This is a genomic window from Nocardioides sp., assembly GCF_030149505.1.
Lineage (GTDB): Bacteria > Actinomycetota > Actinomycetes > Propionibacteriales > Nocardioidaceae > Nocardioides.
Map to the genome: position 1 here is coordinate 1 of NZ_JASBRN010000016.1, position 57,082 is coordinate 57,082.

The following is a 57,082-nucleotide window of genomic DNA, read 5'->3' on the forward strand; positions in this document are numbered from 1 at the left end:
CAAGATCCGACTCCGCACCCGCATGGCCTTCGGCTTCAAAGACCCCGACGCCCTCATCGCGCTGCTCATGCTCACCCTCGGCGGACACCGACCCACACTCCCAGGCCGAACATGACCCACACATCAGTCACAAGAGCCCGAGTCGGCGCGGACCTGCGGGCGCGGGTCAGTTCTTGTTCGAGCCCGCGCGGGCGTTGGGGCCGGTGGGGCCCTCGTCGACCCTGCCGGACTCGCCGTCGGGCTGACCGGCGACCGACTGGTCGTCGCTGATCGGCTCGTGGGCGCGCTCGAAGTTGCCCACCTCCGAGACCTGGCCCTCGGAGGCCTGGCCGTCACGGCCGTCGGCCTGCTCCGCGGGCTCGCGCTGCGCCTGCTCCCGACCGTCCTGCTGCCGCTCGTGCCGCCGGTCGTCCTCGCGCTCGCTCATGCCACCGAACGTAGTCCGCGGACGCCGCGGCCCGTTCACCCGACCGGTCGAGCGCCGCGGACGAGCAGGGACGGCGTACGACGTCAGCGGCGCGGCCCGCCGGGAGGCACCGGGTCCGGGGGCGGGTGGTCCCCCACGGCCTCGTGCTCGCGCTCGCGCACGGCGATCCGGATCTGCTCGAGGTTGTTGCGCAGCAGGTCGGAGACCAGCTCGTCCATGCGCGGGTCGCCGAGCATGTCGACCACGACCCGCAGGACGGTCTCGGAGACCTCCGAGACCAGCGTGTCGTAGCCGGGGAACCTGCTGACCAGGCGCAGGTTGGGGTCGGCCCGCACCTTCTCCAGCGCCAGCGCCTTGAGCTCGTCGTGGTTCTCGACGAGCGCGTCGGAGATGTTCTTGGTGTAGTGCCCGGTCCGGATCACCGCGACCACCTCGTCGAGCACGACGATCGTCAACGGGCGCTTGATCAGGCCGAGCAGCTTGTAGGCCAGCTGGCTGGCGCGGCGCACGACCGAGGGCCGGTGCATCCCCATCCGCACCAGCAGGGCCCCGACGATGGCCGAGGCGATCGAGCCGCCGACCACGATGGTCAGGACCAGGAGCAGCACCTCCAGGGTGCTGAGTCCGTCGAGCCAGGCGTTCACGCTCCGAGACTACGGAGCAGCGGCTCATCCCAGCGGCGCGTTGTGCGACAGCCCGCCGCCCCAGGCCGCGACGGCGGCGGCCACCAGGAGCAGGGCAGGCGCGAGCGGCACCACGACCGACCACCCCCGGGGAGCACGCCGGTGGCTGCCGGCGGTCGCCGGGTCGACCGCCCCGGTGCCCGGCGGCAGGGCGAGCGCGGCGACGAGCGGCACCATGAGCAGCAGGCTCGGGTAGGCCCAGTCGAAGTCCATGCCGGAGTGCAGGCCCAGGACCAGCAGCGTCACCGCCGCGCCGACCTGCGTGAGGTCCCCGCGCCGCACCGCGGCGGGCAGCGCGCGCGCCACCGTCCACGCCACGGTGGCGAGCACCCCGAGCAGCGGCAGCGCCAGCAGCAGCCCGCCGTCGGAGAGCGCCTGGAGGTAGCCGTTGTGCGCGTAGGCCGTCGCGCCCGCCCGCTCCCCCACCTCGGCCGCGACGGTCCCGGCGCGGAAGCCGTCGAACCCGCCACCCGTGAGCGGCCAGCGCGCGAAGACGTCCCAGGCCGCCGCCCAGTCCTCGACCCGGGTCACGCCGTTGTCGACGAAGCTCTCGGAGCGCGCGGCCGTGCCGGCGGTCGGCGCGACCCGCTCGTCGAAGAACGGCGGACCCGTGAGCAGCCAGCTCGTCGCCCACCCCAGGCCCAGGCCTCCCAGCACGCGCAGCCGCGGGGCGATGGAGCGGCCGGCCAGGGCAAGCAGCAGGACGGCGCCGAGGAGCAGGCCGAGCTGCGAGCCGCGGCTGGTGGTGAAGAGCGTCCCGGCGACGGCCAGCGGCGCCACGACCCAGCCGAGCCGTGCAAGAGGACCGCCGCCGGCGAGGGTGGCCAGCGCCAGCAGCGCCGCAGCCGCCAGGAAGATGCCGACCTGGTTGTGCCAGTAGAACGTCCCCTGGAACAGCTTCTCGGGGTCCTGCGCGCCCCACCAGGGCAGCCAGCCCTGCGCGAACTGCGCGCCGGTGGCCGTCAGCAGGGCGGTGAGCAGCACGAGGCGGCGTACGTCGTCGCGGGCCCAGGCCAGCAGCAGCAGCCCGGTCTGGGCGGTGAGCACCCAGGCCGCCGCGTCGTCGCGGCCCGCGAGCCCGGTCGGCGCGGTGAGGACGACGGCGACCGCGCCCAGGGAGAGGGCGTGCCCCAGCAGCAGCACCGGTCGGCGCAGCACCCTGTCGGGTCGCACCAGCAGCCAGCCGAGCGCGGCCAGGACGCACCCGACCGAGAGGACGTGCGGCTCGCGGCCGCCGGTCCCCCAGGTCAGGTACGTCGCCCACCAGCCGAGCCCGGCCACCACGGCCGCGTCCGGCAGGTGGCGCCGTGCGGTGTGCAGGTGCCGTCGCGCGGGCGCGTGGGGCTGCGGCGCTGGTGCCAGGTCGGTCCCGGTGTCGAGCAGGGTCACGCCCGGTGTCTCGGTCGGCCGGGCACGCGACTTGACCGCCCTCACCCCTCCGCGCGTGCGGCGACCGGCCGCGGCCGCACTAGCGTCGGTGGCATGAGCAGCGAGCGTGAGGACCAGGAGCTCCGCACCGAGCACGACTCGATGGGCGAGGTGCAGGTGCCGGCGCAGGCCCTGTGGCGGGCGCAGACCCAGCGTGCGGTCGAGAACTTCCCGATCAGCGGCACCCCGATCGAGCCCGCGCTCGTGCACGCGCTGGGACACGTCAAGGCGGCCGCGGCCCTGGCCAACGGTGAGCTCGGGGTGCTCACCGAGGAGCAGGTGGGGGCGATCGTGACGGCGGCGACCGCCGTGGCCGCGGGGGAGCACGACGACGCCTTCCCGGTCGACGTCTTCCAGACCGGCTCGGGGACCAGCTCCAACATGAACGCCAACGAGGTCGTCGCCACCCTCGCCGCCCGCGCGGGCACGGAGGTCCACCCCAACGACCACGTCAACGCCAGCCAGTCCAGCAACGACACCTTCCCCACCGCGATCCACGTCGCGGCGACCCTCGCGGTCGCCGAGGACCTGCTGCCCGCGCTCGACCTGCTGGCGGGCTCGCTGGAGGCCAAGGCCGAGGAGTTCGCCGACCTGGTGAAGGCCGGTCGCACCCACCTCATGGACGCCACCCCGGTGACGCTGGGGCAGGAGTTCTCGGCGTACGCCGCCACGGTGAGGTACGCCGGCGAGCGACTCACCTCCGTGCTCCCCCGCGTCCGCGAGCTGCCGCTGGGCGGCACGGCGGTCGGCACCGGCATCAACACCCCCGACGGGTTCGCCGCCCGCGCGATCGAGCTGCTGGGCGAGCGCACCGGCCAGCCCTTCACCGAGGCCCGCAACCACCTCGAGGCCCAGGGCACCCGCGACTCGCTCGTGGAGCTGTCCGGGGTGCTGCGCACCATCGCGGTCGGGCTCACCAAGATCTGCAACGACCTGCGCTGGATGTCTTCCGGCCCGACCACCGGCCTGGCCGAGATCCACCTGCCCGACCTCCAGCCGGGCTCGAGCATCATGCCCGGCAAGGTGAACCCGGTCCTGCCCGAGGCGACCCTCATGGTCTGCTTCCAGATCGTCGGCAACGACGCGGCGGTCACCGCGGCCGGCGCCAGCGGCTCCTTCGAGCTCAACGTCGCGATGCCCGTCATCGCGCGCAACGTCCTGGAGTCGGTGCGGCTGCTCGCGGCCTCCACCCGTGTGCTGGCCACCCGCTGCGTCGACGGCATCACCGCCGACGCCGAGCGCATGCGCACCTACGCAGAGTCCTCCCCCTCGGTCGTCACGCCGCTCAACAAGCACCTCGGCTACGAGGAGGCCGCGAAGATCGCCAAGGCCGCGCTCGCGGAGGGCCGCACGATCCGCGAGCAGGTGCTCGCCATGGGGTACGTCGAGCGCGGGGACCTCACCGAGGCCGAGCTGGACGCCGCTCTCGACGTGGACGCCATGACCGGCCGTTGAGCCAGCGCACAAGCCCCGGACGGCCCGCCTCAGCGCAGGCCGACCGGCTCCCCGGCGTACCTCTGCAGCGTGGCGCGGACCTCGTCGGTCATCGCCCACGACGCGTTGGTGCGGTGGTCCCACAGCACGCAGGAGGTCTCCGCGACGATCGCCGGCGCGTGGTCCTCGGCGACCCGCAGCTGCGAGGCGACGGTGAAGGAGGAGCGGCCGACGCGGGTGACCCACAGTCGCAGACGGAAGGAGGTGTACGCCGCGAAGCGCATCTCCGCGTGGTAGTCCACCCGCTGCGACCCCACCAGCTCCACGACGCCGTCGGGCAGGCCGCCCAGGAGACCGGCACGCTCCCCCGCGGGCGGCTGGAGCTCGGCGTAGCGGAAGAAGAGGATCCGCGCCTCGTCGAGGATGCGGATCGCCTCGACGTTGTCGACGTGGCCGCCGAGGTTGACGTCACGCAGCCGCGCCTGGATCTCGCACTCGAAGACCTCGCTCACGGGGCGATCATCGCGTGCTGCTCGCTGCGGTCGTCCGACCGGGTCGGTCACCGGGTCTCGACACGCGGGTCACGGCTTCGCAGGCTCAGCCGTGCCGCTCGCTCGACCACCAGCGTTCCCCTCGCTCCGCTCAGGGAACCTCGACACGCGGGTCACGGCTTCGCAGGCTCAGCCGTGCCGCTCGCTCGACCTTCGCGGGACCGACGCCGACCTCCTCCGTCGGTCGCGGTCGCCCGCTCAGTACCAGTTGTTGCCCTGCTTGAACGACCACGCGCTGCAGGGGCTGCCGTAGGAGTCCTGGATGTAGTCAAGCCCCCAGCGGATCTGCACCTCGGCGTCGGTCATGTAGCCGGCCGGCAGGTCGTGGAGCTGGGTGAGGGCCTGGGGGATGCCGTAGGCCGAGGAGGTCGGGTTGTCGGCGTCGACGCGCCAGTCGCTCTCGCTGACCCACAGGGAGTCCAGGCAGGAGAACTGGTCGGCCCAGCCGTAGGTCGGCAGCAGCGCGCGGGCGATGTCGCGCGGGTCCTCGTCGGAGAGGTCCTCGCTGCGGGTGACGGCGTTGCCGGGCTCCTGGGACAGGGCGGCCTGCTTGGCCGGGTCGGCGGCACCGCGACGGTCGGCGGTGCGGGAGACCCCCTCCTCGCGGGTCTCGCGGCCCGCGGCGGCGGGGATGCTGACCCCGGTCTCGGACGCCGGGTCGCCGGCGGCCAGCGTGGCGACGGTGGAGACCGGCGAGACGACGATGCCGGTGCCGACGGCCGCACCGGTCGCGGTGACAGCCACGGAGGCGACCATCGTCGTGCGGGCCGCGGTGCGCGCGGCAGCGGTGCGGGAGGCCTTGGGCGCGGCGTGCTTGGGCGTGTACTTCTTGGGCTTCGACACAGGCAGGAACCAGGGGGTCGACGGCGGGGGATGTCGTGACCCTCAGGTCACGAAAGGGTCACGATGCCCCACGGCTGGGTTTGACGCAAAACGGCGTCCACAGCCCGACCCCGACCCCACGCCGTACGACGACGCGCCGGCCCCGCAGGAGCGGGACCGGCGCGTGCCGAGCCGTGGCGGTCTCAGACGACCATGTGCTCGAGCATCTCGGTGACCAGCGCCGCGATCGGCGACCGCTCCGAGCGCGTGAGCGTCACGTGCGCGAAGAGCGGGTGCCCCTTGAGCTTCTCGATCACCGCGACGACGCCGTCGTGCCGCCCGACCCGCAAGTTGTCGCGCTGCGCGACGTCGTGGGTCAGCACCACCTTGGAGTTGGCCCCGATGCGCGAGAGCACGGTCAGCAGGACGTTGCGCTCCAGGCTCTGGGCCTCGTCGACGATGACGAACGAGTCGTGCAGCGACCGGCCGCGGATGTGGGTCAGGGGCAGCACCTCGAGCATCCCGCGGTCGAGGACCTCCTCGATGACGTCGCGCGAGGTCATGGCGCCGAGGGTGTCGAAGACGGCCTGCGCCCAGGGCGACATCTTCTCGCCCTCGGACCCGGGGAGGTAGCCGAGCTCCTGGCCGCCGACGGCGTAGAGCGGACGGAACACCACGACCTTCTTGTGCTGGCGGCGCTCCATCACCGCCTCCAGGCCGGCGCACAGCGCGAGGGCCGACTTGCCGGTGCCGGCGCGACCGCCGAGGGAGACGATGCCGACCTCCGGGTCGAGCAGGTGCTCGAGCGCGATCCGCTGCTCCGCGGAGCGGCCGTGCAGCCCGAAGGCCTCGCGGTCGCCGCGGACCAGGTGCACCCGCTTGTCGGCCCCGAGCCGGGCCAGCGCGGTGCCGCGGTCGGAGAGCAGCACCAGCCCCTGGTGGCACGGGAGCTGCCGCGCCTCGGCCAGGTCGATCACGCCGTCGTCGTACAGCTCGTCCAGGTCGCTGGCCTCCACCTCCATCTCCGCCATCCCGGAGTAGCCCGGGTCGGAGTCGGAGATGGTCTCGCCGCGGTACTCCTCGGCGTCGAGGCCGACCGCCGAGGCCTTGATCCGCAGCGGCAGGTCCTTGGAGACCAGCGTGACCGCGGCGCCCTCGTCGGCGAGGTTCTTGGCCACCGCCAGGATGCGGGTGTCGTTGTCACCGAGCCGGAAGCCCGACGGCAGTGCGGTGGGGTCGGTGTGGTTGAGCTCGACGCGCAGCGACCCGCCCTCCTCGCCGACGGGCACGGGCGCGTCCAGGCGGCCGTGGACGACCCTCAGCTCGTCGAGGTGGCGCAGCGCCGTGCGGGCGAAGTAGCCCAGCTCCGGGTGGTGCCGCTTGCCCTCGAGCTCGGTGATGACGACGACGGGCAGGACGACCTCGTGCTCGGCGAACCGGCGGATCGCGCCGGGGTCGGAGAGGAGGACGCTGGTGTCGAGCACGTAGGTGCGCACGAGCGGGGCCGGGGACTTCTTATCCCGGGAGGCGGACTGCTGAGACGCGATGGCCTTGGACGGCACGGTTACCCCTCACGGGCCGGCGCGCGCACTCCTCGCTCCGCCCCACTAGCTCACGCGGTGGGACCGGGACGCCCGGCGACGGGAGTGCCCGCCTCCGATCGCAGGGCAGGGGTACGCCTGCTCTGCGGTGCAGTCGTGAGTGCTCACGATCGGGCCTCCAGGTGCGGTGAGCTTCCCCACTCACCGGTGCTTGTGAAAGTACGCCGCGCCCCTGGCGATCCCGGACGACACGCCGTGTGCGGGGTGTGAACGCTGGGTGACGCGCGGGGGTGGGGGCGCGGCGGGGGTACTCCGAATCAGGATTGATACCGAGCGCACGCTCAGCATCAGAAATGATTCGGACTACCCACGACTCAGCGACTCAGGCCCCGAACCGCCGCTCGCGCTGGGCGTAGGCCCGGACCGCGCGGAGGAAGTCGACCTTGCGGAAGTCGGGCCAGTAGGCGTCGCAGAAGTAGAACTCCGACTTCGCGCTCTGCCACAGCAGGAACCCGCCCAGCCGCTGCTCCCCGCTGGTGCGGATGACCAGGTCGGGGTCGGGCTGGCCCTTGGTGTAGAGGTGCTCGGCGATCAGGTCGACGTCGACGTGGGCGGCGAGGTCCTCCATCGAGCGTCCCTCCGCCGCCGCCTCGCACAGCAGGGAACGCACGGCGTCGGCGATCTCGCGCCGCCCGCCGTACGCCACGGCGACGTTGACGAGCGTGCCCTCGACGTCACGGGTGGCCTCGGCGGCGGCCTTGAGCCGCTCGGCCGTGTCGGCAGGCAGCAGGTCGAGGGCACCGACGGGGTGCAGGCGCCAGCGACGCTGGTCGGCGAGGGAGTCCACCGCATCGGCGATGATGCCGAGCAGCGGCTCGAGCTCGTGCGCGGGCCGGTTGAGGTTGTCGGTGGAGAGTAGCCACAGGGTGACCACCTCGACGCCGATCTCGTCGCACCAGCCCAGCAGCGGCTCGATGTTGGCCGCACCGGCGCGGTGGCCGTGCGCGGTGTCGCGTCCCACGGCCTTGGCCCACCGCCGGTTGCCGTCGAGCATCACCCCGACGTGGCGCGGCACCGACTCCGGCAGCCGGCGCACCAGGCGTGCTTCGTACGCCGGGTAAAGCACCCGCCGCGCGCCCCGCTTCCAGTCCGCCACCGACCCAGATTAAGCCCCGCAGCCCCCCGACGGCAGCCTCCCCGCCGGGCCGGCGACGAGTCGCCGCGGGCCACCCGCGCGAGCCACGTCACGCCCCGCGACGAATGCCCGAAAGGGTGACCGCCGGGTACCGTGTGGGCATGAGCCACCACGTGCCTGACTCCGTCCGTGCACGCGTCGACTCCCTCCACGACTCCGTCACCGAGCACTGGGACGACCTGCGCGAGGACCTGCGAGAGATCAAGCCCAAGCTCCGCGGCTGGCTGCACCTCTCGACCGCGCCCCTGACGCTGGCCGCCGGCATCGTGCTGGTGGCACTCTCCCCCACCGCCGGCACCCGGGTCGGGTCCGCGATGTTCGCCGGCAGCGCGCTCCTGCTCTTCACGGTCTCGGCGGTCTACCACACCGGCACGTGGTCCCCGCGGACGTGGGCGTTCCTGCGCCGCTTCGACCACTCCAACATCTTCCTGCTCATCGCGGGCTCCTACACGCCCTTCGCGATCATCCTGCTCGAGGGCACCCAGCGCACCCTGCTGCTCTCGGTCGCGTGGACCGGGGCCGTGCTGGGTGTGGGCTTCCGGGTCTTCTGGACCGATGCCCCGCGCTGGCTCTACACGCCGATCTACATCGCGCTGGGCTGGGTGGCCGTCTTCTTCATCCCGTCCTTCTACCGCGGCGCCACCGAGCTGGGCACCGGTGTCGGCATCGCCGTCTTCACGCTGATCGCCGCCGGCGGCCTGCTCTACACCCTCGGCGGCGTGGTCTACGGCTTCAAGCGCCCCAACCCCTCGCCGCGCTGGTTCGGCTTCCACGAGGTGTTCCACACCTTCACGATCCTGGCGTTCGTCAGCCACTACGTCGGCGTCTCGCTGGCGACGTACGCCCTGCGCTGACCTCCTGCGTCGGGGTCTCAGCCCACCAGCGCCAGCCCGACGACCACGGCGCAGGCCAGCACGAGGGTCGCACCCGCGCGCGCGGCCAGCGTCGGGTGGCGCGTGACCAGTCGCTCGAGCGCCTGGTAGGCCAGGGTCAAGACCGCCAGGACGACGGTCACGTGCAGCAGCGCCGCCAGCCCGACGCCGAGGACGGCACCGGCCCGCGCGAAGCGACCCCACAGCGGTGCGAGCAGGAGCGGGACCACGACGGCGCCGGCGACCCCGCCCAGCAGCTCGCTCGCCCAGCCGCCCTCGGCGATCCACGGCACTCCCGTCGCGAGCGGCGCCGAGGCGTCCAGCAGGTCCCACGTCGCGCACCAGCCCAGCCAGGCGACCAGCAGCAGCGCGGCGAAGGGGACCACGCGGTACCACCCGCCCGGCCGCGGCGGCGCCACCCACAGCGTCACCAGGGTCACCGCGCTCCAGGCCAGCCACCGCCGCACCACCCCGGTGCCGGTGTCGGCCATGGCGTCGCGGAACACCCGGTCCGCCTCGACCCGGTCGACGACCACCCGTCCCTCGGAGACGTACGACGCCGCGCCGGCCTCCCCCGAGCCGGCCGGGTCCGCGACGAGCGCGTCGTGGACCAGCGCCGCGGGCAGGTGCCGGCCGCTGCGCGGGACCAGCCAGGTCAGGACCGACGGCACCGACGTGAGGTCGGTGGTGAACCGCGCCGGGTCGGCCGGCACCAGCAGCTCACCGAGGTGGCGGTCGGCGTACCCCACCCGGCGCAGCAGGGCGAAGACCTCCTCGTCACCCCGGGCCCGCCGCTCCAGCACGATCCGGGGCGGTTCGTCGCGCCGCGGCGGCTCCTCCGGCGTACCCCCGTCGAAAAAGCGCAGCTGCTCGGCCCGGACCGTCTCCACGCACCCGACCCTGCCACCGACCGACGACGCTGCGGCGGACCCCCGCGCGGGTCGACTGTGCCGGGAGGAGCCGCGGACCGGGCGCGCGGGGACGCGGGCCCCACCACCGACCAGTCGAATCAGCGCCGACTCACGCTCGCATCGCTGCCGAGTCACCCTCGAACCGGCGCCGAGTCACCACCCTGGCGACGGGTCAGTCGGGGGCGGGCGGCGCGGTCGAGGTGCGCACGACCAGCTCGGTGGGCAGCTCGACGTGCTCGACCAGCAGCGAGTCCGGGGACCGCTCGGACCCGGCCGCACCGGCGCCCTGTCGCGAGCCGCCGGCGGTGCGCCCGGCGCCCTCGAGCAGTTGCAGGATCTGGCGCGCAGCGACCCGGCCCTGCTGGAGCACCGGCTGGCGGATGGTGGTGAGGCCGACGTAGTGGGACATCTCGTGGTCGTCGACACCGACGACGGAGAGGTCCTCGGGCACCCGCACGCCGGCCTCCCTGGCGGCGTACATGACGCCGAAGGCCATCTCGTCGCTGGCGCAGAAGACCGCCGTGGGTCGGCAGGGCCGCTGCAGCATCTCGACGCCGGCGTCGTGGCCCCCCTCGAGCGTGAAGTGGCCCTCCAGCTCCAGGCAGGGATCCGGCTCGATGCCCGCCGCACGCAGGGTCGCGCGGTAGCCCTCGAGCCGCGCCCGCGGGGTCGCGAGGTCCAGCCCCTCGTCGCTGAGCTGCCCGACGTAGGCAATGCGCCGATGCCCGAGGTCGAGGAGGTGCTGCACCGCCGCGCGGGCCACGGCGTCGTCGTCCACGCGCACCGAGGGCCACTCCTGCACCCGCGAGCCGAGCGTGACCACGGGCATGCCGTGGCGAGACAGCCACAGCACCTCCTCCGGGGTCGGGCCCAGGCCGACCACGACGAGGGCGTCGGCGCGCTTGGTGACCAGCTGGGTCAGCAGCACCCGGCGCCGGGCGTCGGGGTCGCCGCCGATGTTGTAGAGCAGCACGTCGTAGCCGCGCTCGCGCAGCACCTGCTCGGCCCCGTGCACGACCGTCGCGAAGAACCAGCGCGTCACGAAGAGCACGACGATGGCGACCGTCCTGGTCTGCCCGCCGCTGGCCAGCCCGACCGCGTGCGGCGAGGGGACGTAGCCCAGCCGCACGGCGGCGTCCATCACCTTCGCCCGGGTCTCCTCCGAGACCCGCGGCAGCCCGCGCAGCGCCCGGGACACCGTCGCCGTCGACACCCCGGTCTCGCGCGCCAGGTCGTGGATGCTGGTCATCCGACTCCTCCTCCCCCGCTCCGTGCCGGCCGCTCTTTCGACCGGTAAACCTTTCCGCCTAGGCTGCTCCCATGAGCACCGCGCCCCACGCCACGCCCCGCCCGCCGCTCGACCTGCCGGTGCGGCTGCCCGACGGCTCCCGCCTCGAGCTGGGCACCGCCACGGCGTCGTACCAGGTGGAGGGCGCGATCCACGAGGACGGGCGCGGCCCCTCGATCTGGGACACCTTCACCGCGCGCGAGGGCACGATCCGCGACGGCTCGGACGGCGCGGTGGCCTGCGACTCCTACCACCGCTACACCGAGGACGCCGACCTGGTCGCGGGGCTCGGCCTGGACTGGTACCGCTTCTCCGTCGCCTGGCCGCGCATCATCCCCGAGGGCCGTGGCCGGGTCGAGCAGCGCGGCCTGGACTACTACGACCGGCTCGTCGACGCCCTGCTCGAGCGCGGGGTCAAGCCCACCGGCACGCTCTACCACTGGGACCTCCCCCAGGCGCTGGAGGACGAGGGCGGCTGGCTGGAGCGCTCGACCGCCGAGGCGTTCGCCGACTACGCCGAGGTCGTCGCCGCGCGGCTCGGTGACCGCGTCGGCATGTGGGCCACCCACAACGAGCCGTGGTGCGCGGCCTACCTGGGGTACGCCGCCGGCGTGCACGCCCCGGGTCGCCGCGAGGGCGGCCGGGCGCACCGCGCCGCCTTCCACCTCATGCTCGGTCACGCGCTGGCCGCCGAGCGGCTGCGCGCCCAGGCGAGCGCCGCCGGCCGCGGGATCGACGTCGGCATCGTGCTCAACAACGCCCCCATCTGGGCCGAGCGCCCCGAGGCCGCCGACGTGGCCGACGGGGTCGACGCGATCCGCAACCGGGTGTGGCTGGGCCCCCTGGTCGACGGCGCGTACGACGAGGGCATGCTGCGCGTGGCTCCCGAGCTGGCCGACGCCGAGCTGGTCCGCGAGGGCGACCTCGCGCGCATCCAGGGCTCGGCCGACTGGGTCGGCCTGAACTACTACACCCCCGTGCGTCCCGGCGTGCCCGGCACGGACGCGGCCGCCCGCGGCGACCACCCCGAGGGCGGCGCCTACCCCGGCGTCGCCCCCTTCGAGCTGGTCGTGCGCCAGCCGATCACCGACATCGGCTGGGAGATCGACGCCACCGGCCTGGACGAGCTGATCCGCACCACCGCCGAGCGCACCGGCCTCCCGGTGCTGGTGATGGAGAACGGGGCGGCCTGCGCCGACACCGAGGTGGTCGACGGGACCGTGCAGGACACCGACCGGATCGACTACCTGCGCGACCACCTGGCCGCCGCCGAGCGGGCCCGCGCCGCCGGCGCCGACCTGCGGGCCTACGTGGTGTGGACCCTGCTGGACAACTTCGAGTGGGCCGAGGGCTACACCAAGACCTTCGGCATCGTGCACATCGACCCTGCCACGCAGGCGCGCACCCCCAAGGCCTCCTACCACTGGCTGGCAGAGGCCGTGAGGGAGCGGACGACGCCCCCCGCGTCGTGAGCCCGGGCCTAGCTCATCCCTTGACACTGCCCGCGAGCAGCCCGCGCACGAAGTAGCGCTGCAGGGCCAGGAACACGATCAGCGGGATGATCAGGGACACGAAGGCACCCGAGGCCAGCAGCTGCCAGTCCTCGGCTCGTTGACCGACCAGGCTGACCAGCTTCACGGTCATCGGCGCGGCCTCCGGCGAGGAGAAGACCAGGGCCACGAGCAGGTCGTTCCAGACCCAGAGGAACTGGAAGATGCCGAAGGCGGCGATGGCGGGGGCCATGAGCGGCAGCATCACGCGGGTGAAGATCTGCACGTGACCGGCTCCGTCGACGCGCGCGGACTCGATCAGCTCGCCGGGGATCTCGCGCATGAAGTTGTGCAGCAGGAAGATCGCCAGCGGCATCGCGAAGATCGAGTGCGAGAGCCAGATCGTGTAGAAGCCACCACCGGGCGCGTCGCGACCGGCCAGCGGCAGCAGGTCGAACGGCGGGTCGACGTAGAGCGAGAGCAGCGGCACCAGGGTCACCTGGATCGGCACGATCTGCAGCGCGAAGACCGCCACGAAGAGGGTGTCGCGGAACTTGAAGTCCATCCAGGCGAAGGCGTACGCCGCCATGGTCGCCAGGCTGATCGGGATCAGCACCGAGGGGATCGTGATGACCACGGAGTTGACGAGGTTGGTCATCAGTCCGCCGCCGCCGGAGCCGCCCTCGAGCACCTGGGTGTAGTTGTCGAGGGTGAAGGAGGGGCTGGAGAAGAAGTTCCACCAGCCGTTGGACTTCACCTCGTTCTCCGGGCGGAAGGAGGAGATCAGCAGGCCGAAGGTGGGGATGGTCCACAGGATCGCGATGAGCAGCGCCGCGGCCGAGGCCCAGCGGTTGGTCAGCGCGGACTTGGCCGCCGTCGAGGCCGGGATCGGCTTGCCCGAGGAGGTCGGCTGCTCCGGCTGCGCGGGAGGTGCCGGCGGGGTCGTGGTGGTCATCGGGCCTCCAGCTTGCGCATCTGACGGACGTTGTAGATGACGATCGGCATGACCAGCACGAAGATCACGACGGCGATCGCGGCGGCCAGGCCCTGGTTCCCGGCGATGAAGTACTGCCGGTAGAACTCGTAGGCCAGCACGCTGGTGCCGAAGTTGCCGCCGGTCGCGGTCTGGACGATGTCGAAGACCTTGAGCGTGGCGATCGTGATGGTCGTGAGGACCACGATCAGCGTGGGTCGGATGCTCGGCACGGTGATGTGCCGGAACATCTTCCAGCCGCTGACCCCGTCGAGCCGGGCGGCCTCGACGATGTCCTCGGGGATGGCCTTGATGGAGGCCGAGAGCAGGGTCATCGCGAAACCTGCCTGGATCCAGACCAGAATCACGATGAGGAACAGCGTGTTCCACGGACCGTTGAGCAGGAAGTTGTAGGGCTCCAGGCCCAGCCACTGCAGGACCTGGTTGAGCAGGCCGATCTGCACGGTCTCCGAGCCCTGGCCGGAGCGGAAGTCGTAGACGAACTTCCAGATGATCGAGGCGCCCACCATCGAGATCGCCATCGGCAGGAAGAGCAGCGCCTTGGCGAACTTCTCGAAGGAGGCGCGGTCCACCAGCACGGCGTACAGCAGGCCGATGGCGGTGGAGAGCAGCGGGGTCAGGACCACCCAGAACAGGGTGTTGCGCAGGACCTCGAGCTGGTTGGAGTCGGTGAAGAGCCGCTGGTAGTTGTCGAAGGCCACGAACTCCTTGGTGAACACCGAGCCACCGAAGAAGGAGTCGTAGATCGTGACCCCGGCCGGGTAGAGCAGGCCGATGCCGATGAGCAGCAGCGAGGGGCCGAGGAAGGCCGCCGCCTGCACGCGCTCGCCGGAGCGGGAGCGCAGCCGTTGGGTCGCCAGCAGGATCAGGGCCACGACGCCGTAGAAGATGGCGACGGCGATGACCATCTGGACGAGCTTCTCAGGGGTAGTCAACGCGTCACTCCCTCATCGGGGCCGGGCTGCCCTCCGCTTAAAGAGGGTCCCGGGAGGTCGGGGGTCGGGCGGGGTCGTGCAGGCCCAGCACACCATGGGAGTAGGGCGCCGGGGCGGAGCGAGGACGGTGGCGGCCGGCGTGTGCCGACCGCCACCGTCACCTGGTCAGGACGGCCAGGAGTTCTCGATGTTCTCCAGCGCGGTCTCGCTGTCGTCACCGGTCACCCAGGCGGTCATCTCCCGCCAGAACGACCCGGCGCCCACGGCGCTGGGCATCTGGTCGGAGCCGTCGAAGCGGAAGACCGCCTCGGGGTCCTGGAAGGTCTCGGCCGAGAGCTGGTCGATCGGGCTGGTCAGGTTCGCGGCGTCGAGGCCGGTGTTGGCGCTGACCCAGCCGCCACCCGGGGTGTTGATCGCCTTCTGGTTGGCCCAGACGTCGGTCGAGAGGTAGGTCTGGAAGGCCTGGACCTCGGGACGGTTGTCGAACGCGGCCACGAACTCGCCGCCACCGAGGACGGGACGACCGTTCTCCTCGTTGGTGGTGGGCAGGTAGAAGGCGAAGACGTCGCCGTCCTCGGACACGTCGGTGCCCTCCGGCCACTGGGCGGCGTAGAAGGACGCCTGGCGGTGCAGCGCGCAGTCACCCTCGAGGATCGGCAGGCCGCCGTCCTGGAAGGCGGTGGTGGCGATGGAGTTGACGTCGCCGAAGCCGGCGTTGACGTAGTCCGAGTTCTTCATGATGCCGCCGACGAGGTCGAGCGCCTCGACCACGGCCGGGTCGTTGAAGGGGATCTCGTGGTTGACCCACTGGTCATAGACCTCGGCACCGGCGGTGCGGAGCATGGCGTCCTCGAGCCAGTCGGTGGCGACCCAGCCGGTGGCCTCGCCGGACTCGATGCCGACGCACCAGGGCTTCATGCCGGAGTCGACGATCTCGTCGGAGAGGGCGAGCATGTCGTCCCAGGTCTCCGGGATCTCCCAGCCGTTCTCCTCGAACATCGTCGGGGAGTACCACACGAACGACTTCACGCTGGCGCCCAGCGGGGCGGCGTAGAAGGTGTCGTCGACGGTGCCGTAGGACTTCCAGTCCTCACCGAAGAACTCGTCGACGTTGTCGGCGGTGGGCTCGGGCGCCGGGACGACCTGGCCGGACTCCACGACGGTCCGGAGGAGGCCGGGCTGCGGGATGTAGGCGATGTCGGGGGCGTTGTTGGCCTGCAGGCGCACGACCAGCTGGGTCTCGAACTGGTCCGAGCCCTCGTAGTCGACCTCGGCGCCGGTGCAGGTGGTGAACAGCTCGTACGACGCCTCGTGCGCCTCCTGCTCGGGCGGGAGGATCGAGGTGTAGACGCTGACCGTGGTGCCGGTCAGGTCACCGAACTCGGAGAGCTGCTCGAGGCCCTCGCAATCGGCGTTGCCCTCGCCGGGCCAGGTGCCCCCGGCGGACTGGGGCTCGTTGGTGTCACCGTCGTCGTCGCTGGCACAGCCGGCGAGGCCGAGCGACGCGACCGCCAGGACGGCCACGGCACCGCGGCGGATCTTGCGTGAGCGCATCGGGTCCCTCTCTTGTTCGGGGCCGGCCCACCGCCGTCCCACGGTTCCTTGCGTACGACGCATGCAACCGCTTACACACCGTGAGAGTCAACGATGGTTGGTCACGATTCTGTAACGCACGTCACACCCGGTCGGCGACTGCTCACGGGCCCGGTCCCACGGTCGATCCACCCCCGGGGTCTGTCCGCGACGCGGTGGCGCGGGGGTCCTCAGGCGCCGGCCGGACCGCCGAGTCCCGCGGCGAGCGCGGCCCGGTCGGCCAGCTCGGCCCCGGCGCCGTCGTAGAGCTGGAAGCCCACCGAGGCCCCGGCCCGGGTCGCGGATCGCAGGTCCTCGTCGTACTGCGCGACCACCGCGACGGTGCCGGTGAAGCCGCCGGCGACCAGCTGGCGCAGGGCGTCGAGGTTGTTGCCGTGGAAGGGCATGGCCAGCAGCACGATCGGCACGTCCACCAGCGGCTGGTGCAGCCACAGCTCGGGGTCGGTCGCATCTCCCTCGACGACCTCCAGGCCCCTGGCCCGCAGCCGCTCGCAACGCTCGCTGGAGCTCTCCACCCCGACGACGCGCAGGCCGTACTCCTCGCGCAGCCGCCGGTACGCCGCGCTGCCGACCCGCCCCATGCCGAGGATGACCGCCTGCGCGTCCCCGACGTCGAGCGGGCGGTCCTCGGGGTGCAGCGCCTCTCGGGGCCGGTCGGGGAGCACCCGGCGCACCAGGTCCACCAGCCGCTCGGGGTGCCTGCCCGGCAGCGAGCCGAGCACGAAGCCCGCGGCCACCGCGGTCGCCACCACGGTCAGCCATTCCTCCCCCAGCCACCCGGCGGGCGCCCCGGCGACCACGATCAGCCCGAACTCGGAGTAGTTGGCCAGCGCGACCCCGGTCAGGACCGACGTCCTTCGGCGCAGCCGCGCCGCCCACAGCAGCACCGCGAAGCCCAGCGCCTTCAGCGGCAGCAGGGCCACCAGGAGCAGCGCCAGGACCAGCTCTCCGAGGCTGGGCAGTCCCTGCAGGCCGATGGAGACGAAGAACGCCACGAGCAGCAGGTCCTTCAGCGTGAAGAGGCTCTTGCTCAGCTCCGGTGCGCGGCGGTGGCCGGCGAGCAGCATGCCCAGCACCAGCGCGCCGAGGTCGCCCTTGAGCCCGACCGCGTCGAAGAGCGCGTATCCGGGGACCAGGGCGAGGACCACGCCCAGCAGCGGCAGCAGCTCGTCGTGGCCCACCGCGCCGAGCAGCCGCCGCAGCAGCCAGGCGCCGGGCAGGAGGAGCACCAGCGAGAGCGCCCAGGGGCTGGGACCCTCGGCGTCGGCCGCGGCCAGGAACACCACCGCGGCGAGGTCCTGGACGACCAGGACCCCGATCGCGGTGCGGCCGGCCAGGGAGCGGCTGGCGCTGCGCTCCTCCAGCAGCTTGACCACGAAGACCGTGCTGGAGAACGACAGCGCGAGGCCCACCAGCAGCAGCGCGCGCGCGTCGGACCCGGTCAGCAGACCGGCCCCGAGCCCGAGGGCGTCCACGGCCGCTCCCAGGAGCACCAGCAGGCCCGCGACCACCACGGTCGAGCCGACCAGGTGCACCGTGGCCGTCACCCAGACCTCGCGGCGCACCAGGGTGCGCACGTCGAGCTTGAGCCCGACCCCGAAGAGCAGCACGGTCACACCGAGTTCGGCGGCGGTGTCGAGGGCGGGGACGGGGGCCACCCCGAGCACGTGCAGCACGAAGCCCGCAGCGAGGAAGCCGAGCAGCGGCGGCAGCCGCAGCGAGCCGGCCGCCAGACCCCCGACCAGGGCGCCGAGCAGGATGGCGGTCGCGTCGTCCACGCACGCATTGTGGCGCCCGGCCACCGTCGTACGGCGACCCGGCACCGCCGTGGCCGGCCGCGCGTCACCGTGCTTCACCGTGCGCCGCCGTGCGCCGCTGCCGCCGGGCCGCTCAGGTCGGGCCCGCGCCCGCCGATCGGCAGCACGTGACCCGCATCCTGATCGCCGAGGACGACGCCGACCTCCGGCTCCTCCTGCGACTGGTGCTGCACCGCGCCGGCTACCGGGTGAGCGAGGCGCGCGACGGGGTCGAGGCGCTCGAGGCGATCTCGCGGGAGTCCTTCGACGTCGTCCTGCTCGACAACATGATGCCGCGGATGTCCGGCGTCGAGGTCCTGGAGTCGGTGGCCCTGCTGCGGCGCACCGAGCGCCCCCTCATGGTCGTGATCTCCGCACTGGCCACGCGCGCGGACATCCGCTCCTACTACGTGCGGGGTGCCGACGACTTCCTGGCCAAGCCGTTCGCCACCGAGGAGCTCGTCGACCGGGTCCGGATGCTGCTGGACGAGCGCACGATGACCCGCCACGACGCCCGAAGCCCCCGGGAGGGCGCCCGTGGTGGGACCGCCACCGCCGGCTGACCAGAGGCGAAGGGCCCGCGAGCGCGACTCGGCTCGAAACGGTGGTCGGATCGGCGGTTTGGCTCAGGAACCACCCCCCGGGGTCGATGATGGGTGCATGGCACGCATCCTGATCGCCGAGGACGACGAGGACCTCCGTCTCCTCCTGCGCCTGGTGGTCCAGCGCGCCGGGCACGAGGTCGAGGGCGTCGGTGACGGCGTCGCCGCCCTGCGCGCCATCACCCGCGGCGGCTACGACCTGGTCGTGCTCGACAACATGATGCCGGGGATGACCGGTCTCGAGGTCCTGCGGGCGTGCAAGGACATCACCGGCACCGCCCGCCCGGTCATGCTCATGCTCTCGGCCCTGGCCACCCGCCAGGACATCCGCAACGGCTACGTCGCCGGCGCCGACGACTTCCTGGCCAAGCCCTTCTCCCGCGAGGAGCTGGTCGAACGCATCCACCTGCTGCTCGACGAGCGGGCGATGCAGTTCGCGATGACCCCGCCCGGCGCGGCCGGCAGCTTCTGACCCCGAGGGCACCGTCGCGCGCCCCGGGACCTCGCCGCGTCCCCGCCCCGCGTCGTGGCACCGCGGCCCCGCAGCGCGTCGTGGTGCTGCACGCCGCACCGCGCCCGCTGGACGGGGTCGTGCCCGCGCGCAGGCGACAGGAGCCCCGAAGATCCCTAGGATGAGAACACGTTCTAGTTTTCGCCGTACGGAGCCCCCATGTACGACTTCGCCCACGACGCCGACCCGCAGGCCGCGGGCTACGGCGCCCCTCCCCTCCTGCTGACCGCCGCCGAGGCGCTGCGCTTCCCGGTCGAGCTGACGACCTCCCTGGTCACCGACCTGGTCTGGCCGCCGCGGCGGATGGTCACCGACGCCGAGCAGCCACGCCCGGTCCTGGTCCTGCCCGGCTTCATGGCCGACGACCCGCTGACCGCACGGCTGCGCTCGCACCTGCGCCGCCAGGGGTACGCCGCCCACGGCTGGGGCCTGGGTCGCAACGTCGGGCTGACCGACCGGATCGTGGCCGGCCTGCTGGACCGCTTCGACGAGGTCGCCGCCACGGCGCCCGGCCACCCGGTCTCCCTGGTCGGCTGGAGCTTCGGCGGGCTGCTGGCGCGCCACGTCGCGCACCAGCGCCCCGGCCAGGTGCGCCAGGTCGTGAAGATGGGCTCCCCCTGGCGCTCGGACGGCGAGCGCACCCGCGCCACCGCGATGTTCGAGCGGGCCGCGGTCAAGCACGGCCTGGCCGAGGACGCGCGGACGATCGTCGAGGCCCTCCGCGAGCCGCTGGACGTCCCCGTCACCGCCCTCTGGTCGCGGACCGACGGCATCGCCCACTGGCGCGGCTGCCGGGTCGAGGAGGACCCGCTCGGCCTCGCACCCAGCGAGAACGTCGAGGTCGTCAGCTCCCACGTCGGCCTGGTCTCGAACCCGCTGGCCCTCGCCGCGCTCGTCGACCGGCTCGCCCAGGACCCCGAGGACTGGCGACCCTTCTCCTGGCGCGAGGCACTGGCCCGGCGCGCCCGGCTCCCCCAGCCGCTCGCCCAGCGCGGTGACCAGCGCGGTGACCAGCGCGGCGACCGGCCCGGCGCGGCCGCGTGAGCGCGCCCCGGCCCGGTCCGCGCGCCGTCGAGCTGCGCGACCCGGCGTACGTCGCCCGGCTGCTGCCGCTGCTGAAGCTGGCGATGCGCACGTGGTTCCGCTCGAGCGTGACCGGCATGGAGCACGTGCCCGAGGGCGGTGCGCTCATGGTGTCCAACCACTCCGGCGGCCTCCTCGCGATGGACGTGCCGATCCTCGCGACCGCCTTCGCCGACGAGTTCGGGGTCGAGCGGCCGCTGCACGTGCTGGCCCACGACCTGCTCTTCACCGGTGCCGCGGGGCCGTTCTTCACCCGCTGCGGCTTCCTGCCGGCCGACCGCGAGCACGCGCACGAGGTGCTGAGCGCGGGGTCGGTGACGATGGTCTTCCCCGGCGGCGACTACGACGTCTTCCGCCCCACCCGGGCCGCCAACGTCGTCGACTTCGACGGCCGCACCGGCTACGTCCGCACCGCCCTGCGCGCGGGCGTGCCGATCGTGCCGGTCGTGAGCATCGGCGGTCAGGAGGCGCAGCTCTTCCTCACCCGCGGCGAGGCGATCGGGAAGGTCCTGCACCTGGAGAAGCTGCTGCGCAGCCGCTTCTTCCCGGTCTCGGTCGGCTTCCCCTTCGGTGTCGTCGGCGCCTTCCCGCCCAACCTCCCGCTGCCCACCAAGATCACCACCCGCGTGCTCGAGCCGATCGACCCGGTGTCCGAGCTCGGACCCGACCCCGACCCCGCGTCGGTCGACGCGCTGGTGCGCGCCCGGATGCAGCACGCCCTCGACGAGCTCGCCCGCGCCCGACGCTTCCCGGTGCTCGGCTGATGCGCGGAATGCTCGGGCGACTGGCCCGCACGCTGTGGATGGTCCGGGTCCTCGTGCGGGCCGGGATGGTCCCGCTGGTGCGCCCCGACCGCTACGTTCGGATGGTCGCCGTGGTGCTGCGCGGCGTCACCGCCACGACCGGCATCGCCCTGGCCGCGGCGCGCGCCCCGCGTCGTACGGCGCTGGTCGACGAGCGCGGGTCGCTGACGTGGGCCGAGCTGGACGCCGGCTGCGACGCCTTCGCCGTCGGGCTGCTGGCGCTGACCGGCGGCGAGCCGCGCACCGTCGCGGTGCTCGCCCGCAACCACCGCGGCTTCGTGCACGGGTTGGCCGGCGCGACCCGGGCCGGCTCGGACGTGCTGCTGCTCAACACCGCCTTCTCCGGCCCCCAGCTGCGCGACGTGCTCGTGCGCGAGCAGGCCGCGATGGTGGTCTACGACCAGGAGTTCCAGGGCGTCGTGGACCAGGCCTGCGCGGGCCTGGACGTCGCCGAGGTCGTGGCCTGGGTGGAGGACCCCGCGACCCTCGGCGAGCGGACCGTGCTCGACGACCTGGTCGCCCACCACGCCGGCGCCCGGCCGGGCCGCCCCGCGCGGCGCGGCTCGGTGATCCTGCTGACCAGCGGCACCACCGGCACCCCCAAGGGCGCCAAGCGCTCCGCCGACGGCGGCGCCCCGGCGCTGGCCGCGATGTTCGAGCGGATCCCGTGGCGCGCGGAGGAGCCGGTCGTCGTGGCCGCTCCGATGTTCCACGCCTGGGGCTTCGGGCAACTGGCCATCGCCGCTGCCACGACCTGCACCATCATCACCCGCCGCCGCTTCGACCCCGAGGCGACGCTGCGGATGGTCGAGGAGCACGGCGCGACCGGGCTGGCGGTCGTGCCGGTGATGCTCGAGCGGATCATCGACCTCCCCGACGAGGTGCTGGACCGCTACCCCTGCCGCACCCTGCGCTTCGCGACCGCCAGCGGGTCGCGGATGCGTCCCGAGGCGGTCACCGCCTTCATGGACCGCTTCGGCGAGGTCGTCTGCAACAGCTACAACGCCACCGAGGCCGGGCTCATCTCGACCGCCACACCGGCCGACCTGCGGGTCGCCCCCGACACGGCGGGCCGCCCGGTCCGGGGCACCGACGTGGTGCTTTTCGACGACGCCGGCCGGCCCGTGCCCACCGGTGAGGTCGGACGCATCTGCGTGCGGTCGGGCTCGCAGTTCTCCGGCTACACCTCGGGCACGACCAAGGAGTTCCACCAGGACCACATGGTCTCCGGCGACGTCGGCCGCTTCGACGCCGACGGACGGCTGTTCGTGGTGGGCCGCGACGACGACATGATCGTCAGCGGCGGGGAGAACGTGTACCCGCTCGAGGTGGAGAAGCTCCTCGACGCCCACCCCCAGGTGCACGAGACGGCGGTCGTCGGGGTCGACGACGAGGCGTTCGGGCAGCGGCTGGCGGCGTACGTCGTGCTGCGGCCGGGCGCCGAACTCGACGCCGACGGCGTGCGGGCCCACGTGAAGGCCAACCTGGCCGGGTACAAGGTGCCCCGCGACGTGGTCCTGCTCGACGAGCTGCCGCGCAACGCCACCGGGAAGGTGATGAAACGCCTGCTTCCCACCCCCGGTGGGGCCGCAGATCTGCCAGGCTCCTGACGTGGAGCGGATGGACGGCATCGACGCGGGGTTCCTCTACATGGAGACCCCCTCGACGCACATGCACACGCTCAAGATCGCGGTCCTCGACCCGCCGGCCGGCCGGATCGACCTCGACGACCTGGGCCGGTGGCTGGTGCTGCGGCTGGACGCGATGCCCGCGCTGCGGCGCCGGGTCCAGACCGTGCCGTGGGCGCTGCACCACCCCGTGTGGGTCTCCGACCGGCCGGTCGACCCGCGCCAGCACTGCTTCTACCACCGCCTCCGCGACCCCGGGACCATGCACGAGCTGCACGAGGTCGTCGGCCGGATCGCCAGCACGCCGCTGCTGCGTGACGTGCCGCTGTGGGAGCTGCACCTGGTCGAGGGCCTGGAGGGCGACAAGGTCGCGGTCGTGGTGAAGATCCACCACGCCCTGGCCGACGGGGTCGCGGCCAACGCGATGCTCGGCAACGTCGCCGACCAGAACCCGCTCGGGTCCCCGAAGCCCTCCCCCCAGGTCGTCGACGACCACACCCCACGGCCCCGCGAGCTCGCCGTCCTGGGGCTGCGCGACGGGGTGCTCAAGGCCTTCGCGCTGCCCGGCCTGCTGCTGCGCACCCTGGGCAACCTGGTGCGGCTCGCACGGCGCGAGCGACCCGCCGACACCGACGTGCCGCGGCCGATCCTCGACACGCCGCGCACCCCCTTCAACACAGCCCTCACCTCACGGCGCTCCTTCTCCACCACCTCCCTGCCACTGGCCGAGCTCAAGCAGGTCAGGACCGCCCACGGGGTCACCCTCAACGACGTCGTTCTGGCCCTGGTCGGCGGCGCGCTGCGGCGCTACCTGCTGCAGCGCGACCAGCTGCCCGCCCGCAGCCTGACCTGCGCCGTCCCGGTCTCCACCGAGGAGGCCGGCGGCGTCCCGCGGCTGCGCGGCAACCTGGTCTCCAACCTCTTCACCGTGCTCGGCACCGACCAGGCCGACCCGGCCGCGCGGCTGCAGCGGATCCACCGCACCACCGCGGAGGCCAAGCGGGTCCAGCAGACCCTGGGGGCGGAGATGCTGCGCGGCTGGCTGGAGTTCTCGCCGCCGGGGCCGGCCACCCTGGTCATGCGCGCCTACTCCCGCTTGCGAGCCGCCCGCTGGCACCCCTCGCCGGTCAACGTGGTCGTCTCCAACGTCCCCGGGCCCCGCGAACCCGTGACCATCGACGGCGTGCCGATGACCGACGTCTTCAGCGTCGGTCCGATCCTCGAGGGCGTCGGCCTCAACGTGACCGTGTGGTCCTACGTCGACCGGATGAACGTCACCCTGCTCAGCTGCCCCGACCTGCTGCCCGACCTCGACGCGCTCACCGCCGAGCTGCGGCCCGCGCTCGACGAGCTGCTGGCCAGCCGGCCGCGGGTGCCCCGACCCGAGCGTCAGCCCCAGCCGTGACCGCCTCCCCCTTCTCGGCCCCGTCCGCACCGCCACGACCGCAGGAGAACCGATGACCCACCCCCTGTTCCACCGCCCGTTCACCCGGGCCGTGAAGGTCGGCAGCGACGCGACCTGGGCCGTCACCCGGCTGGCCGTGCGGTCCTCGCTGGCGGTCCCACGACTGGCAGCGGGCGCGCTGGGCCGCCGCCTCGTGCCCGAGCCGCCCTGCGGCACGGTGCCGCCGGGGCGCACGATGCGGCTGCCGGGGCGGGGCAGCACGTTCGTGGTCGACGTGCCCGGCCCGACGCCGGACGCCCCGGTGGTGGTGCTGCTGCACGGGCTCGCGTGCACGGCGTACCTCAACTGGTTCCCGGTGCTGGGCTCGCTGTCGGACCGCTTCCGCGTCGTCACCTTCGACCAGCGCTGGCACGGGCGCGGGATCGTCTCGGAGGAGTTCCGGATCGAGGACTGCGCCGACGACGTCGTGGCCGTCCTCGACGCCCTGGGGATCTGCCACGCGGTGCTGGCCGGCTACTCCCTCGGTGGGTTCGTGGCCCAGGAGACCTGGCACCGCCACCCCGACCGGGTCGCCGGGCTGGTGCTCGCCTCCACGGCCCGCAACGGCAAGGGGAAGCTGCAGGAGCGGCTCTTCTTCGACGCGCTCGCGGCCACGATGAACCCCATCACCCGACTCGCCGCCGCGAAGGTCGAGCAGCTGGCCCAGAGCCTGCCGCTGACCCCCGACGTCGAGCTCACCGACCTCACCTCATGGAGCCTGCGCCAGGTGCGCAGCACCAGCGGCTGGGCCTACCCGGCAGTCGTCAACGCCGTCGGGCACTACGACTCCTCGCCGTGGATCGGGGACGTCGACGTGCCCACCGCGGTCGTGGTCACCGAGAAGGACCACGCCATCCCCACCCGCCGTCAGCACAAGCTGGCGGCCGCGATCCCGGGCGCGAAGGTCTTCTCCGCGCCGGGCGGTCACGCCTCCGTCGTCCTCGACGCGGGGCGGTGGCAACCGGTCTTCGAGGCCGCCCTCGAGGACGTCTGGACCCGTGCCGGAGCCGACGTGGCGAGTGCCACTCACCCCCTGCGCGACGTGTCCGCCGGGTGAGAACGGGTATACGACCCCGCGGAGAGGGGTGACCACATGCACGAGACACACCACCTGGCCCACGAGGCGGCCAGCGTCGGCGTCGCACGCCACCGGCTGCGCGCCGCGCTCGAGCGCGAGGGCGTCGGCGAGTCCGTCGTGTACGACGCCACGCTCGTCCTCAGCGAGCTGGTCTCGAACGCCGTGCAGCACGGTCGGCCCGACCGCCGCGGCCGCCTGGAGGTCTGCTGGACCCTCGAGCGCGACCGGCTGGTCCTCGAGGTCACCGACCACGGTCACTCGACCATGCCGACCATCCGCCCCGAGGACCTCGACGCCGACCGCGGTCGCGGTCTGGTGATCGTCGACCAGGTCTGCGAGTCCTGGCGGGTCGACCAGAACGACGACCACACCTGCGTCGTCGCCGAGATGGTGCTCGCCGTCGCCTGACCCACCGGGGCCCTCAGGGGCCCACCGGGGCCCACCGGGGCCCACCGGGGCCCACCGGGGCCCTCAGGGGCCCACCGGGGCCCTCAGGGGCCCTCAGGGGCCCTCAGGGGCGGTCCGTCGGGTGCGAGGCCCGGGTCGAGGCCTGGGTCGACCTGCTCACACCCGGGACGGGAGTGAAGGTCGGGTCCTGGGGGAAGGGTGACCCGTACCCCGTCCCCCACCCCCGAGGAGTCCACGGTGCCCGCGGTGCCACCCGTCCTGCGCGAGCGCTACCGCCTCGAGGCCCGACTCGGATCCGGCGGGACCGCCGACGTCCACCGGGCCACGGACACCACCCTGCAGCGGCCCGTGGCGGTCAAGCTGCTCCGCGACGTCGCCGGCGACGCCTCGGACCGGGGCCGGTTCGTGGCCGAGGCCCGCACCCTGGCCTCGTTGTCGCACCGCAACCTGGTGATGGTCCTCGACGCCGGCATCGGCGACGAGGACGACCGGCCGTTCCTGGTGATGGAGCTCGTCGAGGGGCGCGCGCTGTCGGACGCGCTGCGCCAGGGGCCGCTCCCGGCGCGCGAGGTCGCCCGGATCGGAGCCGAGGTGGCCGCCGGCCTGGCCTTCGCCCACGAGCGGGGCGTCGTGCACCGCGACGTGAAGCCCGGCAACGTGCTGCTCAGCGACGACGGCCGGGTCAAGCTCGCCGACTTCGGGATCGCCCGGCTGATCGGCGACACCGTGCGCCACACCCGCACCGGCACGGCCATCGGCACTGCCGCCTACCTCGCGCCGGAGCAGGTGCGGGGCGAGGACGTCACAGGCTGCGCCGACGTCTACGCCCTCGGCCTGGTGCTGCTCGAGGCCCTCACCGGCCAGCGGGCCTTCCCGGGCAGCGCCACCGAGGCAGCACTGGCCCGCCTGCACCGCGACCCCGACGTACCCGACGACCTCCCGGCCGGCTGGCCCGCACTCCTACGCGCCATGACCGCAGCCGACCCGGCGGCCCGGCCGACGACCGCCGAGGTGGTGCGGGTCTGCAGCGCAGGGGCCACCGCGACCGCCGACGGCGCACTCCCGGCGCTCGTGACGGACGCACGCGCCCTCGGCACCGGCACCGGCTCCGGCTCCGACGCCGGCGACGACCCCACCCCGACCGCCGTGCTCACCGCGCCCGTGGCGACGACCTCGGTCGTGCCGGCCGGCGTCGCGGGCGCGGGCACAGCCGGTACGCCGGCGGCAGCCGCCGGCCGCGGCGCCGAGTCCCTCGCCACCGCTGGCTCCCCCGGCTCCCCCGACCGGTCCGGGGCCGGGCAGGCGGTCGCGGCCGCAGCGGCGGCGGGCGCCGTGGCCGCACCCGCTGCCGAGCCCGCGGTCGCGCGCGAGACCACGGGCCCGGCCGACGTGAGCGCCGCGACGCCAGTGGTCGGTCCCCTCGGCGTACGCCCCGCCGTGCCCGCGCTGGACCGTGCCGGCGACACGCTCGCCCGCGTCCCCGGCCTGCTCGCCGCCCGCTGGCGCGGCCTGGAGCCGCACCAGCGGGGTCTGGCCGGCTCGCTGGCGGCGCTGGTGCTGCTCATCCTCATCACCGCGGTCGCGGCCGGTGCTGCCACGACACAGGACCCCGGCCGCTCCAGCGATCCCGTCCGGCCCGGCGAGACCTCCTCGTCGGACACCGGGGAGCCGGACACCGGGGAGCCGGAGCCCGAGCCCGACGCCCCCGCAGAGGACCCGGCCCCGGCGGAGGAGCTCGTCGAGGACGAGGGCCCCGGGCTCGACGAGGACCGCGGCCCGGCCGGCGGACCGCCCGGCCTGGAGAAGAAGAAGGACAAGGGCCCGAAGGACAAGGGCCCGAAGGACAAGGGGCCCAAGAAGGGCTGAGGGACCCAGGCCTGGGTCGAGGCCCGGGTCGAGGCCCGGGTCGCCGGCGGGGGGTGGCTGGCGGCCGGGCGCGTCGTACGGTGGAGACATGGCCACCATCGACCTGACCGCCGAGAACTTCGAGTCGCACGTGAAGGGCGACGACATCCTGTTCGTCGACTTCTGGGCCAGCTGGTGCGGCCCGTGCCGGCAGTTCGCGCCGACCTACGAGGCGGCCAGCGAGGCCCACCCCGACATCACGTTCGGGTCGGTCAACACCGAGGAGCAGCAGGAGCTCTCAGCCGCGGCCGGCATCTCCTCGATCCCGACGCTGATGGCCTTCCGCGACGGCATCCTGGTCTTCGCCCAGCCGGGCGCGCTACCGCCGGCCGGCCTCGACCAGGTCATCACCGCGGTCAAGGGCCTGGACATGGACGAGGTGCGCGCGCAGGTCGCCCAGCAGGGCTGAGCCCGCTCACGGGGCCGGGCGCCGCAGAGTCGCGGGCGCTCAGGCCCGCGGGGTGTCCTCGGTGCTGTCGGCCGCGGGGGCGTCAGCAGCGTCAGCCTGCTCCTGCTCCTGCTCCTCCGGCTCGCCGTAGACCCCGCGCTGGCGGGCGTCCTCGACCTGGCGCAGCTGCCGGACCAGGCTCCAGCCCAGCAGGGCGACGGTGGCCACACCACCGAGGAAGATCCCGAAGGCGGTCCAGCCCGCCTTGACGTCCTCGGGCTCGGGGGCGGGGTCGAGGTTCCCCGGCAGCAGCGCGGGCAGCACGGAGAGGAACGCGTCGACGAGCATGCTCAGATCTTGCCACCGGTGCGGTCGGGGTGGTCCAGAAGGCCGGCGAAGAGGTCGTCCTCGGTGACCTGGCCGACAGTGGCGTCGGGGTGGTCGGGCAGGTGGCTGGTGACCAGCTCGAAGTCCTCGTGGGGCCACACCTCGGCCTGCAGCTCGCGCGGGATGGCGAACCAGAAGCCGTCGGGGTCGATCTGGGTGGCGTGCGCCAGCAGCGCCTGGTCGCGCACGCCGAACCACCGGTCGCAGCGCACCCGCGTGGTGATCCGGGCGTCCCACTCCGGCTCCGGCTTCCAGTCGCGCAGCCGCTCCTCCCACGGCGACTCCAGCCCGTGCTGGAGCATCGCGTCGTGCAGCGCCTGCATGCGCGGGCGGTTGAAGGAGTGGTGGTAGTAGAGCTTCAGTGGCTGCCAGGGCTCCCCCGCGTCGGGGAACCGCTCGGGGTCGCCGGCCGCCGCGAAGGCCGCCACCGACACCTCGTGGCAGCGGATGTGGTCGGGGTGGGGGTAGCCCCCGCGCTCGTCGTACGTCGTCATGACGTGCGGGCGGACCTCCCGCACGATCCGCACCAGCGCCTCGGTCGCCTCCTCGAGGTCGACGAGGCCGAAGCAGCCCTCCGGCAGCGGCGGCTTGGGGTCGCCGTCGGGCCAGCCGGAGTCGACGAAGCCCAGCCAGTGCTGGGTGATGCCGAGGATGTCGCGGGCGCGCTCCATCTCCTGGCGGCGCACCTCGGTGATGTTCTCGAGGATGTCGGGGCGGTCCATCTTGGGGTTGAGGATCGAGCCGCGCTCGCCGCCGGTGCAGGTGACGACGTGGACCTGGGCGCCCTCGGCGACGTACCTGGCCGTCGACGCCGCGCCCTTCGACGACTCGTCGTCGGGGTGGGCGTGGACGTGCATGAGCCGGAGACCGGCGTACGGGCGGTGCTCGACCCGGGGGGGCGCCCCGTCGGCGTGCGCGTCCTGCGACATGGGTCCCATCGTAGGAGGGGCCGCGGACCGCGAGGTGGGCCCGGTGGGTGGCGGGTGGCATCATCGAGGTGTGAGCTCGCAGGACCTGATGACGCAGCGCTACGGCGCACCGCGGCCGTGGCGGCGCACCGCCGGCATCGCGACGGCGGTCGCACTGGCGCTCGTGGGCGGGCTGTTCCTCGCCTGGGCCGCGTGGAGCTACGCGACCCCGGCCGCGCAGTCGGAGCTGGTGGGCTTCACCGTGACCGACCAGCACGAGGTCGTCGCGGACGTCCAGGTCGAGCTCGGCGACGAGGCCAGCGACGTGCAGTGCGTGCTGCGGGCGCTGGCCGAGGACAAGGTGACCGTCGGCGAGGCGGTCTTCATCCCCGGCGGCTCCGGCCGCATGTCGGTGCCGATCCGCACCGAGCGCGAGGCGACGGCCGTCGAGAAGGTCGGCTGCACCGCCGAGGGCCAGCAGCGCCCGCGCTGAGCCGGGCACGACGGCCGGCCCGAGCCACCCCTCGGGGTGGCCGCAAGCACCTGCGGTCGGGCGTGGACGTTGCTACAGTGGCGGGATCGACCGTCCCGCAGGGCTGATCGCGCGTGGCCCAGCGACCTCCGTCGTACGGCCACATCGTGGCCGCCGGAGGTGGTCAGACGATTCGCAGCAGTTCCGCACCCGAAGCAACGAGACGGGTCGTGGGGCCGCACCGCAGCGCCGGTGCGGAGCACCCCGCGGCTCCACGGCAGGAGTACCCCATGACGCAGTCCCCCCAGCAGGACAAGATCTGGCTGACCCAGTCGGCGTACGACAAGCTCGTCGCCGAGCTCGAGAACCTCAAGGGCCCCGTGCGCCAGGAGGTCATCGAGAAGATCAGCGCTGCCCGGGACGAGGGTGACCTCAAGGAGAACGGCGGCTACCACGCCGCCCGCGAGGAGCAGGGCCGGATCGAGGGCCGCATCCGCCAGCTCGAGGACATGCTGCGCCGCGCCGAGGTCGGAGAGACCCCTCCCGACGACGGCGTCGTCGAGCCCGGCATGAAGGTCACCTACAAGTTCGTCGGTGACGACGACGACGAGGCCGAGACCTTCCTCCTCGGTGCCCGGGAGATCGAGCCCGAGGGCCTCACGGTCTACTCGCCCCAGTCCCCGCTGGGTGCCGCGATCAACGGCGCCTCGAAGGGCGACACGGTCTCCTACGTCGCACCCAACGGCAAGACGCTCGAGGTCGTCATCCTCGACGCGGAGCCCTACACCGGCTGAGTCGCCCCGACGTACGGCGCGCACCCGCTGCCGCCACGCCACGACGCCCCGACGGTCCGCCGTCGGGGCGTCGTCGCGTGCAGGGCGGGCGGCCCACCGTCAGGTCCAGCGGCCCGCCGCTGAACCTCACGCCACAGCAACGTCCCACGAGCCCCAGCCGTCACTCCAGGACGCGGTACCCCTGCGCCCGCAGCTGGCCGAGGACCGCGCCGGAGTGCTCGGCGCCCCGGGTCTCCAGCTGCAGCATCACGTCGACCTCGTCGACCGAGAGGGTCGGGGAGATCCGCTCGTGGGCGACCTCGAGGACGTTGGCACCCGACCCACCGACGACGGCGAGCAGCCGGGCCAGGCCGCCGGGGACGTCGGGGATGGTGATGGTCAGGTTGAGGTAGCGCCCGGCCGCGGCCATGCCGTGCCGGATCACCTTGCCCAGCAGCAGCGGGTCGATGTTGCCGCCGGAGACGACCGCCACGCACGGGGTCGGGAAGCGGGTCGGGTCGTCGAGGATCGCCGCCACCGCAGCCGCGCCGGCCGGCTCGGAGACGAGCTTCGCCCGCTCGGCCAGAGCCAGCACGGCCCGGGCCAGGGAGTCCTCGGAGACGGTCACGACGTCGTCGACGTGGTCGCGCACGGCGGCGAAGGTGAGGTCGCCGGGGCGCCCGACCGCGATGCCGTCGGCCATGGTGCGCATCTGCTCCAGCGGCGTGGGGCGACCGGCCTCGAGCGAGCCGGGGTAGGCGGCGGCGTCCTTGGCCTGCACCCCGACGACGCGTACGTCGGGGCGCAGTGCCTTCACGGCCAGCGCGACCCCGGCGAGCAGCCCGCCCCCGCCGGTGGGCACGACGACGCAGGCGGCCTCGGGGAGTTGCTCGAGCACCTCGAGCCCGACGGTCCCCTGCCCGGCGATGATGTCCTCGTGGTCGAAGGGGTGGATCAGCACCGCTCCCGTGCGCTCGCTGAACTCGCGCGCGGCGACCAGCGCGTCCTCGAGGTAGGTGCCCGTGAAGACCACCTCGGCGCCGTACCCGCGCGTGGCGCGCTCCTTGGGGATCGGGGCGCCCTCGGGCATGAAGACCGTGGCGCGGGTGCCGACGAGCTGCGCGGCGAGGGCCACGCCCTGGGCGTGGTTGCCGGCGCTGGCCGCCACCACCCCGCGGGCGCGCTCCTCCTCGCTGAGCCGGGAGAGCCGGACATAGGCGCCACGGGCCTTGAAGGAGCCCGTGCGCTGGAGGTTCTCGGCCTTGATCCGCACCTCGCCGCCGGCGACCGCCGAGAGCCAGCGCGACTCCTCCATCGGCGTGCGCACCGCGATGCCGTCCAGCAGCACCCGGGCGGCCTCGATATCGGCGAGCGTGACGCTCACGCCTCGACCTCCCGCTCCGGGTCGGGCGGCGGTGGACCCGCGTCCTCGGTGTAGTCCTCCTCGAGCTCCTCGAGGGGGTCGTCGCCGGGATCGGTGTACGCCGCCAGGTGCTGGCCGACCGCGTTGAGGGCCGCGACGAGCGGGACCGCGACCAGCGCGCCCACGACGCCCGCGACCAGCACGCCCGTGGCGATGGCGACGATGACCCCGAGCGGGTGGACCGAGACCCAGCGCCCCATGAGGAAGGGCTGCAGCACGTGGCCCTCGACCTGCTGGACCACGATGACCCCGATGAGCATGAGCAGTGCCGTCCACGGGCCCTGGTCGACCAGCGCCACGAGGACGGCGACCGAGCCCGCGACCGTGGCACCGACCATGGGCACGAAGGCACCGAGGAAGACCAGGACACCGATGGCCGCGACGAAGGGCAGCCCCAGGACGGCCGCCCACACGGCGATGCCGATCGCGTCGACCAGCGCCACCACGACGGTCGCGCGAACGAACTGCCGCAGCGAGATCCACGCGACCCGACCCGAGGAGTCGACCCGGGCGCGCGCCGTGCGCGGGGAGAGCCGGACGACCCAGGACCAGATGCGGGCGCCGTCGGCCATGAAGAAGTAGGTGGCGAAGAGCACGATGAAGAAGCCGGCGAAGAGGTGGCCGAGCGTCACGCCGAGCTCGGTGACCCGGGTCAGCATCTCGCCGTCCTGGGAGCGGTCGGTGATGGCCTGCTGCACCTGGTCGATGTAGCCGTCGATCTGGGAGTCGGTGGCGTCGAGCGGGCCGTCGCGCAGCCAGGTGCGGATCTCCTCCAGCCCCTGGACCGTGGAGTCGGCCAGGTCGCTGGCGCCGCCCGCGACCTCGCGTCCCACGAAGGTCAGCAGCGCCCCCACGACCGCGATGCCGGCCACGAGGGTCAGCAGGGCGGCGAGACCCCGGGGCAACCAGCGGTCGAGCCGGTCGACGATCGGGACCACCAGCGCCGCGACGAGCAGCGAGATCACCACCGGCACGACCAGGACGATGAGGAAGTCCAGCACCCAGCCGATGACCGCGACGGCGGCCACGATGACCAGGAACCGCCACGACCATGCGGCGGCAAGGTCCAGCCCCGGCGGGACCGAGGAGCGGGCGAGCTCCTCACGGCGTACCTGCGGGGGCGCGAGCTGGCGCTCACGCTCGTCGCGCAGGGCCGACCACTGGGCGAAGAGCCGCTGGGCGAGACCCTCGGCCTCGGACTGGGGGCGATCACGACGCAGCCGGCGTCGCTCGTGCCGCCCGCCGCGGGGGTCGGGCTCACCGTCGTCGGGGTGGGTCCCGACTGCGGCGCCGAGCCCGTCGGCGAGGTCCTCGGCGACCGGGGGCAGGGGCCGGTCGGGCTGCTCGCTCATCGCCACGCCCTCGCGCCGGCGCCGGGCACGTCAGCCCGCCAGCGCGCGGTCGAGGTCGGCGAGCAGGTCGTCGACCGACTCGATGCCGACGCTGAGCCGGACCAGGTCAGCGGGCACCTCCAGGTCGGTGCCCGCGACGCTCGCGTGGGTCATCCGGCCGGGGTGCTCGATGAGGGACTCGACGCCGCCCAGGGACTCCCCCAGCGTGAAGACGTGGGTGCGCTCGCAGAGCGCCAGTGCCGCCTGCTCGCCGCCCTTGACGCGGAAGGACACCATGCCGCCGTACCGCTTCATCTGCTTGGTCGCGACCTCGTGGCCGGGGTGGTCGGCGAGCCCGGGGTAGATGACCTGCTCGACGGCGGCGTGGCCGAGCAGGTGCTCGACGACCCGCTCGGCGTTGTCGCAGTGGCGGTCCATCCGCACCGCGAGGGTCTTGAGGCCGCGCAGGGTGAGCCAGGCGTCGAAGGGGCCGGCGACCGCTCCCATCGCGTTCTGGTGGAAGCGCAGCCGCTCCGCGAGCTCGTCGTCGCGCACCACCAGGGCGCCGCCGACGACGTCGGAGTGGCCGCCGACGTACTTGGTCGTGGAGTGAACGACGACGTCGGCGCCGAGGGTGAGGGGCTGCTGGAGGTACGGCGAGGCGAAGGTGTTGTCGACGACCAGCAGCGCGCCCGCGTCGTGGGCGACGGCCGCGAGCGCCTCCACGTCACCGATCGTGAGCAGCGGGTTGGTCGGGGTCTCGACCCACACCAGGCGGGTCTCGCCGGGGCGGATGGCCGCGCGCACGGCGTCGACGTCGGAGACCGGGGCGGGGCTGTGCTGCAGGCCCCAGACCTTCTCGACCTTGTCGAAGAGCCGGAAGGTGCCGCCGTAGGCATCATCGGGGATGACCGCGTGCTGGCCCGGTGCGCAGAGCGACCGGAGCAGGGTGTCCTCGGCGGCCAGGCCGCTGGCGAAAGCCAGTCCGTGGGTGCCGCCCTCGACCGCCGCGAGCGCGCCCTCGAGTGCGGTGCGGGTGGGGTTGGCGGACCGGGAGTACTCGTAGCCGCCACGCAGCCCGCCGACCCCGTCCTGCTTGTAGGTCGAGGTGGCGTAGATCGGGGGGATCACGGCACCGGTCGTCGGGTCCGGCTCGTAGCCCGCATGGATGGCGCGGGTCTCGAAGCCGGCCTCGGACCAGTCGGGAGGGGTGTCGCTGTGGTCTGAGGTGTGCTCGCTCACCTGCCGAGAGTCTCAGATGTCGAGCGCCTGGGCGACCTCGGGGTCGAGGGCCTCGGCGAGCCGGTGCTCCGCCGCCGCACCGTCGTCACCCGCGCGGGTGACGGGCAGCCAGTCGTCGTGGCGCACCCAGTGCACGAGGGGGCTCAGCGGCCCGGGTGCGGCGGCGTGGGTCGCGCCCAGGTAGTCGGCCATGGGTCCGATGCTCCGGGCCGCGCCGGGGCCGTCGACCACGCGCAGCACGACCTGGTGGCGGTACGGCACGCCGACCAGGACGCCGCGGCCGCGGTCCTCCTCCTCGACCCGCTCGAGCACCTCGTCGAGCACCAGCGAGGTGCTCGCGACCAGGCCCGACTCCCCGACGAGGAGGTCGAAGCCGGCCTCGGGGTCGTCGACGGGTGCGACCCGGTCGTGGCTCAGGTCCATCCCGCGGGCGCGTGCGCGCAGGTTGTCGCGGGCCTGCTCGCGCCACGGCACGTGCGGGGCGCGCTCGGCCAGGGCCGCGGCCGAGGGCGTGAGCGCCTCGTCGCCGAGGTCGAGGGTCACGACCGAGGTCAGGTCCTCGGTCACCCGGGGAGCGTCGGGGTCCCAGCCCTCGGGCAGGGAGTCGGTGGGCACCAGCCGCAGCGCCGCCGCCGACAGCAGGGTGTGGTCGGGCAGCTCGGCGAGCGAGGAGGGGCCGGGCGCGAGGACGTCCTCGACGTGCCGCTCGACCAGCCCCGGCCACCGCGCCGTCGGCTCGGTCGCACACTCCGCAGCCAGGTCCCGCAACGGGTACACGCCGCCGCCCTCGACGACCAGCTCGTCGCCGACCGGGCGCACCACGATCCCCGCGCGCGCCAGCGTGGCCTCCACCAGCTGGTGCAGCCGTCGTACCTGCAGCGGCGAGAGGGGGGAGGTCGGCGTCACCCGCCGACCGGCCCCGACGGCGAAGGTTCCCCATGGTTCGAGCCTCCCGAGCGGTGCTCTGGAGCGCCGGGCCGAGGCCAGCGACGCAGGTCGTGCGCGTCGTCGCGCACCGGTCAACTACCGGTGGGGAACATGCTCGGCTTGGGGTTGTTGCAAACATGGAGGCGCGTCGCACCAGGCGTGACACCAGGCGTGCCTCCCGCCCGCCGACACCCGCAAGCAGAAGGAGCCCGACCGTGCTCTTCGGCCGCAAGCAGACCGCCCTCATCGAGCCCGAGCAGACCCTCCCCGGCCGCAGCGAGCGCCCCTGGCACCTCGCCGAGAAGCACCTGGTGCTGGGCACCCCGCTGGTCACCGACACCGCACCGGCCGGCCACGAGGTCGCGATCTTCGGCCTCGGCTGCTTCTGGGGAGCGGAGGAGATCTACTGGCAGCTCCCCGGCGTGTGGTCGACCTCGGTCGGGTACGCCGGCGGGACGACCCCCAACCCGTCGTACGAGGAGGTGTGCTCGGGGCGCACCAACCACACCGAGGCCGTGCGCGTCGTCTTCGACCCCACCGTCGTGTCGTACGCCGACCTGGTGAAGCGCTTCTTCGAGGTGCACGACCCCACGCAGGGCATGCGCCAAGGCAACGACGTGGGCACGCAGTACCGCTCCGCGATCTACTTCACGACGCCCGAGCAGGAGCAGGTCGCCCGCGAGCTGACCGACGTCTACGGCGCCGAGCTGGCCCGGCGCGGGCTGGGCGCGATCACCACCGAGATCCGTCCGGCCGCCGAGACGCCGTACTACTACGCCGAGGACGTGCACCAGCAGTACCTGCACAAGAACCCCTACGGCTACCGCTGCCACGCCAACACCGGGGTGCCGTTCCCGGCCTGAGCCACCTCGACTGGTCCCCTCGTCCGCGGGGCGCAGGGAGGCGCGTCCCCCAGGCATGGGGGGCGGGCCGTGCCGCCCGGCGGCGAAGCGGCCTGGGCCGATGGGAACCTGGCCTAGCCTGGACCCATGCAGATCCGTGCGCCCCGTCCTCTCGCGCTCCTCCTGATGCTCTGTCTCGGAGCGGGGGCCGCCGCCGCGCCAGCCGCCGCGGGCACGGACGGCCGCCCGAGCGACGCGTCCGAGGGAAGCGTGAGCGCCGAGCGGCCCGTCGAGACGCAGCGCGGGAAGGCCCGTCCTGCGCGTGGTTTCCTCGCGCCTCGTTCGGGAGTGCTCTTCGGCGTCTCCATCGACTGGGGCAACGACACGCTGGCCGCCTACGCCGAGCGCCTGGGGCGCGCACCGGCGGTGGCCGTGACCTTCACCGGCTTCCCGATGAGCTCCCAGGAAGAGATGTGGCTCGACCAGGCGGTCGAGCAGGCGCGGGCCGCAGGGAGCGAACTGCTGCTGACCGTGGAGCCGTTCACGGGACTCGACGCGGTGACGAAGGCCAACTCGCGCGCCCTGGCCACACGCCTCGCGGGGTACAACCGGCAGGGGGTCGATGTCTACCTGCGGTTCGCGCACGAGATGAACGGGTCCTGGTACCCCTGGGCGCAGAAGCCCGACGACTACGTCGACGCCTTCCGTCGCATGGCGACCGCTGTGCACGCCACGGCGCCACGCACCGCCATGATGTGGGCCCCCAACTACGGCGGTGGCTACCCGTTCGCCGGCGGCGTGCACCAGGCGCCGGCCGGCCGGGCAGACGCGGAGGCGATGGACACCGACGGTGACGGCACCGTCACCGGCGAGGACGATCCCTACCGCCCGTACTGGCCCGGCCGCAAGCACGTGGACTGGGTGGGGATGTCGGTCTACCACTGGGGTGCGGTCTACCCCTGGGGCGAGAACGAGGTGCCCGAGGACGGCAAGTACGTCGACCTCCTGCGCGGCACCTACGACGGGGCCGCCGGCGACGAGCTCGCCGTGCCGGACTTCTACCGCGAGTACGGCGAGCGGATGCGGCTCCCGGTGGCGGTGACCGAGACGGCCGCGTTGTACGTGCCCGACGCAGGTGGGGCGGACGAGCGAGCGATCAAGTCGGCGTGGTGGGATCAGGTCCTGGCCGCGACGAACGCCCGGACGATGCCGTGGTTGAAGATGGTGAACTGGTTCGAGTGGGCCAAGTTCGAGCCCGAGGTCGACGGTCGGGTCGACTGGACCGTCACCACCACCCCCGAGATCGCCGAGGGCTTCGTCGCTGCCCTGCCCCGGTGGCTGCGCTACGCAGGCGGTGCCCGCTGAGCCGGGACTCCCACGGTGCTGCGGAGCAGGCGCCGACCACCCCTCGGGCCGACCGCGCCGGCGACGCTGCGGACATGGACGCGTTCTGGGGCTCCTACGCGCTCGCGGGTCGACCGGGCGCCCGATACGCGCTGCGTCACCCGCTCGCCCTGTGGCGTGCGGTCCGCGCTGCTCACCGTCTGCCCCTCGTGCCCGTCGCCCCGTCCTCGACGCCCGGCGGCCGGGCGGTGGGGGCCGCCGCCCGGACGAAGACCGTCCTCGGGATCCCGAGCCGGGTGCTGGGCACCTCGGCCCTGGCGATCCCGGCGGAGACCGGGGCCTACCTCGCCGGCCGGTCGGCGGCCACGCTCCGACGGAAGGTGCGAGCGGCACAGCGCGCCGGTGTGGTGGTCGAGGCGGTCCGCGACCGCGCCGAGCGCGAGCACCTCGTGGCCCTCGCCGACGAGCGGGAGCGCCAGCACCCGGACCCGACGTACCGCGTCGCCGAGCCCGACAACCAGGACCTCCTCGACCACGACCTGTGCCTGGTGGCTCGCGGCCCGGACGGGAGCCCCCTGCTGCTCAGCGTCACACCCGTGGACCGCGACCTGGCGACCTTGCGGTACTTCCGCACCCTCGGTTCCGGGCCCCTGCACAGCGATGCCCGCTACCTCGTGACCGCTGAGCTGGTCGACCGGCTCTCCGCGCGAGGGGTCCGGTGGTTGCTCGACACCGAGCCCGTGAGCACGCAGACCAGCGGTCTGCGGCACTTCCAGCGGATGCTCGGGTTCCAGTACGTCCGGGTGCGTCTCGCCCGCACCCCGGCCACCGGCGGTGCCACCGCCGGCTGGCATGCCGTCCACGCCGTCGCCGGCTACGCCGCGGTCCTCTAGCCGAGCCCTCGACCCGGTCGCACCGACGGCTCCCCCGCCCGTTCCGCGGCACCCCGCCGGCGCCGGGCAGCCCTCACCCCGCCGTCCCTTGTGGCCACCCGGATGATGGACGAGTGACCGAGATGCCCCGCAAGGCGATGGCGCGCACCGCCCGGCTGGCCGGCCTGCCCCTGGGGTACGCCGGGCGGCAGGCCGTGGGCCTGGGCAAGCGGATCGGCGGCAAGCCCGCCGAGGCCGTGATGAGCGACATCCAGCAGCGGACCGCCGAGCAGGTCTTCCGCACGCTGGGCGAGCTCAAGGGCGGCGCGATGAAGTTCGGCCAGGCGCTGTCGGTGCTGGAGGCGGCGCTGCCCGAGGAGATGGTCGGGCCCTACCGCGACCAGCTGACCAAGCTGCAGGACGCCGCCCCGCCGATGCCGACCAGCACCGTGCGGGAGGTCCTGGCGCAGGACCTCGGGGCGGACTGGAAGACCCATCTCGTGTGGCTGGACGGAGGTCCGACCGCGGCCGCGTCGATCGGCCAGGTGCACCGTGGTCGGTGGCGCGACGAGGACGGCGTCGAGAAGGGCGTCGCGGTCAAGGTGCAGTACCCCGGTGCCGGCGAGGCGATCCAGGCCGACCTGAAGCAGCTCTCCCGCCTGGGCCGCACGGTCGCACCGCTCATCCCCGGCATCGACGTCAAGCCGCTCGTGGCGGAGCTCCAGGCCCGGGCGGTCGAGGAGCTCGACTACACCCTCGAGGCGCGCAGCCAGCACACGTTCCACGAGGCCTTCCGGGGCGACCCCGAGATCGTCATCCCGGACGCGGTCGCCAACGGCCCGACCGTGCTGGTCACCGAGTGGCTGGAGTCCACGTCCTCCCTCGCAGCGGTCATCGCCGACGGCACCCAGGAGCAGCGCGACCACTTCGGCCGGTTGTTCACGCTGTTCCTCGTCGCGGCCCCCGCCCGCACCGGTCTGCTCCACGCCGACCCGCACCCTGGCAACTTCCGTGTCGTGCCGGGCGTTGACGGTGGCCCCGAGCGGCTCGGCGTCCTCGACTTCGGCGCGGTCGCCCGGCTCGAGGGCGGCTTCCCGCCGGCCATGGGCCGGCTGCTGAGCCTGACTGCCACCCGCACCGGCGCCGAGCTCGTCGCCGCGATGCGGGAGGAGGGGTTCATCAAGGAGAAGGTCCAGGTCGACCCCGAGCTGGTCAGGGAGTACCTCTTCCCGTTCATCGAGCCGGCGCTGGTCGAGCGGTTCCAGTTCTCCCGCGAGTGGATGCGTGGGGTGTTCGCGCGGATCAACGACCCGAGGAACCCCGCGTTCACGATCGGCCTCAAGCTCAACCTGCCGCCGTCGTACCTGCTGATCCACCGCACGTGGCTCGGCGGGCTGGGCATCCTGTCGCAGCTCGAGGCCGAGGCGCCGTTCCAGCAGATGCTGATCGACCACGTGCCGGGGTTCACCCTCGACTGAGGCGGCCGGCCCGGAACGTCATACGAGGTGTCCGAAGGGACATCCCGTCCGTATGACGTCCCCGGAGGTGCTTAGAGGCCGGTGCGGCCGTCGATCGACTCGCGGATGAGGTCGGCGTGGCCGCAGTGCCGGGCGTACTCCTCGACCATGTGCACGAGGATCCAGCGCAGCGTCGGGGCCGAGCCGTGCCGCTCCCTGACGGCTCGGGTGTCCAGCCCCTCGCCGCGCGCGAGCGCCTCGTCGATCCGGACGTCGGAGGCGGCGATCTCCTCGTCCAGCCACGTGCGCAGCTGGTCGGGGCTGTCGTGGACGGCGCTGTGCCAGTCCCAGTCCTCGTCGGCGTCCCAGTCGACGTCGGCCCAGATGCCGGTGGCGTCGTTGCCGTGCAGCACGATCGAGAACCACCACTGCTCGACGAACGTGAGGTGCTTGAGCATCCCGCCCAGGGTCATCGTCGAGGGCTGCAGGGTCCAGGCCAGCCCGTCGGCTCCGACGCCGGCGCACTGGCGGCGCAGGGTGTCGCGGAACTGGTCGAGGAAGGCGCGCAGCGTGGTGACCTCGTCGGCGTCCACGGGGACCGGGGTGCTCATCGGTCGAACCTAGCCGGGTCGACGTCGGCGCCGCTCGACGACGGCGTACGACGGCGCGGCGTGAGGCCTCAGCCGCACCCGCCGGGGACGGCCGGGCCGTGGTCGGAGCCGGCGGGGCGGTGCAGCACCGCCCACGTGGGGGTCACGAGCAGGTCCTCGCCGTCGGCCTCGGCCGTGCCGTCGACCAGCAGCGTGAAGCCGGCCGGCTCGGTGCGCTCGGTCGGCGGCCACATCAGCGTCACGTCGGGGTGCGCGCCGGCGTTGGCGAGCGAGCCGCGGCCCGGGCCGCCCACCCGCAGCCGGCCGTCCTCGAGCACCGGTGCGGCCGCGACCGCCTTGACCTTCTCCCCCGAGGTGGTGAGCAGGTACGCCGTCGCGAACCGCTGCAGCTGTGCGGCGATCGAGTCCAGCTCCACCGGGATGCTCATGGCCGCAGCGTAGTCGTCCACAGCCCTCGCGCCGGCCGGTGCGTGGTTGTCGGTGGCGCCCACCACGGTGGTCACCACCAGACGCAGAGACGCGACGAGAGGGGTGGCCGTGGTGGCACAGGTGGTGAGGGACGCGGAGGAGTACCTCCGACGGGTGGCCGGCGAGGTGATGGCGCCGTACCCGCAGGAGTGCGTGCTCTGCTACGTCGCGCGGATGGTCGAGGAGCACGACTGTGACTCGACGCTGCGGTGGACGACACGGTTCCGCGAGCTGCGCTCGCCGCTCGCCTCCGGCCTCGAGGAGCGGATGCGGTCGGTCGGCGGCTTCTGCGACTGCGAGATCTTCGCCAACGGCTACGGGCTCGCGCGTGAGCACCTGGTGCGCGACCTCGACAGCGACGAGCTGGAGGCTCCGGAGAGGCTTCCGCCCTGCGCTGGCGTGAGGCAGATGGACTCGACGCGACCGTGCGGGGTCTGGGTGCGAGGTGGTGAGCCGCCCCTGCTGTGACGTGATGGCCGGACCGGACCGCGCGGCGTGCGGCGAGCGGCGCTCACCAGAGACCGGCGACCTCGCCGCCGAGCCGCACGACGAACGCCGCGACCACGAGGAGGAAGAACACCCGGACGAAGGAGGAGCCGCGCGCCACCGCGGTGCGGGCGCCGACGTAGCCGCCCACGAGGTTGGCCGCACCCATGAGCAGCCCGACCTTCCACAGCACCGCCCCCTGCGGCACGAAGACGGCCAGCGCGGCGAGGTTGGTGGCCCAGTTGGCCATCCGGGCCTTGGCGGAGGCCTCGAGGAAGCCGTAGCCCAGCAGCGCCACGAGCGCGACCACGAAGAAGGAGCCGGTCCCCGGGCCGAGCACGCCGTCGTAGAAGCCGACGACGAGCCCGGTGGCCAGCGCGGCGGCCGTGTGCCGGTGGCCGGAGAAGCGCAGCGCGGTCGACTCCCCCAGCGTCGGCCTGAGCGCGACGTAGGAGCCGACGAGGACCAGCGCCACCAGCACGATCGGCTCGAACGCCTCGCGCGGCACCTGCGAGGCGACCAGCGCCCCCAGGGCGGACCCCACGAAGGCCAGCGCCATCAGCGGCAGGAAGGTGCGGGGGTCGGGCCGGACCCGCCGGAAGTACGTCGCCGAGCTGACCGTCGTGCCACAGATCGAGGCGAGCTTGTTGGTGGCGAGCACCTGCACCGGCGCGGCCTGGGGCAGGCCGAGCAGGAGCGCCGGCAGCTGGATCAGCCCGCCCCCGCCGACCACGGCGTCGACGAACCCGGCCGTGAGGCCCGCGAGCGCCAGGAGGAGCAGCACGGTCGTCGTCGGGTCCTCCACGTCGCACGACCCTAGGTGGTGCCGGGGACCGACCCGGAGGCGGCCGCGCTGGCCTCGGCGCTGGGCCCGCCGCCTACGGTGGCGTCGTGCGGATCGTCTCCCTGCTGCCCTCGACCACCGAGATCCTCTTCGCCCTCGGGGTCGGTGACGACGTCGTCGGCGTGACCTTCGAGTGCGACCACCCCGAGGAGGCCCGCACCCGCCGGGTCGTCTCGGGCACGACGATGCCCGCGGGACTGGACCCGGCCGGGATCGACGCGTGGGTCTCGGCGGCGACGGCGGCCGGCGAGGACCTCTACACCCTGGACGCCGGGGCGCTGGCCGACCTGGACGCCGACCTCGTGCTCACCCAGGACCTCTGCGCGGTCTGTGCGATCGACGTCGACACCGTCGACGCGGCGCTCGACCACCTCGGCTGCCGGGCGGAGGTGCTCTCCTTCGACCCGCACACGCTGGCTGAGATCGCGGAGTCGATCCGCACCATCGGGGCCCGGGTGGGGCGCGAGGAGGCCGCTGACGAGCTGGCCGGCACGGTCGAGGCGCTGCAGCCCGGTCCCGCAGGCCCGGCCGAGGACGCCCCGCGCGTGGTGGTGCTCGAGTGGACCGACCCGCCCTACGCCCCGGGGCACTGGATCCCGGAGATGGTCGAGGCCGCGGGCGGGCGCTGCGTGCTGGGCACCGCCGGGCAGAAGTCGGTGCGGGTGACCTGGGAGGACGTCGCCGCGGCCCGGCCCGACCTCGTGGTGGTCGCACCGTGCGGCTTCGACCGCGCGGGTGCGCAGGCGCAGGCCGACGCCCTGGAGGCGGCCGGTGTGCTGCCGACCGGCGTGCCGACGTACGCCGTGGACGCCGACGGGCACTGGGCCCGGCCTGGCCCGCGGGTGGTCGACGGCGTCGCGGACCTGCGCTCCGCACTGGCCCGCCTCGACCAGGTCCGGGCCGGCACCCCCTCCCTCTAGGAGGAGGGGGGCCGGCCCGGGTGGGAGGACCGACGGTCGGGGTCGGGGACCGCCGTCGGCCGACGGGGCGACTCAGCGCAGCGTGACCGTCGTGCGCTGTCCACCGAGCCGCAGCTGGGCCTTGCCGATGCGACCGAGGACCTTCTTCCCGGCCCGGGTGGCCTTGAGGACGACCCTGCCCTGCTCGCCGGCCTCGACGGCGTAGCGACCGACGGCCAGGATCTGGCCCTTGCGGACCTGGGAGCCCTTCACCTTCTGGGAGCGCAGCGCGACCAGGCTGGCCTGACCGCCGCACTCCGCCGTGGCCTCGCACGCCAGGCTGGCGGTGACCGTGGACCGGCCGACCGTGAGCCGCGGGCTCGCCGGGACCGCGGGTGCAGCACCGCTGCGCACGCTGATCGAGGCGGAGTCGGCGTTGTTGCCGGTGCTGGACTCCGTGCTCGACGTCGCGGCCGAGGCGGTGTTGGTGATGGTCGGCGTGGGGTCCGCGACCGCGGTGCGCGTGCCCAGGCAGCCCAGCCACAGGTCCGCGGAGAGCGGCCCGGAGGTCGGGTTGTAGAGCTTGAACACGCGAATGATCGGGCGCGGGTCGTTGCCGAGGTTCACCAGACCCGGGTCGAGGTCCCAGCCGGCGACGACGCCCTTGGCGCCGTCGGAACAGCTCAGCGTGACCTCGAGGACCTCGCCGGGCGCGACGGTCACCGTGCGGAGCACAGCGTCCAGGTCGAGCAGGTGGCGGTGCCCGGCGGCCTCGCCGAGCTCGGTCGGCAGGCAGGTCACCGACACCTCGCCGGAGCTGGCGTCGCCGGCCCCCACCGCGAAGGCGAAGGTCCAGCCCCCGCTCCCCGACGGGTACGACGTCCGGCTGGTCGCCACGCCGTCCAGCACGTAGCCCGGACGCACCGGGGTGGTGCCCGGGGCGCACTGCAGCGTGGCGGTGCCGGTGCCGGAGGAGAGGTCGACGTCCGCGGTCACGACGTCACCGGGCAGCAGCGGGTGCGCGTGGCCGTCGACGACCTCGGTCGTCCCCTTCACGCAGACCGTGAAGACCTTCGCCTGGGCCCGACCGGTCGCACCGTTGCGGGCCGTGACCTGCCACGCGTCGGAGCCGAGGGCACGCGACTCGCTCACGCCGACCGACCCGAGCGTGCCGGTGCCCTGGTCGACGTGGTCGACACGACCGGAGCCGTCGGTGGCGACGTACCCGGTCGGGCAGGTCACCGAGAGCGTGCGCTCCTGGCCGGGCTCGAGGTCGAGCTGGACCTCGGCCTTCTGAACGTCGAGCCAGTGGTCGTGGTCGGGGCCGTCACCCGCGACCGGGTCGACGCTCGCCGTGATCTCGACGGTCCGCGACTCGCCCCCCGCGAGGGTCGGCCACGAGCAGGTCACCGTGCCGGCCGCCTCGGCGCACGGGGCACCGGCGGAGACGAAGGTGACGCCGTCGGGCAGCACGTCGGTGAGCACGACGCCCGCCGCGCTCCCCCCGCCGTCGTTGCGGACGGTCACGGTGTAGGTGACCTGCTGACCGGCGTAGGGCTGGGCGACGTCGACGTCCTTGACGACCACGAGGTCGACGGGAGCGGCCGCCACGGGGGTGCTCGTGGAGTCGCTGTCGCTCACCGTCGCTCCCCCGGGCGCCGTGCCCGTCGCGGTCGCGGTGTTGTCCACCGAGCCGTTGTCGAGGTCGGAGGTGGTCAGGACGTAGACCACCGGGTCGCAGTCACGGGCCGCGCCCGGGGCCAGCGGCGCGCCCCCGCAGGACACCAGCGGGTCGGCGAAGAGCGGGTCGGCCACCACGACCGGGTCCAGCACCACGGTCCCGGTGTTGCGGACGCGGAAGCCGTAGGTGATCTCGTCCCCGGCGTCCGCGCCGTTGCCGTCGACGTCGTCGATCGCCGAGGCGCTCTTGGTGAGCTCGATCCCGGGCGCGCCGGCGATCGGCACGACCACCGAGTCGTCGTCGACCGCGGTGGCCCCGCCCGGAGCGGTGCCGGTCGCGGTCGCGGTGTTGCCCCGCTCACCGGCGTCCAGGTCGGCCTGCGTGAGCGTGTAGGTGCGCGTCGGGCAGGTGACGCTCGCGCCGACCGCCAGGTCACCGCTGCCACAGGTGATCGGGGCACCGCCCAGCAGCGGGTCGGAGACCGTGACCGAGGTCAGCTTCACGGTGCCGGTGTTGTGGACCACGAAGCTGTAGGTGAGGGTGTCGCCGGCGTCGGGGCCGTTGCCGTCCACGTCGTCGATCGCCGAGGCGGTCTTGGTGAGCCGGACGGCCGGCAGCGGCGCGATCGTGGTCATCGTGGTGTCGGACGAGGTGACGTCCACGCCACCCGGGGCCTTGCCCGTGGCGGTGGCTGTGTTGACCACGACGCCGGCGTCCACGTCGCCCTGGGTGAGGGTGTACGCCGCTGTCGTGCAGGTCCGTGACGCGCCGGGCGCCAGCGGGCCGGTCGGGCAGGTCACGTTGGGCGAGGTTCCCCCGAGCCGCGGGTCGTGGACCGTGACCGGGTTCAACGTCGCTGCGCCCGTGTTCGTCACCGTGAAGGAGTAGGCGACCCGGTCACCTGCGTCGGCGCCGTTGCCGTCGAGGTCCTCGATGGTCGAGGCGGTCTTGTCCAGCTGGACCGAGCGCGCGGCCACCACGGTGCTGGTGGTCGAGTCGGTGGCCGTGACCGCGGCGCCACCCGGAGTGGTGCCGGTGGCGGTCGCGGTGTTGGTCACCACGCCTGCGTCGGCATCGGCCTGGGTGAGGGTGTAGGTGCGCGGTACGCAGCTGCGCGAGGCCCCCGGGGCCAGCGGCCCGGTCGGGCAGGTGATCGTCGGGCTGGCACCGGTGAAGAGCGGGTCGTGCACCGTGACCGGGTTCAGCGTCACCGTGCCGGTGTTGGTCACGGTGAACGCGTAGGTCAGGGTGTCCCCGGCGTCGGCGCCGTTGCCGTCCACGTCGACCAGGGACCCGGCGCTCTTGACCAGGCTGATCGCCGGACCGGCGGGGATCGGGCTGGTGGTGGTGGCGGTGTCGGTGACCTTCGCGCCCGTGGGACCGGTGCCGGTCGCGGTCGCGGCGTTGTCGCGCTTGCCGGCGTCCACGTCGGCCTGGGTCAGCGTGTAGTCGCGGCTGGTGCAGGTGCGGGAGGCACCCGGGACCAGCGCCCCGCCGGGGCAGCTGACGTTGGGGTTCGCCCCGGAGAGCACGGGGTCGTGCACGGTCACGGGGTCGAGCGTGACGTTGCCGGTGTTGGTGACCTTGAAGCCGTAGGTGAGGCGGTCACCGGCGTCGGCGCCGTTGGCGTCGAGGTCGTTGATCGCCGAGACCGTCTTGTCCAGCCGGATCGCAGCGGTGCGCGTGACCGGCGTGGTCGTGGTGTCGGTGGCCGTGCTGGTCCCACCACCCGGGCGCGTGCCCGTGGCGGTCGCGGTGTTCACGACACCACCGCTGTCCACGTCGGCCTGGGTCAGGGCGTAGGTCGCCGACGTGCAGGTGCGCGAGGCCCCCGGCGCCAACGAGCCGGTCGGGCAGGTGACGTTGGGCGAGGCACCGCCCAGGCGCGGGTCGTGCACGACGACCGGGCTGAGCGAGACGTTGCCGCTGTTGGTGACGACGAACCCGTAGGTGATGGTGTCGCCGACGTCATGACCGTTGCCGTCGAGGTCGTTGACGGCCGAGGCCGTCTTGTCGAGCGAGAGCCCGGGGAACGAGCCGAGCGCGGTGGTCGTCGAGTCCGTCGAGGTCACCTTCACCCCGTTGCTGCCGGTGCCGTTGCTGGTGGCGGTGTTGGACACGCCCCCGGCGTCGACGTCGGCCTGCGTCAGTGCGTAGGTGCGACTCGTGCAGGTCATCGAGGCGCCGATGGCCAGGGTGGTGGCCGGGCAGGTGATGTTGGGGTTCGCCCCGGACAGCAGCGGGTCGTGCACCGTGACCGCGCTGAGCGGGATGTTGCCGGTGTTGGTGACCTTGAAGGCGTAGCTGATGGTGTCGCCGGGGTCGGGGCGGCCGTTCGCGCCGAGCGCCGGGGCCGAGGCGGTCTTGTCGAGCGTGATCGCCGGCCGCAGCGGGCTGTTCGTGAAAGTGCAGGTCACCGCGGAGCCGGAGGTCGCCGGCACGGTGAACGTCCCCGTCTGACCGGTTCCGCTGGCGATGACCGTCCCGGAGCCGTTGACGCAGCTCCAGGTCGTCGCGTAGTTCGCGAGCGTGGTGGTGCCCGCCGCGGTCTGGGTGATCGTGTAGGTCTGACCGGGCAGGACGACGGCCGGACCGGCCTTCTCGGCGGCGTCGCCCTGGAGGCCGACGTCGGTGCCGGCGGTGGTCCCGGTGTTGCCCGACGTCAGGCCGTTGCCGGTGACGGTCACGGTGAACTGGTCGCCCGTCGTGTGCCTGCCGTCGGGCAGGTCGACCTGCGCCTGTGCAGTGCTCGGCGACGCGCAGGAGGCGAGGTCGACGAAGCCGAAGCCCATGGCGCTGCTGTCGACGATCGCGCCCGTGGTCGGGTTGACCCGGATGATCTTCGGGGTGCTGGTGCCGATGACGATGTGGCCGCTGGAGTCGAAGGCCATCGAGTGGTAGGTCCCGTTGTTGGCCGGGGTGGCCGTGAGGACCGACAGGCCCAGGGCGGTCGAGCCCGGCGTGGTCGGGAGTGCTCCGTTCACGCGGGCGAGCGTGCCGGCGGAGCTGCCGCCGTCGCTGCTGACGACGTACAGGTTGCCGGTGGCGTCGAAGGCGAAGTCGCCGTTGCCGCCGAGGCCGGTGCCGCTGATGGTGGCGACCTGGCCGATCGAGGTCTTGGTGAGGGTGTTGAAGGCGAAGACGGTCCAGGTCGAGCCGCCGGCGGCGTAGTAGTAGATGCCGGTGGCCGGGTTGATCGCCCCGGCCACGACGTTGCCGGCCAGGGAGTTGTTCGGCATGTTCCACGTCTGGTCGGTGCGGTCCACGCGCGCGACCTTGACCTTGTTGTTGCTCCGGTCGAAGGCCCAGATCTCCGTGCCGGCACCCGCGAGCGCCAGCGCGTTGTAGTTGCCGGAGCCGAAGTCGGCGTTGGAGGTGGCGCTCGACGCCCCCGACGTCGAGGTCACCTTGACCACCACGCCGGTGCCGCTCTCGAGCGCGTACACGGTGTTGGACGTGCAGCTGAAGCTCGCGAAGACCGCCGACGCCTGGGCGGCGGGCAGCAGGGCCAGGCCGCTGGTGCCGAGCAGCAGCGCCAGCAGGCCCAGGCCTCGACGACGCCAGCCGGCCGTCGGCCCCGTCCTCCGCCCCTGGGTGGTGCGGTCGCTGACATGAGCGCGCGTGCGCGCGCGGTCGTACGACGACATCGTCGCCTGCCTCTCTGTACGAGGCGCCCCCCCGGACGCTCGGTCGCGCGATGTCGCTGCCCCACCAGCGACGTCCCTCCCGGACAGGCAACACCGTCCGGCGACGCAGGGCGAGGGGCTCTACCCAGTTGTTCCCCTCGTGTGGGGCAACCGTTGCCCGATGTGGCTCAGGTGGGGGTCAGTCCCCCACCCAGAAGCCGCGGTTGCCGAACCAGCCGCCGTAGCCGCCGCCCCCGAGCCCCGACCGACCGAAGCCGGCGCGGTCGCCCAGGTAGGAGCCGACCACCGCAGCGCCGAGGTCGTCGAGCTCGGGTGCGACGACCCGGCCGTCGACGCGGGAGGCCATCTGGTCGATGAAGCGCGCCAGGCCCGGGTCCTCCCCGAGGCGGAAGAAGGTCGTCTGGGCGCCGAGGCGACGCGCGTTGTCGAGCTCGCGGACGGCGTACGCGACCGTCAGCGGGTGCGGCGGGTAGGTGAAGAAGACCTCGCCGTCGGGCTCGAGGTGGCTGGTGGGCTCGCCGTCGGTGACGATCAGCAGGACCGGCTGGGCGTTGGGGTGCTTGCGAAAGTGCCGGTTGGCCAGCAGCAGCCCGTGGTGGAGGTTGGTGCCCTTGTCGTACATCGCGTCGAGGGCGGTGAGCTCCTCGATGTCCATCGGCTGCGCGTGCCGGCCGAAGGCGATCATCTGCAGGTGGTCGCCGCGGAAGCGGGACCGGATGAGGGTGTGCAGCGCGAGTGCCGTGCGCTTCATCGGCACCCAGCGCCCGTCCATCGCCATCGAGAACGAGGTGTCGACCAGCAGCGCGACGGCGGCCTGGGTGCGCTCCTCGGTCTCCTGGACCTCGACGTCGTCGATCGACAGCCGGATCCCCGGACCAGTGCGCGGCTCCCCGGCGGTGCGGACGATCGCGTTGGTGAGCGTGCGCGTGACGTCCCAGGGCTCGGTGTCGCCGAAGGCCCAGGCGCGGGTGGAGCCCGAGCGCTCCCCAGCGGCACCGGCCTGGCGCGACTCGCGCTGGCCCTGGCGGCCCGAGAGCCGGTCGGCGGCGTCGCGCAGGAGCGCCTTGCCCAGCTGGCGCATCGCCTTGGGGGTCAGCCGGAGCTGACCGTCCGACCCGCGCTGGAGGGTGCCGTTCTCGCGCAGCGCCTTCTCCAGCTGCTGCAGGGTGCGCGCGTCCACGGCGGCCTCGTCGCCGAGCTGGCGGGCCAGCGCGTCGAGGTCGAGGTCGTCCATCCGCGCGCCGCCGTAGGACTGCGACAGCTGGTCGGACAGCGCGTCGAGCTCGGCGAGGTCCTGGAAGACGCCGGTGCCGTCACCGAGGCCGAGGCCCTCGGAGCCCTCCATCCGCTCCGAGCCGAACCAGTCCTCGCCCGGCCGCAGCTGCTGCAGGTTGCCGTCCAGGCGCGACAGCGCGTCCATCAGGGCCGGTGAGCCGAACGCCTGGGCCGAGAGCTCCATGAGCTGCTGGCGCTGCGCGGGGCTCATCGAGTTCATCATCCGCTGGGCCGCGGCCGCGCGCGCAGCCATCGCGTCCAGCAGCTCGTCGAGGTTCTCGGGTCCCTCGGGGAAGTGCTGGCCGTGCTTGGCCATGAACTCCTCGAAGTCCTCCTGCGTGTCCTCGCCGCGCTGCCGCTTCTCCAGCAGCTCGTTGAGGTCGGAGAGCATCTCCGCGATCGCGGCCCGGTCCTCGTCGGTGGCGTTCTCCAGCGCCTGCTTCATGCCCTGGAACCGCTGGTCGAGCAGCTCGCGGCCCAGCAGGTCCTTGATCTGCTCGTAGGCCTCGCGCGCCTCCCGGCTCTGCCAGTCGTACGACGCCAGCTCGCTCACCGCAGCGGCCGGGTTCGGGGACACGCTGTCCAGCGTCATCTCGCGCAGCGCCCGGTCGCCGTCGTCCATCATCGCGTCGCGGGCCAGCTGCTTGCGCTCCTCGAGCAGGGCGCGGTCGAGCAGCTCGCGGACCTCCTGGAGCGTGCCGTCCAGGTTGTGCCTGCTGGCGAGCTCGCGGCGCCGCTCTGCGACGCGGCGAGCCAGGTCGTCCAGGCCCGCCTGGTCGCGACCGCCGCGGCGCAGGAACTCCCGCAGCGCCCGCTCGGGGCTGTAGCCGGCCATGACGTCCTCGCCGATGGCGTCGAGGGCCTCGGACAGGTCGACCGGGGGGGCGAGCGGGTCCGGCCCGCCGTCGTACCGGCCGTAGCGGGAGGCGCGGCGCTGGGACCAGACGTCAGCCATCGCAGATCACCCGTCGCTCAGCCATACACCGTCTCGCCGCGGCCGGACTCCTTGCTCACCTTGCGGGCGAGGTAGAGCCCCTCGAGGGCCAGCTCGATCGCGCCGGCGCGCTGGCCGTCGTCGCTCGCCCCCAGCCGGTCGCAGATCTGGTCGTAGAGGTCGGACTCGCCCAGTCGCGGGAGCCCGGACAGGAAGTCGAGCGCGGTGACCTGCTCGCCGGTGGTGACCATCTGGCCGGCCTCGATGGCCTCCACGAGCAGGCCCATGTCGAGACCGCGGAAGACCTCGCGCACGGTCTCGGCGACCGCGGTGCGCAGCAGGTGGGTGAGGATCTCGGCCTCACGGCCCTCCTCGCCGGACTCGAACTCGATCTTGCCGCCGAGCACGTCGACGGCGGTCTCGAGGTCGACCACCCGGGCGACGGCCTGCGGCTCGCCCTGGACGGTCGCGCGGTGCAGCGCGGCCGCGGCGATCGTCTCCGCGCCGGCGATGGCGAAGCGGGCCGAGACGCCCGAGCGCTGGTCGACCGCGCTGGACCCGCGGAGGTTGCGGGTGAAGCGGGCCAGGATCTCCAGCAGGTGCGGCGGGACGTCGGCGACGAGCTCGGCCTCCTGCTGGATGACGGCCACCTCGTCGGCGAGCTCGGTCGGGTAGTGGGTGCGGATCTCGGCGCCGAAGCGGTCCTTGAGCGGGGTGATGATCCGGCCGCGGTTGGTGTAGTCCTCGGGGTTGGCGCTCGCCACGACGAGCACGTCCAGCGGCAGCCGCAGGACGTAGCCGCGGATCTGGATGTCGCGCTCCTCCATCACGTTGAGCATCGCCACCTGGATCCGCTCGGCAAGGTCGGGCAGCTCGTTGATGGCCACGATGCCGCGGTGGCTGCGCGGGATCAGCCCGAAGTGGATGGTCTCCAGGTCACCGAGCGAACGACCCTCGGCGACCTTCATCGGGTCGACGTCGCCGATCAGGTCGGCGACGGAGGTGTCGGGGGTGGCCAGCTTCTCGACGTACCGCTCATCGCGGTGGCGCCAGGAGATCCGCAGGGAGTCGCCGTGCTCGGCCACCGCCTGCTGGGACTGCACGGTGATCGGCTCGTAGGGGTGCTCACCGATCTCGGACCCGGAGATCACCGGCGACCACTTGTCGAGCAGGCCCACCATCGTGCGCAGCAGCCGGGTCTTGCCCTGGCCGCGCTCGCCGAGCAGCACGATGTCGTGCCCGGCGATCAGCGCCCGCTCCAGCTGCGGGATCACCGTGTCCTCGAATCCGTGCAGGCCGGGCCACGGGTCGCGGCCCTCGCGCAGGGCGGCGAGGAGGTTGTCGCGCATCTCAGCGCGCAGGGTCTTCAGCTCGTGCCCCGAGGCGCGCAGCTCGCCGAGGGTGGAGATGGTGGGCTGCGGGCGGGACTGGGGGGCGGAGGAGGTGGCGCTCACGCGATCACGCTACGCCGGGGACCCAACGCTCGAGGGCACGTCCGACGTACGGCGGCGGGCTGGGCCTGCGAGGCACGAGCCGGTCCGGGGCGGCTGACCTCGCGGGTCGAGGTGCGGGTCGAGGTGCGAGTCGAGGTGCGGGTCGAGGTGCGAGTCGAGGTGCGAGGACGCGGAGGAGCACGTCTCCAGGCCTCGACCCAGGCCTCGACCCAGGCCTCGACCCAGGCCTCGACCCAGGCCGTCCCTCAGTCCTCGGGGACGACCATGACCGCGCCGCGCGCCTGCTCCAGGAAGCTGCGGCTGATCGAGCCCAGCAGCGCGGAGGCGATGGGGTTGCGCTGGCGGTGGCCCACCACGACGAGGTCGGCGCCGTCGGCGGCCTCGAGGAGCTCCTCCTCGATGTGGCCGAAGACGGCGCGCGGGGTGACCTGGACGTCGGGGTAGCGCTCCGACAGACCGCTGGTGGCCTCGGCGATGACGAGCTCGGCCTCCTCCTCGGCCTGGTCGCGCAGCTCGGCGGTGACCTGGCCGCCGACGGCGACCCGGGCGTCGAAGGTGCAGTGCAGGACGGTGAGCGGCAGCCCGCGCAGCGAGGCGTTCTCGAAGGCCGCGGCGACGACCGGGGCGGTGCCGTCGTGGCCGTCGATGGCGACGAGCACGCCCGTGCCCTCGCCGGGCTCCGGGCCGCCGGGGCGGACCACGACGACCGGGCCCTTGCCGTGGCGGGCCACGGCGCTGCTGACCGAGCCGAGCATAAGCGCGCTGATCGGACCCCGCCCGCGCGAGCCGAGCACGGTCACCGCGGCGTCGGCGGAGAAGCCGGCCAGCAGGGCGCGCGCGTCCTCGTGCCGCACCACCTGGAGGACCTCGACCTCGGGGTCGAGCTCGGCAGCCCGGGCCGCGGCGGCGGCCACGACCTCGGCGGCAGCGGCCTTGATCTCGGCCTGGAGCGCCGCGTGGTCGACACCCGCCTGGTCCAGCCACACCGAGGGGATGCTGTCCCAGCCGTGGACCAGCGCGACCGGCCGGTTGGTCAGCCCGGCGTGGGCGACGGCCCACTCCAGCGCCAGCCCGGCGCCCTCCGAGCCGTCGACTCCGACGACGATCGAACCGTCCGGGACAGGGGTGAGGGTCTCGCTCATGGCGTCATCATGTCCCATCGGTCACGGGGCCACGCACGGCCGGAGGTCCCGGGGCCCGGGGTCCTCGGGCCCGGGCCCGACCCTGGTCCGCGGACGGTCCGACCGCGCCGCTCCCACTAGGCTGCGCCCGTGACCGCGACCCTCGCCGTGCTCTGCGCACTGCTGGTCGTGGCGGTGCTGGCCCTGGCCACGACGGTGGGCCGGCTGCGTCGGCGGCTGGCGCTGTCCGAGGCGATGGTCCGCCAGCTGGAGGCCGACCTCGACACGGCGCTGCGGCCCCGTCCGCCGGTCTCACCGGCCGAGCGGGCCATGCGCGCGCTGGTCGGCACCGCCGCGCGGGTGCGCGAGCGCGGCGTCGCCGGGGCCGTCAGCGACTCCCTGGAGGACCTCGCCGCGTGGGCGGCCTACGAGCCCAACGAGGACATCCTCTCGATCGCCGCCCCCGACGGCACGGTCACGCTGCTCTTCTCCGACATCGAGGACTCCACCGCCCTCAACGACCGGCTCGGCGACAAGGCCTGGGTCCGGGTGCTCGCCGCCCACGACGCCCTCGTGCGGGCCGCGGTCGACAAGCGCCGCGGACGGGTCGTGAAGTCGGCCGGCGACGGCTTCATGGTGGCCTTCCGCGACCCCGTCTCGGCCGTGCTCGCCGCTCGCGGCATCCAGCGCGCGCTGGCCCGCACCCTCGACCCGCGGCTGCGCCTGACCCCCGTCCGGGTGCGGATCGGGGTCCACACCGGCACCGCCATCAGCCGCGACGGCGACTACTTCGGCCGCAACGTGGCCATGGCCGCCCGGGTCGCCGGGCTCGCCGACGGCGGGGAGGTGCTGGTCACCGAGGCGGTCCGCGAGGGCACCGCCGACTCCGGGGACCGCCGGATGCGCTTCGAGGACGCCGGCACCGTCGAGCTCAAGGGGCTGCCCGGGGAGCACCCCCTGTGGCGCCTGGTGGTCGAGACGTGAGCGACCCCCTCGGCCGGCCCGCCGGGCCCGGCCCGCTCGGGTCGCCCGGGCGACCCGTCACCTGCCCCTGCGGGTCGAGGGCGTCGTACGACGCGTGCTGCGGGCCGCTGCTCGCCGGGGCGCGGCTGGCCGCGACGCCGCTGGAGCTGATGCGCAGCCGCTACACCGCCTTCGCCGTCGGCGGCCGCGAGGGGCTGGACCACCTGTTCCGGACGTGGCACCCGCGCACCCGCCCGCCGCGGCTGGTCGAGGACGGCCTGGACACCGACCGCACCTGGACCCGGCTGGAGGTGCTCGGCCACGGTGCGGACTGGGTGGAGTTCGACGCCCACTACGCCCGGCTCGACGGGACCGCGGGGGTGCAGCACGAGCACAGCCTCTTCGCGCAGCGCGCGGGGCGGTGGATGTACGTCGAGGCCGCGCCGGACACTCCCTGAGCCAGCCGGTTCCCGAGGTCCTTCCGTCTGGGGACCTTCGTCCCTCCTTCCAGGAGGGGTGCCGCGGCGACGATGGACGGACCGACCCGCCATCCCGAACCGTCGAACCGAGGACCTGCCGTGCTGGAACCCGTCGAGCTCTCCGTCTCCGAGGCCGAGGCGCTGCTGCGCTCCGGGGTCACCGGTCGGGTCGCCGTCTCCACGCCCAAGGGGCCGCACATCCTGCCGGTCAACTACTCCGTCGTCGGGGACTGCGTGGTGATCCGCACCTCGCCGTACTCGCTGCTCGGCACCCACGCGCACGGCACCACGGTGGCCTTCGAGACCGACGTGATCGACCACGAGCGCCAGCGCGGCTGGAGCGTGGTGGTCCGCGGGCGGGCCGAGGTCATCTCCGACCCGGAGGCGCTGGAGCAGATCCGCCGCACCTGGCAGCCGCGGCCGTGGGCCTCCGGTTCCCGCACGCTCCACCTCGGCATCCGCCTCGAGGAGGTCTCCGGACGCCGCCTCGGCAACGGCTGGGAACCGCTGCACGAGGTGCCCTGCCGCCGCGTCGTGTGAACGCGCTGGTCGGTCCGCACCCCGCGGACCGCCTCGTGCCCCAGACTGGGCAGGTGCCCTTCCACAGCCCGGAGCTCTCCGACTCGGCGCAGGCGCTGCTCGACGCCGTCGTGGCGATCGCCAGCGACCTGGACCTCACCAGCGTGCTCTCGCGCATCGTGGAGGCCGCCTGCCAGCTGACCGACGCGAGGTACGGCGCGGTGGGGGTCATCGGCCCCGACGGCAACCTGGTGGAGTTCATCACCCACGGCCTGGACCCGCACGAGCGCGAGGCCATCGGCGCCCCGCCGCACGGCCGCGGCATCCTCGGCCTGCTCATCAAGCACCCCGAGCCGCTCCGGCTCGAGGACCTCTCGCGCCACCCCGAGAGCTACGGCTTCCCGGCCGACCACCCGCCGATGCGCTCCTTCCTGGGCGTGCCCGTGCGGATCCGCGGGACCGTCTTCGGCAACCTGTACCTGACCGAGAAGGCCCACGGGCAGTTCGACGAGGGCGACACCCTCCTCGTCGAGGCGCTGGCCTCCGCGGCCGGCTTCGTCATCGAGAACGCCCGCGCCTACACCCTCAGCGAGCGTCGGCGGCAGTGGCTGCAGGCCACCGCCGAGCTCGTCGACGACCTCCAGCCGCCGCTGGACACCAGGGTCGCCCTGCAGCGGATCGCCCACGCCGCCCTGTCCGTCGGACGCGCCCGTGGCACCGCCGTCGTGCACACCTCCGGCGAGCCGGCCGCGGCCGCCGACCAGGCGGTGCTGGCCTCGGCCGGCGCCGACCCCGAGGTCATGCGCGCGGAGATCGTCACGGTGCTCCGACGCGCGGGTGCGGGTGTGGAGGAGCCGGTCGACGTCGACACGGGCCGCCAACGCGCGCTCGTCGTGCCGCTGCGGGCGCACCTCACCGACCCCACCGCGCTCATCACCTTCTTCGGCGACGAGCACAACGTGCTGGAGCTCGAGGAGCGCGAGCTCCTCATCTCCTTCGCCGACCAGGCCGCGCTCGCCCTCGACCGCGCGCAGGCGGTTGCGGACCGCGCCGAGCTCGCGGTCATCTCCGACCGCGAGCGGATCGCCCGCGACCTCCACGACACGGTCATCCAGCGGCTCTTCGCGACCGGGCTGACGTTGCAGGCGGTCTCCAGCGGGGTCGCGGACCCGGCCCTCACCGCGCGGATCGGCAAGGCCGTGGACGACCTCGACCAGGTGGTGCGGGACATCCGCGGCACGATCTTCGAGCTGCGTCACACCGGCGGAGCGTCGTTGCACGCGGAGGTCCGGGGTCTCGTGCGGGAGTACGCACGAGTGCTGGGCTGGACGCCGGTCGTCCGGGTCGAGGGACCGGTCGACACCGCCGTACCCGACCACGTGCGGGAGCACCTCGTCCCGGTCCTGCGCGAGGCGCTGTCCAACCTCTCCCGGCACGCCGAGGCCACGTCGGCGCACGTGCTGGTGCACGCCGCCGACGGGGAGCTGCTGCTCGAGGTCGCCGACGACGGCGTCGGCCCCACCGAGGGCGCCTCGCACAGCGGACTGCGCAACGCCCGCGGCCGCGCCGCCGGCCTCGGCGGCACGTCCTCGCTGGCCCGCCGCGACGGGGGCGGCTCGGTCTTCACCTGGCGCGTCCCGCTCCGCGACTGACTCCCCGGCCCGCGCTGACTCGTCGCTGGTTCGAGCGTGACTCGGCGCTGGTTCGAGGGTCACTCGGCACTGGTTCGAGGGTGACTCGGCGCTGATACGAGTCGCGCTCGAATCGGCGCCGAGTCGGGCTCTTCTGCTGCATGTGTGGGTGCTGTGATCGCGCCTGAATGAGCGCACGCCGTTCTCTGTCTAGGTTTCTGAGCTGTCGAAGAACAGTCACCAGGAGCAGGAGAACGGCGTGCGTGAACGCAGCCTATGGCG

General features: G+C 73.5%; 51 protein-coding genes. 25 read left to right on the forward strand and 26 right to left on the reverse strand.

Annotation, left to right across the window (positions count from 1 at the left end):
* Positions 1-166: 166 nt before the first annotated feature.
* The 3 genes from Q1V71_RS02925 to Q1V71_RS02935 all read right to left on the reverse strand — a co-directional run bounded on the left by Q1V71_RS02925 (position 167) and on the right by Q1V71_RS02935 (position 2,499).
* Positions 167-427, reverse strand: a complete 261-nt coding sequence (locus tag Q1V71_RS02925; RefSeq protein WP_300640561.1) for a hypothetical protein — start codon at positions 425-427, stop codon at positions 167-169.
* An 83-nt stretch (positions 428-510) separates the two neighbouring features.
* Complete coding sequence (locus Q1V71_RS02930; RefSeq protein WP_300640563.1) at positions 511-1,071, reverse strand: hypothetical protein; 561 nt, start codon at positions 1,069-1,071, stop codon at positions 511-513.
* A 24-nt stretch (positions 1,072-1,095) separates the two neighbouring features.
* Positions 1,096-2,499, reverse strand: coding sequence for an O-antigen ligase family protein (locus tag Q1V71_RS02935; RefSeq protein ID WP_300640564.1), 1,404 nt, complete (start codon positions 2,497-2,499; stop codon positions 1,096-1,098).
* 93 nt (positions 2,500-2,592) lie between these two features.
* Between Q1V71_RS02935 and Q1V71_RS02940 the strand changes: the two genes are divergently transcribed.
* Positions 2,593-3,993 carry an aspartate ammonia-lyase gene (locus Q1V71_RS02940; RefSeq protein ID WP_300640566.1) on the forward strand — a complete coding sequence of 467 codons (1,401 nt, stop codon included), beginning with the start codon at positions 2,593-2,595 and terminating at the stop codon, positions 3,991-3,993.
* 29 nt (positions 3,994-4,022) lie between these two features.
* Here the strand turns inward: Q1V71_RS02940 and Q1V71_RS02945 are convergent, their stop codons facing one another.
* The 4 genes from Q1V71_RS02945 to Q1V71_RS02960 all read right to left on the reverse strand — a co-directional run bounded on the left by Q1V71_RS02945 (position 4,023) and on the right by Q1V71_RS02960 (position 8,042).
* A complete protein-coding gene (locus Q1V71_RS02945; protein ID WP_300640568.1) occupies positions 4,023-4,484 on the reverse strand; it encodes a thioesterase family protein in 462 nt (153 codons plus the stop codon).
* Between the two features lie 237 nt (positions 4,485-4,721).
* Positions 4,722-5,366 (reverse strand): lytic transglycosylase domain-containing protein, encoded by a 645-nt coding sequence (locus Q1V71_RS02950; protein ID WP_300640570.1) that lies wholly within the window; start codon positions 5,364-5,366, stop codon positions 4,722-4,724.
* A 182-nt stretch (positions 5,367-5,548) separates the two neighbouring features.
* On the reverse strand, positions 5,549-6,892 hold the full coding sequence (locus Q1V71_RS02955) for a PhoH family protein (protein ID WP_300640653.1): 1,344 nt from the start codon (positions 6,890-6,892) through the stop codon (positions 5,549-5,551).
* A gap of 376 nt (positions 6,893-7,268) precedes the next feature.
* Positions 7,269-8,042, reverse strand: a complete 774-nt coding sequence (locus Q1V71_RS02960) for an isoprenyl transferase (RefSeq protein WP_300640572.1) — start codon at positions 8,040-8,042, stop codon at positions 7,269-7,271.
* A gap of 140 nt (positions 8,043-8,182) precedes the next feature.
* Between Q1V71_RS02960 and Q1V71_RS02965 the strand changes: the two genes are divergently transcribed.
* On the forward strand, positions 8,183-8,935 hold the full coding sequence (locus Q1V71_RS02965) for a hemolysin III family protein (protein ID WP_300640574.1): 753 nt from the start codon (positions 8,183-8,185) through the stop codon (positions 8,933-8,935).
* 17 nt (positions 8,936-8,952) lie between these two features.
* On the opposite strand, the gene Q1V71_RS02970 is transcribed toward Q1V71_RS02965, so the two are convergent.
* Together Q1V71_RS02970 and Q1V71_RS02975 are read right to left on the reverse strand one after the other, a co-directional pair.
* Positions 8,953-9,843 carry a DUF1353 domain-containing protein gene (locus Q1V71_RS02970; RefSeq protein WP_300640576.1) on the reverse strand — a complete coding sequence of 297 codons (891 nt, stop codon included), beginning with the start codon at positions 9,841-9,843 and terminating at the stop codon, positions 8,953-8,955.
* 193 nt (positions 9,844-10,036) lie between these two features.
* Complete coding sequence (locus tag Q1V71_RS02975) at positions 10,037-11,113, reverse strand: LacI family DNA-binding transcriptional regulator (protein WP_300640578.1); 1,077 nt, start codon at positions 11,111-11,113, stop codon at positions 10,037-10,039.
* Between the two features lie 71 nt (positions 11,114-11,184).
* Here Q1V71_RS02975 and Q1V71_RS02980 point away from each other — a divergent pair, with 71 nt between their 5' ends.
* Complete coding sequence (locus tag Q1V71_RS02980) at positions 11,185-12,624, forward strand: GH1 family beta-glucosidase (protein WP_300640580.1); 1,440 nt, start codon at positions 11,185-11,187, stop codon at positions 12,622-12,624.
* 13 nt (positions 12,625-12,637) lie between these two features.
* On the opposite strand, the gene Q1V71_RS02985 is transcribed toward Q1V71_RS02980, so the two are convergent.
* The 4 genes from Q1V71_RS02985 to Q1V71_RS03000 form a co-directional block, all read right to left on the reverse strand.
* Complete coding sequence (locus tag Q1V71_RS02985; RefSeq protein WP_300640582.1) at positions 12,638-13,597, reverse strand: carbohydrate ABC transporter permease; 960 nt, start codon at positions 13,595-13,597, stop codon at positions 12,638-12,640.
* Positions 13,594-14,571 carry a carbohydrate ABC transporter permease gene (locus Q1V71_RS02990; protein ID WP_300640584.1) on the reverse strand — a complete coding sequence of 326 codons (978 nt, stop codon included), beginning with the start codon at positions 14,569-14,571 and terminating at the stop codon, positions 13,594-13,596. Before Q1V71_RS02990 ends, Q1V71_RS02985 begins: the two co-directional genes overlap by 4 nt.
* Positions 14,572-14,736: 165 nt before the next feature.
* Positions 14,737-16,125 (reverse strand): ABC transporter substrate-binding protein, encoded by a 1,389-nt coding sequence (locus Q1V71_RS02995; protein ID WP_300640586.1) that lies wholly within the window; start codon positions 16,123-16,125, stop codon positions 14,737-14,739.
* Positions 16,126-16,334: 209 nt separating this feature from the next.
* A complete protein-coding gene (locus tag Q1V71_RS03000) occupies positions 16,335-17,942 on the reverse strand; it encodes a cation:proton antiporter family protein (protein ID WP_300640588.1) in 1,608 nt (535 codons plus the stop codon).
* Positions 17,943-18,088: 146 nt separating this feature from the next.
* Between Q1V71_RS03000 and Q1V71_RS03005 the strand changes: the two genes are divergently transcribed.
* From Q1V71_RS03005 to Q1V71_RS03050, 10 genes are all read left to right on the forward strand, one after another.
* A complete protein-coding gene (locus tag Q1V71_RS03005) occupies positions 18,089-18,523 on the forward strand; it encodes a response regulator transcription factor (RefSeq protein WP_300640590.1) in 435 nt (144 codons plus the stop codon).
* Between the two features lie 97 nt (positions 18,524-18,620).
* The gene (locus Q1V71_RS03010; RefSeq protein WP_300640592.1) at positions 18,621-19,034 is read left to right on the forward strand and encodes a response regulator; all 414 of its coding nucleotides are present in this window, start codon (positions 18,621-18,623) and stop codon (positions 19,032-19,034) included.
* Positions 19,035-19,232: 198 nt separating this feature from the next.
* Positions 19,233-20,117: an alpha/beta hydrolase gene (locus Q1V71_RS03015; RefSeq protein ID WP_300640594.1), complete on the forward strand. Its 885-nt coding sequence runs from the start codon at positions 19,233-19,235 to the stop codon at positions 20,115-20,117.
* The gene (locus Q1V71_RS03020; RefSeq protein ID WP_300640596.1) at positions 20,114-20,920 is read left to right on the forward strand and encodes a 1-acyl-sn-glycerol-3-phosphate acyltransferase; all 807 of its coding nucleotides are present in this window, start codon (positions 20,114-20,116) and stop codon (positions 20,918-20,920) included. The genes Q1V71_RS03015 and Q1V71_RS03020 overlap by 4 nt, the downstream gene beginning before the upstream one ends.
* Positions 20,920-22,569, forward strand: a complete 1,650-nt coding sequence (locus tag Q1V71_RS03025; RefSeq protein ID WP_300640598.1) for an AMP-binding protein — start codon at positions 20,920-20,922, stop codon at positions 22,567-22,569. Before Q1V71_RS03020 ends, Q1V71_RS03025 begins: the two co-directional genes overlap by 1 nt.
* Positions 22,570-22,579: 10 nt before the next feature.
* Positions 22,580-23,992 carry a wax ester/triacylglycerol synthase family O-acyltransferase gene (locus Q1V71_RS03030; protein WP_300640655.1) on the forward strand — a complete coding sequence of 471 codons (1,413 nt, stop codon included), beginning with the start codon at positions 22,580-22,582 and terminating at the stop codon, positions 23,990-23,992.
* Positions 23,993-24,044: 52 nt separating this feature from the next.
* Positions 24,045-25,088 carry an alpha/beta fold hydrolase gene (locus Q1V71_RS03035; protein ID WP_300640600.1) on the forward strand — a complete coding sequence of 348 codons (1,044 nt, stop codon included), beginning with the start codon at positions 24,045-24,047 and terminating at the stop codon, positions 25,086-25,088.
* Positions 25,089-25,124: 36 nt separating this feature from the next.
* Entirely contained in the window at positions 25,125-25,517 is a 393-nt protein-coding gene (locus tag Q1V71_RS03040; RefSeq protein WP_300640601.1) for an ATP-binding protein, read from the forward strand.
* A gap of 237 nt (positions 25,518-25,754) precedes the next feature.
* Positions 25,755-27,383 (forward strand): serine/threonine-protein kinase, encoded by a 1,629-nt coding sequence (locus Q1V71_RS03045; RefSeq protein WP_300640602.1) that lies wholly within the window; start codon positions 25,755-25,757, stop codon positions 27,381-27,383.
* Between the two features lie 88 nt (positions 27,384-27,471).
* A complete protein-coding gene (locus Q1V71_RS03050) occupies positions 27,472-27,831 on the forward strand; it encodes a thioredoxin domain-containing protein (protein WP_300640604.1) in 360 nt (119 codons plus the stop codon).
* A gap of 39 nt (positions 27,832-27,870) precedes the next feature.
* Here the strand turns inward: Q1V71_RS03050 and Q1V71_RS03055 are convergent, their stop codons facing one another.
* Together Q1V71_RS03055 and mca are read right to left on the reverse strand one after the other, a co-directional pair.
* Positions 27,871-28,158 carry a hypothetical protein gene (locus tag Q1V71_RS03055; protein WP_300640606.1) on the reverse strand — a complete coding sequence of 96 codons (288 nt, stop codon included), beginning with the start codon at positions 28,156-28,158 and terminating at the stop codon, positions 27,871-27,873.
* A 2-nt stretch (positions 28,159-28,160) separates the two neighbouring features.
* Entirely contained in the window at positions 28,161-29,054 is an 894-nt protein-coding gene (gene mca / locus Q1V71_RS03060) for a mycothiol conjugate amidase Mca (protein ID WP_300640657.1), read from the reverse strand.
* 142 nt (positions 29,055-29,196) lie between these two features.
* On the opposite strand from mca, the gene Q1V71_RS03065 reads away from it, so the two are divergent.
* Positions 29,197-29,598, forward strand: a complete 402-nt coding sequence (locus tag Q1V71_RS03065) for a DUF4307 domain-containing protein (protein WP_300640608.1) — start codon at positions 29,197-29,199, stop codon at positions 29,596-29,598.
* A 269-nt stretch (positions 29,599-29,867) separates the two neighbouring features.
* On the forward strand, positions 29,868-30,371 hold the full coding sequence (greA, locus tag Q1V71_RS03070; protein ID WP_300640610.1) for a transcription elongation factor GreA: 504 nt from the start codon (positions 29,868-29,870) through the stop codon (positions 30,369-30,371).
* A 160-nt stretch (positions 30,372-30,531) separates the two neighbouring features.
* Here greA and ilvA read toward each other — a convergent pair whose 3' ends face one another.
* The 4 genes from ilvA to Q1V71_RS03090 are packed head-to-tail and all read right to left on the reverse strand — an operon-like array spanning position 30,532 to position 35,252.
* Positions 30,532-31,734 (reverse strand): threonine ammonia-lyase, encoded by a 1,203-nt coding sequence (gene ilvA, locus Q1V71_RS03075; protein WP_300640612.1) that lies wholly within the window; start codon positions 31,732-31,734, stop codon positions 30,532-30,534.
* Positions 31,731-33,125, reverse strand: a complete 1,395-nt coding sequence (locus Q1V71_RS03080) for an AI-2E family transporter (protein WP_300640614.1) — start codon at positions 33,123-33,125, stop codon at positions 31,731-31,733. Before Q1V71_RS03080 ends, ilvA begins: the two co-directional genes overlap by 4 nt.
* A 30-nt stretch (positions 33,126-33,155) precedes the next feature.
* The gene (locus tag Q1V71_RS03085; RefSeq protein ID WP_300640616.1) at positions 33,156-34,346 is read right to left on the reverse strand and encodes a cystathionine gamma-synthase; all 1,191 of its coding nucleotides are present in this window, start codon (positions 34,344-34,346) and stop codon (positions 33,156-33,158) included.
* 12 nt (positions 34,347-34,358) lie between these two features.
* Positions 34,359-35,252 (reverse strand): hypothetical protein, encoded by an 894-nt coding sequence (locus Q1V71_RS03090; protein WP_300640618.1) that lies wholly within the window; start codon positions 35,250-35,252, stop codon positions 34,359-34,361.
* Positions 35,253-35,488: 236 nt separating this feature from the next.
* Between Q1V71_RS03090 and msrA the strand changes: the two genes are divergently transcribed.
* The 4 genes from msrA (at position 35,489) to Q1V71_RS03110 (ending at position 39,809) form a co-directional block, all read left to right on the forward strand.
* Positions 35,489-36,136, forward strand: coding sequence for a peptide-methionine (S)-S-oxide reductase MsrA (gene msrA, locus Q1V71_RS03095; RefSeq protein WP_300640620.1), 648 nt, complete (start codon positions 35,489-35,491; stop codon positions 36,134-36,136).
* A gap of 249 nt (positions 36,137-36,385) precedes the next feature.
* The gene (locus Q1V71_RS03100; protein WP_300640622.1) at positions 36,386-37,480 is read left to right on the forward strand and encodes a hypothetical protein; all 1,095 of its coding nucleotides are present in this window, start codon (positions 36,386-36,388) and stop codon (positions 37,478-37,480) included.
* Positions 37,481-37,554: 74 nt separating this feature from the next.
* Positions 37,555-38,352: a hypothetical protein gene (locus tag Q1V71_RS03105; RefSeq protein WP_300640624.1), complete on the forward strand. Its 798-nt coding sequence runs from the start codon at positions 37,555-37,557 to the stop codon at positions 38,350-38,352.
* 122 nt (positions 38,353-38,474) lie between these two features.
* The gene (locus Q1V71_RS03110; protein ID WP_367280118.1) at positions 38,475-39,809 is read left to right on the forward strand and encodes an ABC1 kinase family protein; all 1,335 of its coding nucleotides are present in this window, start codon (positions 38,475-38,477) and stop codon (positions 39,807-39,809) included.
* 71 nt (positions 39,810-39,880) lie between these two features.
* Here Q1V71_RS03110 and Q1V71_RS03115 read toward each other — a convergent pair whose 3' ends face one another.
* Positions 39,881-40,399, reverse strand: a complete 519-nt coding sequence (locus tag Q1V71_RS03115; protein ID WP_300640628.1) for a DinB family protein — start codon at positions 40,397-40,399, stop codon at positions 39,881-39,883.
* 68 nt (positions 40,400-40,467) lie between these two features.
* A complete protein-coding gene (locus Q1V71_RS03120) occupies positions 40,468-40,827 on the reverse strand; it encodes a pyridoxamine 5'-phosphate oxidase (RefSeq protein ID WP_300640629.1) in 360 nt (119 codons plus the stop codon).
* Positions 40,828-40,936: 109 nt separating this feature from the next.
* Between Q1V71_RS03120 and Q1V71_RS03125 the strand changes: the two genes are divergently transcribed.
* Complete coding sequence (locus Q1V71_RS03125) at positions 40,937-41,335, forward strand: DUF2695 domain-containing protein (RefSeq protein WP_300640631.1); 399 nt, start codon at positions 40,937-40,939, stop codon at positions 41,333-41,335.
* A gap of 43 nt (positions 41,336-41,378) precedes the next feature.
* On the opposite strand, the gene Q1V71_RS03130 is transcribed toward Q1V71_RS03125, so the two are convergent.
* The gene (locus Q1V71_RS03130; protein ID WP_300640633.1) at positions 41,379-42,158 is read right to left on the reverse strand and encodes a TSUP family transporter; all 780 of its coding nucleotides are present in this window, start codon (positions 42,156-42,158) and stop codon (positions 41,379-41,381) included.
* Between the two features lie 86 nt (positions 42,159-42,244).
* Between Q1V71_RS03130 and Q1V71_RS03135 the strand changes: the two genes are divergently transcribed.
* On the forward strand, positions 42,245-43,117 hold the full coding sequence (locus Q1V71_RS03135; protein ID WP_300640635.1) for an ABC transporter substrate-binding protein: 873 nt from the start codon (positions 42,245-42,247) through the stop codon (positions 43,115-43,117).
* Positions 43,118-43,189: 72 nt separating this feature from the next.
* Here the strand turns inward: Q1V71_RS03135 and Q1V71_RS03140 are convergent, their stop codons facing one another.
* From Q1V71_RS03140 to Q1V71_RS03155, 4 genes are all read right to left on the reverse strand, one after another.
* A complete protein-coding gene (locus Q1V71_RS03140; protein WP_300640637.1) occupies positions 43,190-48,424 on the reverse strand; it encodes a CARDB domain-containing protein in 5,235 nt (1,744 codons plus the stop codon).
* 178 nt (positions 48,425-48,602) lie between these two features.
* A complete protein-coding gene (locus tag Q1V71_RS03145; protein WP_300640639.1) occupies positions 48,603-50,654 on the reverse strand; it encodes a VWA domain-containing protein in 2,052 nt (683 codons plus the stop codon).
* Between the two features lie 17 nt (positions 50,655-50,671).
* Positions 50,672-52,087 (reverse strand): ATP-binding protein, encoded by a 1,416-nt coding sequence (locus tag Q1V71_RS03150; RefSeq protein WP_300640641.1) that lies wholly within the window; start codon positions 52,085-52,087, stop codon positions 50,672-50,674.
* A gap of 245 nt (positions 52,088-52,332) precedes the next feature.
* A complete protein-coding gene (locus tag Q1V71_RS03155; protein WP_300640643.1) occupies positions 52,333-53,229 on the reverse strand; it encodes a universal stress protein in 897 nt (298 codons plus the stop codon).
* A 129-nt stretch (positions 53,230-53,358) separates the two neighbouring features.
* Between Q1V71_RS03155 and Q1V71_RS03160 the strand changes: the two genes are divergently transcribed.
* From Q1V71_RS03160 to Q1V71_RS03175, 4 genes are all read left to right on the forward strand, one after another.
* Positions 53,359-54,192 (forward strand): adenylate/guanylate cyclase domain-containing protein, encoded by an 834-nt coding sequence (locus tag Q1V71_RS03160; protein ID WP_300640645.1) that lies wholly within the window; start codon positions 53,359-53,361, stop codon positions 54,190-54,192.
* On the forward strand, positions 54,189-54,629 hold the full coding sequence (locus tag Q1V71_RS03165; RefSeq protein ID WP_300640647.1) for a YchJ family metal-binding protein: 441 nt from the start codon (positions 54,189-54,191) through the stop codon (positions 54,627-54,629). Before Q1V71_RS03160 ends, Q1V71_RS03165 begins: the two co-directional genes overlap by 4 nt.
* Positions 54,630-54,749: 120 nt before the next feature.
* Positions 54,750-55,190: a pyridoxamine 5'-phosphate oxidase family protein gene (locus Q1V71_RS03170; protein ID WP_300640649.1), complete on the forward strand. Its 441-nt coding sequence runs from the start codon at positions 54,750-54,752 to the stop codon at positions 55,188-55,190.
* 53 nt (positions 55,191-55,243) lie between these two features.
* A complete protein-coding gene (locus Q1V71_RS03175; RefSeq protein WP_300640651.1) occupies positions 55,244-56,821 on the forward strand; it encodes a GAF domain-containing protein in 1,578 nt (525 codons plus the stop codon).
* The last annotated feature ends 261 nt before the right edge of the window (positions 56,822-57,082 follow it).

Bases quoted from the DNA above. Each gene is read 5' to 3' on its own strand.
- Q1V71_RS03050 (WP_300640604.1), top strand. From the start codon at position 27,472: ATGGCCACCATCGACCTGACCGCCGAGAACTTCGAGTCGCACGTGAAG.
- Q1V71_RS02925 (WP_300640561.1), bottom strand. From the start codon at position 427: ATGAGCGAGCGCGAGGACGACCGGCGGCACGAGCGGCAGCAGGACGGT.
- Q1V71_RS03105 (WP_300640624.1), top strand. From the start codon at position 37,555: ATGGACGCGTTCTGGGGCTCCTACGCGCTCGCGGGTCGACCGGGCGCC.
- Q1V71_RS03145 (WP_300640639.1), bottom strand. From the start codon at position 50,654: ATGGCTGACGTCTGGTCCCAGCGCCGCGCCTCCCGCTACGGCCGGTAC.
- Q1V71_RS03015 (WP_300640594.1), top strand. From the start codon at position 19,233: ATGTACGACTTCGCCCACGACGCCGACCCGCAGGCCGCGGGCTACGGC.
- Q1V71_RS03010 (WP_300640592.1), top strand. From the start codon at position 18,621: ATGGCACGCATCCTGATCGCCGAGGACGACGAGGACCTCCGTCTCCTC.
- Q1V71_RS03040 (WP_300640601.1), top strand. From the start codon at position 25,125: ATGCACGAGACACACCACCTGGCCCACGAGGCGGCCAGCGTCGGCGTC.
- Q1V71_RS03035 (WP_300640600.1), top strand. From the start codon at position 24,045: ATGACCCACCCCCTGTTCCACCGCCCGTTCACCCGGGCCGTGAAGGTC.
- Q1V71_RS03155 (WP_300640643.1), bottom strand. From the start codon at position 53,229: ATGAGCGAGACCCTCACCCCTGTCCCGGACGGTTCGATCGTCGTCGGA.
- mca (WP_300640657.1), bottom strand. From the start codon at position 29,054: ATGCACGTCCACGCCCACCCCGACGACGAGTCGTCGAAGGGCGCGGCG.
- Q1V71_RS02995 (WP_300640586.1), bottom strand. From the start codon at position 16,125: ATGCGCTCACGCAAGATCCGCCGCGGTGCCGTGGCCGTCCTGGCGGTC.
- Q1V71_RS03055 (WP_300640606.1), bottom strand. From the start codon at position 28,158: ATGCTCGTCGACGCGTTCCTCTCCGTGCTGCCCGCGCTGCTGCCGGGG.
- greA (WP_300640610.1), top strand. From the start codon at position 29,868: ATGACGCAGTCCCCCCAGCAGGACAAGATCTGGCTGACCCAGTCGGCG.
- Q1V71_RS02985 (WP_300640582.1), bottom strand. From the start codon at position 13,597: ATGACCACCACGACCCCGCCGGCACCTCCCGCGCAGCCGGAGCAGCCG.
- Q1V71_RS03140 (WP_300640637.1), bottom strand. From the start codon at position 48,424: ATGTCGTCGTACGACCGCGCGCGCACGCGCGCTCATGTCAGCGACCGC.
- Q1V71_RS02965 (WP_300640574.1), top strand. From the start codon at position 8,183: ATGAGCCACCACGTGCCTGACTCCGTCCGTGCACGCGTCGACTCCCTC.
- Q1V71_RS03030 (WP_300640655.1), top strand. From the start codon at position 22,580: ATGGACGGCATCGACGCGGGGTTCCTCTACATGGAGACCCCCTCGACG.
- Q1V71_RS02980 (WP_300640580.1), top strand. From the start codon at position 11,185: ATGAGCACCGCGCCCCACGCCACGCCCCGCCCGCCGCTCGACCTGCCG.
- Q1V71_RS02975 (WP_300640578.1), bottom strand. From the start codon at position 11,113: ATGACCAGCATCCACGACCTGGCGCGCGAGACCGGGGTGTCGACGGCG.
- Q1V71_RS02940 (WP_300640566.1), top strand. From the start codon at position 2,593: ATGAGCAGCGAGCGTGAGGACCAGGAGCTCCGCACCGAGCACGACTCG.
- Q1V71_RS03120 (WP_300640629.1), bottom strand. From the start codon at position 40,827: ATGAGCATCCCGGTGGAGCTGGACTCGATCGCCGCACAGCTGCAGCGG.
- Q1V71_RS03080 (WP_300640614.1), bottom strand. From the start codon at position 33,125: ATGAGCGAGCAGCCCGACCGGCCCCTGCCCCCGGTCGCCGAGGACCTC.
- Q1V71_RS03025 (WP_300640598.1), top strand. From the start codon at position 20,920: ATGCGCGGAATGCTCGGGCGACTGGCCCGCACGCTGTGGATGGTCCGG.
- Q1V71_RS03110 (WP_367280118.1), top strand. From the start codon at position 38,475: ATGCCCCGCAAGGCGATGGCGCGCACCGCCCGGCTGGCCGGCCTGCCC.
- Q1V71_RS03115 (WP_300640628.1), bottom strand. From the start codon at position 40,399: ATGAGCACCCCGGTCCCCGTGGACGCCGACGAGGTCACCACGCTGCGC.